Origin of the sequence: Albibacillus kandeliae (assembly GCF_003116585.1) — a bacterium.
GTDB classification, from domain to species: Bacteria; Pseudomonadota; Alphaproteobacteria; order Rhodobacterales; family Rhodobacteraceae; genus Albibacillus; species Albibacillus kandeliae.
Genome location: NZ_QEHM01000004.1, coordinates 110,565 through 164,927, shown reverse-complemented (window position 1 = coordinate 164,927; position 54,363 = coordinate 110,565). Strand labels below are relative to the sequence as shown.

Here is a 54,363-nt window from a genome sequence, read left to right as displayed (position 1 = left end):
CGCGGAGCGGTCGGCGCCGGTGAACAGGCGGATATCGTCGCCGTCGCGGTTGGCAGGCCAGAACCCGACCACGGCACGCGGACCGAACCAGCGCTCGCCGATGATCTGCTGCAGCATCGCCTGCGCGTCGGCGAAGAGGGCGCGGGCGGCCTCGCCGTAGGTCTCGTTCTCGAGGATACGGGGGTAGACGCCCTTCAGTTCCCAGGTCTGGAAGAAGGGGGTCCAGTCGATGTAGCGCGCGATCTCGGCGAGGTCCCAGTCCTCGATCACCTTCGCGCCGGTAAAGGCGGGTTCGGCGACCGAGTAGCCGGTCCAGTCGATCTTCATCGCGTTCGCGCGGGCCGCAGCCAGCGGCAGGCGCGCCTTGGCACGCTCGGCGCGTTCGTGGCGCTCGGCCACCTCGGAGTACTCGGCCCGGATGCCCGCCACGTAGTCGTCGCGCTGGGTATTGCTGAGCAGCGAGGACACTACACCGACCGCGCGGCTGGCATCGGTGACGTAGATCGCCTGATTGCGGGTGTAACGCGGGGCGATCTTGACCGCCGTGTGGACCTTGGAGGTCGTCGCGCCACCGATCAGCAGCGGTACATCGAAGTTCTCGCGTTCCAGCTCGGTGGCAAGGTGCACCATCTCGTCCAGCGACGGGGTGATCAGGCCGGAGAGGCCGATGATGTCGACATCATGCGCGCGGGCCTCTTCGAGGATCTTCTGGGGGGAGACCATGACGCCGAGGTCGATGATCTCGTAGTTGTTGCAGGCCAGCACGACGCCGACGATGTTCTTGCCTATGTCGTGAACGTCGCCCTTGACCGTCGCCATCAGGACCTTGCCCGCGCTGCTGCGCTGGTCACCTCCGTTCAGGCGCTTTTCCTCTTCCATGTAGGGCAGCAGGACGGCCACCGCCTGCTTCATCACGCGGGCGGATTTCACCACCTGCGGCAGGAACATCTTGCCCGCGCCGAAGAGGTCGCCGACCACGTTCATGCCTGCCATCAGCGGCCCCTCGATCACGTCGAGCGGCTTGTCGGCGGACTGGCGGGCGGCCTCGGTGTCTTCCTCGACGAATTCGGTGATGCCGTTGACCAGCGCGTGCTCCAGCCGCTTCTCGACCGGCCACTCGCGCCATGCGAGGTCGCGCTTCTTCTCTTCGCGGGCGCCGCCGCGGAAGCGTTCGGCGATGTCCAGCAGGTTCTCGGTGGGGTTGCCGCCGTTGGCAGGGGTGCGGTTCAGCACCACGTCCTCGCAGGCTTCGCGCAGGTCGGGGTCGATCTGGTCGTAGACCGCCAGCTGACCGGCGTTGACGATGCCCATGTCCATGCCCGCCTTGATGGCGTGGTAGAGGAACACCGCGTGCATGGCTTCCCGCACCGGCTCGTTGCCGCGGAAGCTGAACGACAGGTTCGAGACGCCGCCGGAGATATGGCAGTGCGGTAGGTTCTGCCGGATCCAGCGGGCCGCCTCGATGAAGTCGACACCGTAGTTGTCGTGTTCCTCGATGCCCGTGGCGACGGCAAAGACGTTCGGGTCGAAGATGATGTCCTCGGGCGGGAAGCCGACCTGCTCGGTCAGGATCCGGTAGGCCCGCGCGCAGATCTCGGTCTTGCGCTGGAAGCTGTCGGCCTGGCCCTGCTCGTCGAAGGCCATGATCACGACGGCGGCGCCGTAGGCGAGGCAGAGCGAGGCGTGGTGGAGGAACGCCTCTTCGCCTTCTTTCAGCGAAATCGAGTTCACCACCGGCTTGCCCTGCACGCATTGCAGGCCCGCCTCGATCACCTCCCACTTGGAGCTGTCGATCATGATCGGGACGCGGGCGATGTCGGGCTCGGCGGCGATGAGGTTCAGGAAGTCGATCATCGCCTGTTTCGAGTCGATCAGGCCCTCGTCCATGTTGATGTCGATGATCTGGGCGCCGTTCTCGACCTGATCGCGCGCGACGTCGAGCGCAGCGGCGTAATCACGGTTGGTGATCAGCTTGCGGAAGCGGGCCGAGCCGGTGACGTTGGTCCGCTCGCCCACGTTCACGAAGGGAATGTCCTTCGTCAGAACGAAGGGTTCGAGCCCGGAGAGGCGGAGGAGGGGGTCATGCATCGGCGGTTTCCTCGATCCGGCGGGGCGCGTAGCCGGCGACATGCTCGGCTATCGCGCGGATATGCTCTGGGGTGGTGCCGCAGCAGCCGCCCACGACGTTCACGAGGCCTTCGCGGGCAAAGACCTCGACCTTGCGGGCGGTATCCTCGGGCTCTTCGTCGTACTGGCCGAAGGCGTTGGGGAGGCCCGCGTTGGGATAGGCGCAGACCAGCGTGTCGGCGACACCGGCCAGTTCGCTCAGGTGCGGGCGCATCGCGTCGGCGCCGAGGGCGCAGTTGAGGCCCACGGTGAAGGGGCGGGCGTGGCGCACCGAATGCCAGAAGGCGGTTGGAGTCTGGCCCGAGAGGGTGCGGCCGGAGGCGTCGGTGATGGTGCCCGAGATCATGATCGGCAGGCGCTGCCCGATCCTGGCGAAGCTTTCGAAGGCGGCGAAGATCGCGGCCTTGGCGTTCAGCGTGTCGAAGATGGTCTCGATCAGGATCAGGTCGGCACCGCCCGCGATCAGCCCGTCGATCTGCTGGCCATAGGCGAGGCGCAGGTCGTCGAAGGTGACGGCGCGATAGCCCGGGTCGTTCACGTCGGGGCTGATCGAGGCGGTGCGGTTGGTCGGGCCGACCGCACCGGCGACCCAGCGCGGCTTGCCGTCCTCTGCGGTGGCCCGGTCCGCCGCGCGCCGGGCAACCTGCGCGCCCGCGACGTTGAGGTCGTGGACCGCCGCCTCTAGCCCGTAGTCGGCCTGAGCGATGGTGGTGGAGGAGAAGGTGTTGGTCTCGAGGATATCCGCCCCCGCCAGCGCGAACTTCAGCTGGATGTCCTCGACCGCCTGCGGCTGTGTCAGGACCAGAAGGTCGTTGTTGCCCTTCTGCGGGTGGTCCGATTGGTGGTGACGGCAGCCGGGGCCGTGGATGTGCCCGTTCGCGGTGAAATCCTCCTCGGTCATGTTCAGCGTCTGGATCATCGTGCCCATCGCGCCGTCGAGAATGAGGATGCGCTCTCGCGCCGCCTGTTCGAGGGCGGCGAAGGTTCGGGTTGGCGGGAGGGAATAGCTGTTCATGGCGGGACCTGCGTTGTCAGGTCCTGCAGATAGTCGCCCACCTGTAGGGGGTCAAATTCATATCCCGCGTCAAGATCATGAGCGTGCCTCATGATCTTGACGGTGTGCCGAGGCTAGAGCATGCGCCGCCGTTCCCGCGCGCCACCCCGGCGGCGGGGACTGGGGAGCGAGAGGTCCATCGGTGCGGGCGGGCCCGACCTCGACTTGCGGAGCAGGTCGCAGAAGGTCGCGACCGCCGGATCGGTGGCGGCAAAGGGTTCCGCCATCCGCAGCGCGCGGTCGGCCTCGTCGGGGAAGCTTGCGCCCGGCCTAAGCCAGGCGAGCCATTGCAGGTAGCCGAGCTTGCCCAGCTCGACGGCGCGTTCCGGGGTGTCGGCCCGGCTTTGCAGGGTGGTGATCGTTCGTTCCAGCAGCATGCGCCCTCCGCGCAGAAGTGGCGGGGCCGGAAACGGGCAACGATGTCGGCGGACTGTATCGGTCCATGGCGCTGCCTCCGCTCCGGGCGACCCCGCCCGGTTCCAGGTGACTGCGGCGCGGGAACCGCGCCGGAGATGGCAGGTCTCCTGACTTGCGGGTCGATGCAGTCCCGAACCTTCCCGGGCCGGGGCCCAGTGGCGTTCTACGGGACGGCTCTCCGCCTACAGTTGCGGGGGCAGTCGCGGAATTGGGCCTTGGCCCGCACCGCGTTCCCTTTTCAGCCGGCCCTCTCGGGCCGGCACCATCGTTGGGATGAATGGCACATTGCGCGCGTGCTGTCCACGGCGCGGGCCTAGACCTCGACCTCCACGGCGCCGATCGGATGCGAGCAGCAGGCAAGGATGTAGCCCTCGGCGATGTCGTCGTCGGAAATGCCGCCATTGTGAACCATGTGCACCTCTCCCGCGGTCTTGCGGATCTTGCAGGTGCCGCAGAGCCCGAAGGTGCAGCCCGAGGGGATGTTGAGCCCGGAGCTGCGTGCGACGGCAAGCACCGTGTCGGTTTCGGCGCAGGAGGCGGTCACCCCGGAGAGGGCGAAGGAGATTTCCGCCGTCGCGTTCTGTTCGGGCACGGTGTCGTCGATGGGCGGCAGTTCCTCGGCGGTCGCGGCCGGGGCCTGGAAGCTCTCCTGGTGATAGCGCTCCATGTCGAAGCCCATGCCCTGCAGCGCTTCGCGCACGGCGAGCATGAAGGGTTCGGGGCCGCAGCAGAACACTTCGCGTTCGAGGTAGTCGGGCGCCATGAGGCCCAGCATCAGCTGGTTCAACTGACCCTGATACCCGGTCCAGGGCGCGAAACGGTCGGGGGTTTCGACGACCCATTTCAGCTCGATCCCCGGCACCCGGCTGGCCATGTGTTCCAGCCGCTCGCGGAAGATGATCTCCGACGGGCGACGTGCGCAGTTGATGAAGACCACGTCGGGTTCCGACCCGAGGTCGAACATGTAGGTGGTCATCGCCATCATCGGCGTGATGCCGGAGCCCGCCGAGATGAACAGGTATTTCTCGGCCGGGTGGGACATGTGCGAGAACAGTCCGGCGGGGCCCACCGCGCGGATCTGAACCCCCGGCGCGAGGTTGTCGAGCATCCAGCGGGTGCCGATGCTGGTGTCCTGCGCCTTGGCGGTGATCGAGATCGACCGGGGTCGCGAGGGTGAGGAGGAGATGGTGTAGGTGCGGTAGACCGGGCCGCCGGGGGCCGGGATCTCGAGCGTCAGGAACTGGCCGGGCAGGTAGTTGAACAGGGCGTCGGACGGGGCGCGGAAGGTGAAGGTCGCCACGTTGGGCACCTCGGGGATGATCGAGACGCATTCCAGCATCTCGGCATCCTTCCAGATGGCCCGTTCGGCGAAGGGGCTGAGGTCGTTCATCGTATTACTCCGCCGCCATCCGCAGGGTCGTCAGGCGGTTGCTCATGGTGTTGCAGTACCAGTTCACGAACCCCATCACCCCGGTCTCGTGGATCGGCGAGTAGGGTCCGGGTTCGTAGGCGGGCGAGTTGATGCCGTGCTGGTTGTCCTCGACCACGCGGCGGTCCTCGTCGTTCGTCGCGATCCAGACTTCGGTCAGGCGGTTCAGGTCGTAATCGACCCCCTCGACCGCGTCCTTGTTCACCAGCCACTTGGTGGTGACCTCGGTCGTGGTGGGCGAAAGCGGGGTGACCCGGAAGACGATGGAGTGATCCTGCAGGAAGTGGTTCCACGTGGTCGGGTAGTGGTACTTGAGCAGGGTGCCGGCGGCCTCGTCGCGGACCCGGCCAAGGAACCTGGTCACGCCCGGTTTCAGGTCCATCGTAAAGCTCTGCGCGCCGGGCAGGAGCGGCATCCGGGCCAGCCGGTACTGCATGTCGTCGGACATGCGGAACTGCGAGGGGTAGCCCTTGGCCTCCAGCCGGTCGAAGTGCTGTTGCAGGTGCGGGGGCGAGACGCCTTCCTCGATCCCGGTCACGGTGGGATCGTCGGTGAAGGAGCGGCAGAGGCCCGGGTGGTTGCCGCCGCAGTGATAGCATTCGCGGTTGTTTTCCCAGACCAGCTTCCAGTTGCCGTTCTCGACGATGGAGGTCGAGTGGGCGACCTTGGCGTTGGCAAGGTCGTGGACCTCGAGATAGGGGCGGGCGAGGTCGGCGAAGGTGTCGAAATCGGGCGCGGTATCCGCGAGGCAGATGTAGACGAGCCCGGCCAGTTCGCGGCAGTGGACGGGTTTCAGCCCGTGCTTGGACGCATCGAAATCGGGGCCCATCTCGCGGGCCCAGAGCAAGCGGCCGTCGAGTTCGTAGGTCCACTGGTGATAGGGGCACACCAGCTTGGGCGAGACGCCTTTGGCCTTGTTGCAGATCACCGACCCGCGGTGGCGGCAGGAGTTGTGGAAGGCCCGGATCACGTTGTCGGCGCCGCGCACGATGACGACGCCGTAGGCGCCAACCTGGTGGGTCACGTAGGCGCCGGGTTTTTCCAGCTCGCAGGCGGGAATCGCGAAGAGCCAGTCGCGGTAGAAGATGGTTTCCATGTCGGTGCGATAGATATCGGCGTCGGTGTAGAACGGTTGCTCCAGCGCGTGGCCGGGTTTGCGCCGCGCCAGCAGTTCGGTGATGGTAGTGCTCATGTCCTGGGCTCCTGCCGCATTCGCGGATTGGCTGTGCGGAGGGCGGCAAGCGCGGACAGGGCCGCAGGCAGGGGAGGAGCCGCGAACCGTTCCGGCGCCATGACCGCCACCCGCGGTTCGACGTCTGGCACAAGGCTGGTTTCCGGACTTGACCGTGGCCCTTGCGGGCCGGGGCGCAACGCCTTCCCGGGACTCCTCCTGCCCAGTGGCGAATGTTGCGTCCCGTGACGGTTTCACCGTTGCGGGGGCAGTGCCGGGTTTGCACCGGCTTCCCAATTCTCGGACCTAGGTCCGCACCTCGTGGTTTCTTGATACGCAGGTCGCTGCAGGTGCGATGCACGATTTGCGACCACGGCCTGCCCGAAAAAGACACGGGCGCAGGTTTTCGTCGCGGGGCCCCGGATCGGCCAGTGGGGCAAGGCGTTTCCGGCCTTTCGGAGGCGCGCGATGGCGGAGGATCTGCAGGATGGGTGCACTCCATATATTGACATCGATGTGGCGCAGAACCCAATATGAGGTTGCTTCGGTGCTCATGGGGTGACTCGTGGGCTAAGAGGGAAGCCGGTGAGGTTCCGGCACTGCCCCCGCAACTGTAAGCGGCGAGTCGCGGTTCGAATCCACTGGCGTTTTGCGCTGGGAAGGCGAACCAGAGGCGTTCGAGCCGCAAAGTCAGGAGACCTGCCGAGGCAAAGCGATGACGACCACGGCGGAGGGCCGGGCGCGCGGTTGGTTGCAGGTTGCGGCCAACGCCCGTGTCCCTTTCGCCCCGAGGCATAGAACTGGCAAGGGACAAGAACATGAGCATCACCGTCTACTCGAAACCGGCCTGCGTGCAGTGCACCGCAACCACCCGCGCCCTCGAAGCGCGCGGACTGGAGTTCGACCTGGTCGACCTGACCGAGGATGCGGCCGCGCTCGAGATGGTGCAGGGCCTTGGCTATCGGCAGGCTCCTGTCGTCGTTGCCGGTGATGACCACTGGGCGGGCTTTCGGCCCGACATGATCAACCGCCTGTCCTGATCCGATGGGAGGGCTGGTCTATTTCTCCAGCGGGTCGGGAAACACCGCCCGGCTGGTGGACCGGCTCGGCCTTCCCGCCCTGCGGATTCCGACACGCGCCGACAGCGAGCCGCCGGTGATGGCCGAACCCTTCGTGTTGATCTGTCCGACCTATTCGGACGGGGAGGGGCGCGGGGCTGTGGCCAAGCCGGTGATCCGGTTCCTGAACGTCGCCGCCAATCGCAGCCTGCTGGCGGGCGTTGTCGCCGGCGGCAACCGAAACTTCGGGGCGACCTTCGCCCTTGCCGGCGATGTCATCGCCGCCAAATGCAACGTCCCCGTGCTCTACCGTTTCGAGCTGGCCGGGACCGAAACCGATATCGCCCGGATCCGTGACGGGCTGAAAACCTTCTGGGGAACCCGATGCTTGACGCCAGCCTGACCAACGGTCTCGACTATCACGCGCTGAACGCGATGCTGAACCTCTACGATGCCGAGGGGAACATCCAGTTCGAGGCCGACAAGATGGCGGCGCGCCAGTACTTCCTGCAGCACGTCAACCAGAACACGGTGTTCTTTCACTCGCTGGACGAGAAACTCGGCTATCTGGTCGACGAGGGTTATTACGACGCGGGTGTGCTGGACCAGTATTCGCGGAATTTCCAGCGCGCGATCTGGGACGCGGCCTATGCCCGCAAGTTCCGGTTCCCGACCTTCCTCGGTGCCTTCAAGTACTACACCTCCTACACCCTCAAGACCCGCGACGGGCAGCGCTATCTCGAACGCTACGAGGATCGGGTGGTGATGAACGCCCTGACCCTCGCGCGCGGCGACGAGGACCTGGCGATGCGGCTGATGGAAGAGGTCCTGTCGGGCCGGTTCCAGCCTGCTACTCCGACCTTCCTCAACGCTGGCAAGAAGGCGCGGGGCGAGTTCGTCTCGTGCTTCCTGCTGCGGCTGGAAGACAACATGGAAAGCATCGGGCGGGGCATCAACTCGGCGCTGCAGCTTTCGAAGCGCGGCGGCGGCGTGGCGTTGATGCTGACCAACATCCGCGAGCACGGCGCGCCGATCAAGGGGATCGAGAACCAGTCCTCGGGCGTCATCCCGGTGATGAAGCTGTTGGAGGATTCCTTCAGCTATGCCAACCAGCTGGGCGCGCGGCAGGGGGCCGGGGCCGTCTATCTGAACGCCCACCACCCGGATATCCTGCGGTTCCTCGACACCAAGCGCGAGAACGCGGACGAGAAGATCCGGATCAAGACGCTGAGCCTTGGCGTGGTGATCCCCGACGTGACCTTCGAGCTCGCCAAGAAGAACGAGGACATGTACCTGTTCTCGCCGCATGACGTCGAAAAGGTCTACGGCAAGCCGTTCTCGGATATCTCGGTCACCGAAAAGTACGCCGAGATGGTGGGCAATCAGAAGATCCGGAAGAAGAAGATCAACGCGCGTCAGTTCTTCCAGACGATTGCCGAGATCCAGTTCGAGTCGGGCTATCCCTACATCATGTTCGAAGACACGGTGAACCGCGCGAACCCGATCGCGGGCCGGATCGCCATGTCGAACCTGTGCTCGGAAATCCTGCAGGTCAACGAGGCCTCGGAGTTCAACGACGACCTCAGCTATGCGCACATGGGCACCGATATCTCCTGCAACCTCGGTTCGATGAACATCGCACGCGCGATGGACGGTGGCGACCTTGCCGGGGCGGTCGGGACGGCGGTGCGCGCGCTGAACGCGGTCAGCGAGATGTCGGCGATCGACTCGGTGCCCTCGATCCGAAAGGGCAACGACGAGAGCCACGCCATCGGCCTCGGCCAGATGAACCTGCACGGCTTCCTCGCGCGCGAGCACATTCACTACGGCAGCCCCGAGGGGGTCGAGTTCACCTCCTGCTACTTCGCCGCCGTGTTGTTCCACGCGCTGACGGCCTCCTGCGCGCTGGCGCGCGAGAAGGGGACGCGCTTCAAGGGCTTCGAGGACTCCGCCTATGCCGACGGCAGTTTCTTCGAGAAGTACGTGACCCGCAGCTGGCGGCCCGAAGGCGCCGAGGTGAAGGCGCTGTTCAAGAAGTTCGGGATCACCTTGCCGTCGAAGAAGGACTGGGCCGCGCTGAAGGACGACGTCATGGCGCACGGGCTCTACAACCGCAACCTTCAGGCCGTGCCGCCGACCGGGTCGATCAGCTACATCAACTACGCCACCTCCTCGATCCACCCGATCACAGCCAAGATCGAGATCCGCAAGGAAGGCAAGATCGGCCGCGTCTACTACCCGGCGCCCTACATGACCGGCGAGAACCTCGAGTATTACCGCGACGCCTACGAAATCGGGCCCGAGGCCATCATCGACACCTATGCCGCCGCCACCGAGCACGTGGACCAGGGCCTGTCGCTGACCCTCTTCTTCCCGGCCGAGGCCTCGACCCGCGACATCAACCGGGCCCAGATCTACGCGTGGAAGAAGGGCATCAAGACGATCTACTACATCCGACTGCGCCAGGCCGCGCTGGAGGGAACCGAGGTGGAAGGCTGCGTGTCCTGCACGCTTTGAGAAAGACAGAGAGATGAAAGATACGCACCTGACCCGCCCCGTTCCCCGCGCGATCAACTGGAACCGTCTGCAGGACGACAAGGATCTGGAGATCTGGAACCGCCTGACCGCCAACTTCTGGCTGCCCGAGAAGGTACCGCTGTCGAACGACATCCAGAGCTGGTCGCAGCTGACCGAGGCCGAACAGACCCTGACCATCCGGGTCTTTACCGGTCTGACCCTGCTCGACACCATCCAGAACACCGTGGGGGCCCCGGCGCTGATGCCCGACGCGGCGACCCCGCATGAAGAGGCGGTGCTGACCAACATCGCCTTCATGGAGGCGGTGCATGCGCGCTCCTACTCCTCTGTCTTCTCGACCCTCTGCCGCACCGCCGAGGTGGACGAGGCCTTTCGCTGGTCGGCCGAGAACGAGCACCTGCAGGCCAAGTCGCGCCTGATCCTCGACGAGTACGATTCCGCTTCGAACCCGCTGAAGAAGAAGATCGCCAGCGTGTTCCTCGAATCCTTCCTGTTCTACTCCGGCTTCTACCTGCCGATGCACTGGTCGAGCCGCGCCCGCCTGACCAACACCGCCGACCTGATCCGCCTGATCATCCGCGATGAGGCGATCCACGGCTATTACATCGGCTACAAGTTCCAGCGCGCCATGGAGCGCCTGCCCGAGGCCGAGCGCACCGAACTCAAGGACTTTGCCTTTGCGCTGCTCTTCGACCTCTACGACATCGAGGCGCGCTATACGGAACAGCTCTACGACCCGCTGGGCCTGACCGAGGACGTGAAGCACTTCCTGCACTACAACGCCAACAAGGCGCTGCAGAACCTTGGCTTCGAGGCGCTGTTCCCCGACGAGGCCTGCCGCGTGAACCCCGCGATCATGGCCGCGCTCTCGCCCGGATCGGACGAGAACCACGACTTCTTCTCCGGCTCGGGCTCGAGCTATGTCATCGGCAAGACCGTGGCGACCGAGGACGAAGACTGGGATTTCTGAACCCGGACCAGAGACGCGCGGCGGACGGCGCCGCGCGTCTCTGTTGGGAAGGGGGAGGAATCGGTTGGCGCGAGCGGGTGTGCGGCCGGGGTGAGAGTCGCAGCCTGGGGCTGGGCCATCGAGGGGCTGGTTTTGCTTGGAAATGGTGCCCGGGGGCGGAATCGAACCACCGACACGAGGATTTTCAATCCACTGCTCTACCCCTGAGCTACCCGGGCACGGGGAAGGGCTCTGCCCTTCGGGTTTTGGCGTTCTAGGCGGATGTTGCGGGAGTGTCCAGAGCCTTTTTCAGGGTCTTTGCGTCAATGCGGTTTGCGTTGCGCTGCGTCGGCTTCTTCCTGCGCCTTTTCAAGGTCTTCGGGGTCTTCCGACGGGATCGCGTAGGAGCCGGTCAGCCAGCGGCCGAGGTCGCGGTCGGCGCAGCGGCGCGAGCAGAAGGGGCGGTATTTGCGGTCGGTCGGCTCGCCGCAGATGGGGCAGCTCATGACAGCACCTCGCGGAGCGGCACGCGGCCGCGTTTGCGCTGCAGTTCGAAGTGGCCCATCGGGGTCCAGCCGACCAGCACCGTCTCGTCGGTGTCGGTCTTGAAGGCGGCGCGCAGGGAGGATTCGAAGGTCTTGCGGTCCTTCTTGGCCATCGGGGCCGCGTCGATCACGATCTGCCCGCCGAGGCCGCGCACGCGCAGCACGCGGGGCAGGGCTCGGGCGCAGGCGATATTGGCCTTGAGCCCGGCGGCCAGCGAGGTGTCGGCGCCGGTGTTCACGTCGACGGCGACCAGCGCCCGCGTGGGTTCGACGTAGAGCGTGCCGCCCCCGGCGAGCGGTTCGGCGATGCCGAGCGCGGTGTCGATGGCGTCGAGCACGCCGTGATCGTCGAAGCCGCCGGGTTCGGTCACCACGTCGGCCGGTTCGCTCCACTCGCGCCAGGCCAGCGCATGGGGGCCGTCGCCCTCGGCCAGCACCTCGGTCTCGGTGCCGGTGTCGCCCATCACCTGGGCCGCGAGGGAGGCCATGGCGGCGATGTCCTCGGCGATCTCGTCCTCGTCCGCCCCGGCGCAGGCCGAGCGCAGGATCAGCCCGTGTTCGGCGCCGCCCATCTCGGCATGCGCGATCTCCAGCAGGCGGTCACGTTCTTCCTCGTCGCGGATCGCGCGCGAGATGTTGAGGCCGGGCGCCTCGGGCGTGACGATGGCATAGCGGCTCTTGAACAGCAGCCGGGTGGTGACCGGAATCGCCTTGCCCGGCTCCGCGTAGCTCGAGACCTGCACCAGCAGCAGCTCGCCCGGGGCCAACCCCTTGACCTGCCGCAGGAAGGCGGGGCCATCGGGGGTGGTCAGGAACATGCCGCCCTGTCCCTTGACGGGCCGGTCGGCGCGGGCGCGGTAGATGGTGCCGGGGGCGGGCGCATCGGCCTCGACCAGCAGGTCTTCGAGCTTGCCGTCGACCATCAGTGCCGCGGCTTCGCGGTCCTTGAGGTGGTCGAGGATGATGGTGCGGCCTTTCACGAGGCATCTCCATAGACAGGCAGGCCGGCGGCCTGCAGCAGGGTCGCGGTTTCGGCCAGTGGCAGGCCCACGATGCCAGTGAACGAGCCGGAAATCCACGGGATGAAGGCCCCGGCCATGCCCTGGATGCCATAAGCGCCCGCCTTGCCCTGCCAGTCGTTGCTGGCGAGGTAGGCGTTGAGCTCCTGATCGGACAGGCGCTTCATCTTGACCGAACTCACCACGTCCTTCTGCCAGATGCGCGCGCCGCGGCGCACGGCGACCGAGGTGATCACGTCATGACGGCGACCCGAGAGCTTGAGCAGGAATTCGGCGGCCTCGCCCGCGTCGGCCGGTTTGCCGAGGATTCGGCGGCCGAGGGCCACGGTGGTGTCGGCGCAAAGGACCACGTCATCCGACGCGGCCTCGACGGCCTGCACCTTTTCGCGGGCGATGCGCGCGCAATAGGGGCGCGGCAGTTCGCCGGGCAGGGGGTCTTCGTCGATGTCGGGGGGGCGCACCGCGTCAGGCTTGAGACCAAGATGCGCCAAGAGGTCCAGCCGCCGGGGGCTGCCGGATCCGAGAATAAACGCCACGTTTCGCGCGGCGCTTACTTGAAGCGATAGTTGATCCGACCCTTGGTCAGATCGTAGGGGGTCATTTCGACCTGCACCTTGTCGCCGGCCAGAACACGGATGCGGTTCTTGCGCATCTTGCCTGCCGTATGTGCGATGATTTCATGGCCGTTCTCGAGCTCGACCCGGAATGTCGCATTCGGCAGGAGTTCCTTCACGACGCCGGGGAATTCGAGAGTGTCTTCCTTGGCCATGATGTCTCCATTGCGTAAAGCCCGCCAGTCTGCGGACCGTGCGCTTAAATGGGCTTAAACCCCGGGGTTTTCAAGTCCACAATCAGTGGAAATCGACGATTGTTACCGAATCCGAGCGGCCGGACTGTTCGGCCCAATGCGTGCGGTTGCGCACGACGCCATCGTTGCGGACGTGGGCGACGGCCTCCCGGTCGATCTCGGCATAGGTCCAGCCGGAGCGTCCGATCTCTCCCACGGCGATCACGCCGTCCGACGGAAAGCCGGTATCGGGCGGGCCATAGACGCCGCCAGCCCCGATGCAGGTCTCGACCGCCTCGGACCACGGGGCCTCGCCGTTGACCGAGGACATGATGGAAACACACTGGTTTTCGAGCGCCCGCGCCATCGCGCCGATGCGGACGCGCCAGTAGCCTGCGAGCGCTTCGGTACAGGAGGGGACCAGCAGGAAGTCGATGTCCTGAAGGGCGCGGCCGAACTGCGGGAATTCGCTGTCATAGCAGATCAGGACGCCGAACTTGCCGAGCCTGGTCTCGAAGACCTTGAGCGGACCGCCCCCGGTCACGTCCCAGGGGTCGCGCTCGAACATGGTCATGATCTGCTTGTCCTGATGGTCGACCTTGCCATCGGGAGAGAAGAAGTAGGCGCGGTTCACCGGGCGGGAATCGGGCATGGCCACCGGACCGGAGGGGCCGAGGATATGCACGTTGTATTCTGCCGCCAGCTTGCCCAGCACCTTGTTGGCATCCTCCATCCGGTCGGACACGGCAAAGAGCGAGGCTTCGAGATCGGCGGCGACGTTGGTGCCGGCGAGCGTCGCCAGCTCCATCGCGCCATATTCGGGGAACACGAGGAGTTCGGCCCCGTTGCCCGCCGCTTCGGACACCCATTTGCCCATCTTGTCCTCGTAGGCGGCCCAGCTGTCGAAGAAGTCGAGCGGGTAGGCGGAGGTGGCGATCTTCATGGGTGGCTCCTTTCGGCTTGGGGCCAATCGGCCAGATCAGAGGCCGGATTTCAACCAGAATTGCATCGGTTTGAAGGTCTCTTCTTTCGCATCGAGGTCTTTCCAGCCGAACTTTGCCACCACACCGGGCAGCGGGCGATAGCCGCGCGCCTGCCAGAACCCGTCGAGCGGACGATAGCTCTTTGGCTTGAGCGGATGGTTCGCGGGCCGGATCACCGCGCAGAAGGCGCTGCGGTCGAAGCCTAGGGCCTTGGCGTGTGCCTCGCGCAGGTCGAAGAAGCGGTGTCCGATGCCCTGGCCCCGGTATCCCGCCAGCAGCACCGACTCGGCGCAGTAGAAGACCGAGGAAATCTCGATGTCGGTCGCCTCGAAGGCCTCGGCGAACTCGTCGGCGTGTTCGACCAGCGGTGTGCCGGTGGCGGCCCCCACCAGCCGGCCGCCTTCGAAGGCACCGACCAGAACGGCGCCGGGACTGGTGCGGTAGGTCTCGAGATAGCGCCGCTCGTAGGCCACGTCGCCGTCGTAGAGATAGGGCCAGTCCCGGAACACCCTGATGCGCAGCGCCGCGACATCGTCCAGCGCCGCGTCGAGGTCCGCACCGGTGAGGACGCGGGTTTCGATCATGACACCTGCGCGATCCAGTCGGCGAGGTTGTAGTAGGTCGTCACGCGCGCAATCTTGCCGTCGCGGATGTCGAAGAAGGAGCCGCCGGGCAGGCGATAGGTCTGGCCCTTGGCCTCCGGCAGGCCCGAATCGGTGGCAAGGTAGGTGCCGTTCACGATGAACTCCGCTGCCGCGCGGGTGCCGTTCGCGCCCTCGAAGATGACCATGTCGGTCAGCTCTTCCTTGTAGCAGCGGGTCATGTGGTCGTTGAATTCCTTGAACAGCGCCTTGCCGCTGCGGATCTTTCCCTCGTTCACGTGGTGCGCCACGTCGTCGGTCAGGCAGTCCAGCATCGCGTCGGTGTCACCGGCGTTGAAGGCTTTGAAATAGGTTTCGACGATACTCATTCGCTTGTCCTTGTTGGGAGGGTGGTCGGGCCTTTGCGGCCGTTATTGAACTTCGGTCGGTTCGCCGAAGCGATCCTTGAGCCGGTCGATGATCTGGTCGCGGGTGCGGCGGTACTGGGCGAGCTTTTCCTCGCGGGTCTCGCCAAGGCCGGTCGGGTCGAGGATGGGCCAGTATTCCACGTCGAGGTGAAAGAACCGCGTCAGCTCCAGCGCGCGGCGCTGGCTGGCGGGGGAGAGGGCGACCACGAGGTCGAAGGAACTGAGATCGTCGCCCCATTGCTCCATCTCGTCGAACGAGCGGGAGCGGTGGCGCGAGAGTTCCACGTCCATCTCTTGGCACACGGCGATGGTGAACCCGTCGATCTCGAGGTCGTTGTGGACGCCGACCGACTGAACGTAGGTGTCGGTGCCGTAGAACTTCTTCATGATCGCCTCGGCCATGGGCGAGCGGACCGCGTTGTGATCGCAGCAGAAGAGGACAGACTGCGGAAGCGGGTCCGACATCTAGGCTCCGAAGTGCAGCACGCAGATCAGGGTGAACAGGCGCCGGGCTGTATCGGCATCCACCTCCACCTTGCCCTCCAGCCGTTCCTGCAGGACCCGGCTGCCCTCGTTGTGAATGCCGCGCCGCGCCATGTCGATCGTCTCGATCTGGCTGGGCGGCAGGGTCTTCACCGCGTCGAAGTAGCTTTTGCAGATCTGGAAGTAGTCCTTCACGACCTGACGGAACGGCCCGAGCGACAGGTGGAACTCGGCCACCTTCGACTCGTCCGAGGTCTCGACATCGAACACCAGCCGCTTGTCGCGGATCGCGAGGTTGAGCTTGTAGGGCCCCTCGGGGGCCGCGCGCCCGTCACGGGCGGGCAGGACGAAGGAGTTGTCTTCCAGCAGGTCGTACATGGCGACCCGCCGCTCCTGCTCGATCTCGGGCGTGGGGGGCGGCAGGTTGGAATCGTCGAGCTGGATTTCGCTGATCCGGGACATGGGCATCGCTTCTTTGGCAGTTCCTGCGCTCTTTGCTAGCGCGGCAGGGATCCTGTGGCAATGCAGCAATTACCCGCGGCGCAGCCCCGCCGTCAGCGGTTCAACTGCGCCAGCCGGGCGGTGACCGAGAGGCCGTGCGCCTCGAGGCTTTCGGAGGTCGCCAGTGCCTCGGCGGCCGGGCCGATGGCGCCGAGCGCTTCGGGCGTCATCCGGGCCAGCGTGGTGCGCTTGACGAAATCCATCACCGAGAGGCCCGAGGAGAACCGGGCCGAGCGGGCCGTGGGCAGCACGTGGTTGGGGCCGCCGACATAGTCGCCGATGGCTTCCGGCGTCCAGCGCCCGAGGAAGATGGCCCCGGCGTGCACGGTCTTTTCCGCCAGTGCCTCGGGGTCGGCCACGCAGAGTTCGAGGTGCTCCGGTGCGATCCGGTTGGAGAGCGCCGCCGCCTCGTCGAGGTCGCGCACGGTGATTACGGCTCCGAAGTCGCGCCAGCTTGCGCCCGCGATCTTGCGCCGCTGCAGGGTCGTCAGCCGTTTGTCGACGGCCTCGGCCACCGCGCGGCCAAACTCGGCATCGTCGGTGATCAGGATCGACTGCGCGCTTTCGTCGTGTTCCGCCTGGCTCATCAGGTCGAGCGCCAGCCAGTCCGGGTCGTTCTCGCGGTCGGCGATCACGAGGATCTCGGAGGGGCCGGCGATCATGTCGATCCCGACCTTGCCGAAGACGCGCCGCTTGGCCGCCGCGACGAAGGCGTTGCCGGGGCCGGTGATCTTGTCGACCGGCCGGATCGTCTTGGTCCCGTAGGCAAGGGCCGCGATCGCCTGAGCACCGCCGACACGGTAGATCTCGGTCACGCCCGACAGGTGCGCGGCCAGCAGGACCAGCGGATTCACCTCGCCATCGGGTGTCGGCACGGTGATCGCGATGCGCTCGACGCCCGCGACCTTGGCGGGAATGGCGTTCATCAGCACGGACGACGGATAGGAGGCCAGCCCGCCCGGAACGTAGAGCCCGGCGGCGGAAACCGGCGTCCAGCGCCAGCCGAGCGTGGCCCCGGCCGCGTCGGTCCAGGATGCGTCTTCGGGAAGCTGTTTCTCGTGGTAGGCGCGGATGCGCGCGGCAGCGAGTTCCAGTGCGGCGCGGTCGTCAGGCGTGACCCGCTCGATGGCATCGGCCACTTCGTCGGCGCTGAAGGCCAGCCGGTCCGGCGTCAGCTCGATCCGGTCGAATTTCGCCGTCAGTTCGATCACCGCCGCATCGCCCCGCTCGCGCACGTCCGCGATGATCGCGGCAACGGTCTCGTCCACGTCCGGGCTGTCCTCGCGCTTGGCCGAGAGCAGGTCGGTGAATGCGGCTTCGAAGCCGGCGTCGGTGGTGTCGAGAAAGACGGGCATGGCGGTACTCCTGAACTTGCCCTGCCATAGCCGCCTCGGGGACGCTTCTCAAGCGGGGGCTGCAGGGCGGGGGGCGCCCCCCCCGTCGGCGGGTTACAGCAGACGGACGCAGAACAGGTCGGTCTGCGGACCTTCGGGCATCATGACCGCGTTGGGCAGCCGCCCTTCCTGCCGGAACCCGTGGCGTTCGTAGAAGCGCACCGCGCGCGGATTGTCGGCGGCCACCGACAGCTCAAGCTGCGTGATGCCAAGCTCGCGGGCATGGGTCACCAGCGCTTCCATCAACAGGTCGGCCGCGCCGGTGCCCTGCGCCTCCGGCACCATGTAGAACGGCCCGACCTCGGCGCGGTGGCGGGCGCGGGCAAAGGGCATGATGCGCAGGGCGGCCATCCCGAGGGGTCTGGTTCCGTCGAAGACCCCATGCACGAGGCCATGCCGCAGGAAATCGACCTCGACCTCGTCCGTCCGGGCCTCGTACTCGTCGATGGAGAGGATGAACGCCCCGGGGAATCGTGTGAGGCCGTCGCGTCTGAGCCAGCGCCAGCTGGCGAGGTCGTCCGGCGTCATGCGCCGGACCGTGATCTCAGCCGTCATGTTCCGGCGCATGGTGCGACGGAGCGATATAGGGGCGGGTGACGTCCTTCAGAACCGCTTCCAGAGCCTCGACTTCGAGGCGAATGGCGCCATCCCCGGCCAGCGTAAGAAGGACGGTCCCGTCTCCGTCCTCGCCGGGCTCGAAGGTCACCGACAGCAGTGAGAGGACGATATCCTTGTCGCCGCGGTCCAGCCCCTGGCTCGCCACCTTGAGGACGTTGTCGAAGGCCAGCAGCGACTGCACACGTTCGAAGTCGCGGCCGCGGCGGCGGGCGGTGTCCTCGTCTTCCCAGCGGAACCGGTTCAGCAGCAGGGCAAAGCGGCGTTCGGCCTTGCGCCAGCGCATCTCGGTGATCGGGAACACCGCGTCCTGCACCAGGGTCGAGATCACCTCGAGGTCCCCGGCGTCCAGCGCGCCGAGGTTCAGCGGGGCCTCGGCTCCATCTTCGAAGGTTGCGTCCTCGCTCACTGTCCCGGGATCCTTTCGATCAGTGCGCCCACGCCCTTGAGCTTGCCCACCACGTGCTCGTATCCGCGGTCGAGGTGATAGACGCGGCTGACCTTGGTTTCGCCTTCGGCCGCCAGCCCCGCGAGGATCAGCGAAACGCTGGCCCGCAGGTCGGTGGCCATCACCGGGGCGCCCTTGAGCTTGCTCACGCCGGTCACCTTCGCGGTGCCGCCGTGCACGTCGATCTGCGCGCCCATGCGCATCAGTTCCGGCGCATGCATGAAGCGATTCTCGAAGATCTTCTCTTCCAGCACGCTGACCCCGTCGGCGGTGCACATCAGGGCCATCATCTGCGCCTGCAGGTCGGTGGGGAAGCCCGGGAAGGGCTCGGTCGTGACATCCACCGCCTTGATATGATCGTCGCGACGACGGACGGAGAGGCCGTTCTCGGTCTCGCTGACCTCGACACCCGCCTCGTCGAGCTTGTCGCAGAAGGCGGCGATCAGGTCGCGCCGGCCGCCCAGCAGTTCCACCTCGCCGCCGCAGATCGCGGGGGCCAGCATGTAGGTGCCGAGTTCGATCCGGTCGGTCACCACCGGGTGAGTCGCGCCATGTAGCCGGTCCACCCCCTGAATGGTGATGGTGTCGGTGCCTTCGCCTTCGATTTGCGCGCCCATCTTGCGCAGGCACTGGGCGAGGTCGACGATCTCGGGCTCGCGCGCGGCGCGCTTGATCACCGTGGTGCCCTTGGCCAGCGTCGCCGCCATAAGGGCGTTCTCGGTCGCGCCGACCGAAACGAAGGGAAACTCGATGATGCCGCCCTTGAGCCCGCCGGGGGCCTTGGCATGCACGTAACCGTCCCGCAGGTCCATCTGGGCTCCGAGGGCCTCCAGCGCCCTGAGGTGAAGGTCGACCGGGCGCGCGCCGATGGCGCAGCCGCCGGGCAGCGAGACGATAGCCTGCCCGTCCCGGGCCAGCATCGGGCCGAGCACGAGAATCGAGGCGCGCATCTTGCGCACGATGTCGTAGTCGGCGGTGTGGTTGTTCAAGTCGTGGCTCGACATCGCCAGCACCTTGCCGTCCTGCAGGCTCGACACCTCGGCGCCCAGCGAGCCCAGCAGCGCCGTCATGGTGCGGATGTCGCTGAGGCGCGGCGCATTGGTCAGCGTGAGCGGTTCGTCGCTCAGAAGCGTCGCCGGCATCAGCGTGAGACACGCGTTCTTGGCCCCCGCGATCGGGATTTGCCCTTTCAGCGGGCCATTGCCCGTAACGATAATCGAATCCATCTGCCCTAGTCCCCGGCCTTGCCCGTTTTGTCCTCTCCCCCGGCCCGAGCCCGTGCCTGCGCCTTGCGTCGCGCCAGATTCGCCTTCAACGCGGCCTTGAGCCGGTCTTCCCGAGTCGTCTCCTTCTCGGCGGTCTTGGAGGGGGTGGATTTGTCTGCCATGAACCCTGTCTATCCGGTCCTGAAAAAAGCGTCCAGATTGCCCTTGCACCCCATTCGGTTTGCGTCTAATCACCCGCCCACGGCGCTGCTGTAGCTCAGAGGTAGAGCACTCCCTTGGTAAGGGAGAGGTCGAGAGTTCAATTCTCTCCAGCAGCACCATTTCCCTTTTCCGCACATTTAAGCTGTCGCAAATCGCCTTGAATGGCGTCGCTTTGCCGTGTCGGATCCTCTGATCTTGGAACGTCGATTCCGGCCATGGAATCATGGGCGCGGCGGCGGTTGGAGCCGGGTTTCCATGAAAAAAATGCCAGCACTTTTGAGGTGCTGGCTCTTTGCCGTCGGTGGCCTGACTGGGCGCGGGTCTGGTGCCGTTCGCCCGATCCGCGGGCTGGAGTTCAGTAACCTCGGCCGAGGTCGACCACGTCGATCATCGCGGTGCCCTCGACGAAGGCCGAGAGGTTGGCCATCGACTTGCGTTCGAAGCGCTGGCGTTCGGAGCCGCCCGAATAGGATTCGTGCGGCGTGAGCAGTACCTTGGGGTGGGTCCAGAACGGATGATCGGGCGCGGGCGGCTCGGGCGAGGTCACGTCGAGTGTCGCCTTGCCGAGTTGGCCCGAGTCGAGGGCGCTGACGAGGTCGGCATCCACCACCAGTCCGCCGCGCGCGACGTTGATCAGGTGCAGACCCGGCTTGGCGCGGGCGAGGAAGGCCGCGTTGACCAGCCCGGCGGTCTCGGACGTCAGCGGCGCGGCCAGCAGCAGGTGGTCGGCCCCTTCGATCACCTCTTCGGGCGAGGCGCAGGGGGTGATTCCATCGGGTGCGTCGTTCCAGGTGCCGCGGCGGCTGGCGTGGACGTCCATGCCGAAGGCGAGGGCCCGCTTGGCCGTCTCTGCCCCGATGGCCCCGAATCCGACGATCCCGAGAACCTTGCCCTCGAGCGTTCCGAAGTTGCGCGGCCCCCAGTTCTCGGGGGCGGTGGTGCGCGCGCCGACAAGGTCCTTCTCGACCAGCAGCATGGCGGCCATCGCGTATTCCGCGATCTGCGGCGCGGTCAGGCCGCGTCCGTTGGTGACGATGCGCCCCTGCTTGAGCCAGGTCGGGTAGATCTCGATGCCCGCCGAATAGGTCTGAACCCACTTCAGCGCGGGCAGATCGGCGCCTGCGGGGGCCTTTGTCCAGTTCGCGTTCGAGCTGGTCATAAGGATTTCAGCCTCGGCCGGGATTTCCCAGGGCCGGTCCATGTCGAGACAGTCGATCACTTTCGGGGCGGTCGGATGTGCGGCGAGCAACTGGCCGAATGCGGCGTCGATCTGGTTGGCGATTACGGGTCCGGTCATGCTCATGCCTTTCGTGGAGGGCCGGAGATCGGGGCGTATCCCCGGCCGGGGAGTCCGCACGCTCTTATCGCGGCTCGGACCGGGGTTCATCCTCTTAGTGCGAGGAAGGGCGGGCGGCAGCATCCGGCGTGTGGGAGGTGTTGAATTTTTGTCCAATGCCGCGCGGGTGGATGGTCGTGTCGCGCGGGCACGGCAAAAATTGGCGTGGCCGCTTGCATTTCGGGACCAAGACTTAGTTTCCTCCCCTGTAAGTGCAGGGTGAGGGATGAAGATCATGAACAGCGACAGGATCGTGGTGGCGGGCGCCGGGGCGGTCGGCTGTTTCGTCGGCGGGCTGCTGGCGGCGTCGGGGCGTCCGGTCACCCTGCTGGGCCGGGCTTCGATCCTCGATCCGATTGCCGCGAACGGGCTGGCGCTGACCGATTTCTCCGGGCTCGACGCCCAGATCGCGGCCGAGAGCCTAACCCTCTCCGAGAATCCAGAGTGCCTGCGCGATGCGGGGGTGATCCTTGTTGCGGTCAAGACCCCCGGATCGCCCAAGATGGCGATTGCCATCGGCGCGAATGCCGCGCCCGAGGTGCCCGTGGTCAGCCTGCAGAACGGGATGGACGCGGTCGCCGCGCTGGAAAGCGGCCTGCCGGGGCGGCGGGTGCTGCCCTCGGTCGTCGGGTTCAACGTGGTGCAGAGGGGCGGGGCGCGGTTCCACCGGGCCACCGGGGGCGAGCTGCTGCTGCCCCGCTCCGCCGAGGCGTTGGAGCTTGACGTGGCGGGGCTGGAGGTTCGGTTCGTCGATGACATCGTTGCCCACCAGTGGGGCAAGCTGCTGCTGAACCTGACCAATGCGCTGAACGCTCTTTCTGGGCTCACCATCCGCGAGCAGCTGCTTTCGCGCCCGTGGCGGGGCCTGCTGGCCGACCAGATGGCCGAGGGGCTGGCGGTGCTGCGCAAGGCGGGCAAGCCGGTGCAGTCCGGAACCCCTTTGCCGCCGGGGGCGATTCCGGGGCTGCTGAGCCTGCCGACGCCGCTGTTTCGGGTAATCGCCGCGCGCATGCTGGCGGTGGACGCCGAGGCGCGGACCTCGATGGTGCGCGACTTCGAGGCGGGGCGGCCAACCGAGGTCGACTCGTTGCAGGGTGCGCTGGTGCGGCTGGGCAAGGCGCAGGGCGTGCCCACGCCGATCTGCAGCGCGGTGCTGAACCTCGTGCGGTCTGGGGAAGGACAACAGGCACCGCGCCGCTATTCGGTGGCGGAGATCCGAAAGAAGGTGAAGGCGGGCTGAGCCGGGCGCGGCCTCAGCCCTGCGTGGTGATAAAGCGCAGGATCATGAAGATGAGCGCCGAGAGCAGGGCCGCTGCCGGTACGGTGATGATCCATGCCGCGATCACGGTCAGGAAGTGCGACCGCCGTACCAGTTTGCGCCGCCGCCGTTCGACCGAGGCGATCTTCTTCTCGACCGGGGCGTCGCCCACCACCTTGCGCAGGTGGCGTTCCATGTACCATTCGCGGAAGAACCCCACGCCGAACACGCCGCCCACCGCGATATGGGTGGAGCTGACAGGCAGGCCGAGCCAGCTTGCCACGATCACAGTCAGCGCGGCGGAGAGCGCGACGCAGTAGGCCCGCATCGGGTTCAGCTTGGTGATCTGGTTGCCGACCATGCGGATCAGCTTGGGGCCGAAGAGGAACAGGCCGAAGGAGATGCCGGCGGCGCCGATCATCATGACCCAGCCGGGCAGCTCGACCTCGGAGGTGACATCGCCGTACTGGACCGTGTGCACGATGGCGGCGAGCGGACCGACCGCGTTGGCGACATCGTTGGCGCCGTGGGCGAAACTCAGCATCCCCGCCGACAGCACCAGCGGCAGGCCGAACAGGGTCTTCAGCGACTTGTTGCGGTTCTCCATGCCCTCGGACTGGCGCCGGATCAGCGGACGCGAGATGGCCCAGGTCGCAAAGCCCAGCGCGACGCCAATCAGGAGCGCGGTCGAGATACTGATCTCGATCACGTGGTTCAGGCCCTTGAGGGCGAGATAGGCGGCAAAGGCCCCGGCCATCAGGCCGACGAGGATCGGCACCCAGACGCGGGCTGCGGCGATCTTGTCCTCGCGGTAGATCACTTTCCACTTGATCAGCGCAAGGCAGGCCGCCGCGATGCCGCCGCCCATCAGCGGCGAGATGACCCAGCTGGCCGCGATCCCGCCCATGGTGGTCCAGTCGACGGCGCCGAGCCCGGCCGCCGAAATACCCGCGCCCATGACCCCGCCGACCACCGCGTGCGTGGTCGAGACCGGCGCGCCGATCCAGGTGGCAAGGTTGACCCAGAGGGCGGAGGACAGCAGTGCGGCGAGCATGGTCCAGATGAAGATGCGGTCATCGCTGATCGCGCTGGCATCGACGATGTTCTTGGAGATGGTGGTGACCACGTCGCCACCCGCCAGAAGCGCCCCGGCGCTTTCACAGATTGCGGCGATGACGATCGCGCCGCCCATGGTCAGCGCCCGGGCGCCCACGGCGGGGCCCATGTTGTTGGCCACGTCGTTGGCACCGATGTTGATCGCCATGTAGGCGCCGAAGACGGCCGCCGCGATCACCACGAAGCTGTTGGGGGAGTTGCCGAAGAAAACGGCCGCCGCGATGCCCGCCATGACGATGAAGGCCAGCGCGATGCCCGGCGCGACCATCGGGCGCGCGGCATGGCTCGCAGCCAGTTCCACCTGGCTGATCCTGTTCAGATCCTTGTCGAGTGTCTTCCAGGTCTTGTCGATCTGCTTCTGGGTCATGCAACTGCCTCGGTTGGGGCAGAGCGCCTAGAGACTTTGCGAGCAAAGCGCAAGGGCAGAGCCCTGTCCAGCGCTCAGAGGCTGCGCAGAATGTCCTGCAGGCCGGGCTCCTGCACCATGCCTGCGGCCTCCTTGGGGGTGACCCAGCGGCGCACGCGCTCGTCGCTCTCGGGGTAGGAGGCGGCGAGGTCGCCCACCTTGACGCGGTAGACGTGGGTATCGACCGGCTGGGGGACACCGGAGTCGAGCTTCTTCATGTACTGGTACTGGCCGATCGGGCGCGGGTCGATCTCGGCCTCGGTCACGCCAGCCTCTTCCCAGGCCTCGGTCAGGGCGGCGCTGGCGGCGCTCAGCCCGTCCATCGGCCAGCCCTTGGGCAGGACCCAGCGGCCGGTGTCGCGGCTGGTGATCAGCAGCACCTCGACCCCGTTCGGCCCGTCGCGCAGGCATAGCGCGGCCACCTGCACCCGTTTCGGGCGAAGCAACATGGGGCGCAATACCTGTTCCCAGGCTTTGGCGAAGGTGCGAGTCATGGTGATGTCCAGCTTACTGCCGATCGTTCTTGTTTGTTGGGGAACGATATGAGGCTGTCATGTTCGTTTTGCAAATGCCGAGGTTCTTTTTTTGTCGATTTTTTGGGATTGTGATCGTTTTTCGCGCATGGCCCGCCCTTGCGCCGGGGCGTCCGTGGCTTATAGCTGCTGAGAGTGGCAGAGGAGTGGAACGATGGGCGAGGCAAGGATCGGCATCTACGGGCTGGGCACGATGGGAAGCGCGCTGGCTCTCAACCTCGCCGAGAAGGGGATCAGGACCGCCGTCACCAATCAAGAGCCGGAATGGATCGCGCCTTTCCTCACCGAAGCGGGGCCGCTTGCCGCCAACCTCGTGCCTTCGGAGACACTTGAGGATTTCGTCGCCTCCCTCGCGACGCCGCGCACCATTCTCTTCATGATCCCCTCGGGTGCGCCGGTCGACGGGATGATCGAGCGGCTGCGGCCGCTGCTGGGCGAGGGCGATACGCTGATTGATGGCGGCAACGCCGACTTCAACGATACCCGTCGCCGCGTGGCCGATCTCGAAGGGACGGGCCTGCACTTTGTCGGCATGGGCGTTTCGGGGGGCGAGGAAGGGGCCCGGCACGGCCCCTCGATGATGGTCGGCGGGACCGATCACAGCTGGACCCAGTTGCAGCCGATGGCCGAGGCCATCGCCGCGACGTTCAACGGCGACCCCTGTGTTGCCCACGTGGGGCCGGACGGGGCGGGGCATTTCGTCAAGACGGTGCACAACGGGATCGAATATGCCGACATGCAGATCATCGCCGAGGTCTACGGTCTGCTGCGCGATGGCGCGGGGTGGGACGCGGCGCGCATCGGCGCGCTGTTCGGGGAGTGGCGCAAGGGGCCGCTCGACAGTTTTCTTGTCGAGATTACCGCCGAGGTGCTGGGCGTCACCGACCCCGAGACCGGCAGGCCGATGGTGGACCTGATCCTGGACACTGCGGGGCAGAAGGGCACCGGCCGCTGGACGGTGATCGAAGCGCTGAAGCTCGGTCAGTCGGCCACCGCCATCGAAGGCGCGGTCGCGGCGCGCAGCTGGTCATCGGAAAAGGCGGCGCGGGGCGTGGCCTCGGGGATGCTGCCGGGGCCTGAGGGCGCGGAGCTGCCCGACGAGGCAACGCTGGAGGCCGCGATGCTGGCGGCGCGCATCCTGACCCATGCGCAGGGCTTCCGGGTGCTGGCGGCGGCGTCGGAGGAGTTCGGCTGGTCGCTGGACCTCGCGCGTATCGCCGAGATCTGGCGGGCGGGGTGCATCATCCGCTCGGCGCTGCTGGACGATCTCGCCGGCGCGCTGCGGGGAGAGATGCCGGAGGGGCACCTGATCCTGACGCTCGCGTTCCGGGCCAAGCTGGCCGAAACGGTCCCGGCGCTGCGCACGACCGTGATCGCGGCGATGCAGGCCGGGCTGCCGGTGCCCTCGCTCGCCAGCGCACTCGGCTGGTACGATGCGATGCGGCAGGCGACGGGGACGGCGAACCTTGTTCAGGCGCAGCGGGATTTCTTCGGCGCGCATGGCTTCGTGCGGACCGACCGGCCGGGCGCGACCCACGGGCCGTGGCACAAGGTATAAGCGGGGCAGGCCCGGAAACAGGCACGAAGTGCCCCGGGCCAGCGCCCGTCCGCGGACGGGCACTGACCTTCCGGCGTACTTCTCACCCCTTTCGCGGCTTGGCTCTGAGCGTCGGATCGGCCTGCGTCGGGTCCTCGGGCCAGGGGTGCTTGGGGTAGGCGGCGCGCATGTCCTTGCGCACGTCGGCATAGGATCCGGCCCAGAAACCCGGCAGGTCGCGGGTGACCTGCACCGGGCGCTGGGCGGGGGAGAGCAGGGTGATCTTGAGCGGTACGCCTGCCGCCTCCGGATGGCGGGTGACGCCGAAGAGTTCCTGTAGCCGCAGCGCGATCTCGGGGCCTTCGGAGCCGTAGTCGATGGCCACCTCGCGGCCCAGTGGCGTGGTGAAGCGCGCAGGCGCAGCCTGATCCACCTGCTGCTGCTGGCCCCAGTCGAGCATGGCGCGCAGGGCGGGGAGGAGATCGAAGCGTTTCCAGTCGTCGGCGCTGCGGACACCTTCCAGCATCGGCAAGAGCCAGTCTTCGAGACTCTCCATAAGGCCGTCGAGAGAGAGGTCGGGCAGGGCATCGCCCCCGGCGCGGACCAGTTCGACCCGCTTGGCATAGCGTTCCGCCGCGCCGTCGAGGCGCAGGCCGAGGTCGCGCACGCCGTCGAGCATGGCGCGGGCCACGTCGGCGGCGTCGGCGTCCTTCCAGGCGCGGTCGTCTAGGATAAGAGCCCCGAAACGTTCCTGCTGGCGTGCCACCACGCGGCGGTCGCGTTTGGACCATTCGCAGAACGAGACCTGCTCGATCTGGTCGGCGAACAACTCGCGGATCTCGGCCTCGCCGATCTGGGCGGCCATGCGCACCTTGGCCTCGCGCGGGTTGCCGTCGGTGTCGATGGCGACGATGAAGGGTGCCCCGGCGAGCGCGTCGCCCTCCGCCATCACCGCGCCCTTGCCGCCGGAGAGGACATAGCGAGGCTGGTCGCCCTTGCGGCGCTGGCCGATGCGGTCGGGGTAAGCCAGCGCGGCAAGCGCGGCGGGGGAGAGGTCGGTCGGGTTGCCCGCCTGTCGCGCGAGGCGTTTCGCCTCGGCTCGGATGCGTTCGACGCCGCCCCGGTCTGCCTGCCAGGGGCGTTCACGGCCATAGCGGGCCGGATCGCGCAGGGCCTCGAGCCGCAGCAACAGGTCGGAGGGTGCGCCGCGCAGCGGATCGCGCTCGGCCATCAGCGCCGCGAGGTCGGCGGCGCCGCGCCCGCCGATCACCAGCATATGGGCAAGGCGCGGGTGCAGCGGGAGGGCAGCCAGCGCGCGGCCGTGGTCGGTAATGCGGCCCTGCGCGTCGAGGGCGCCGAGCATGTGGAGCAGGGCACGCGCCTCGGCCAGCGCCCCCTCGGGCGGCTGGGTGAGGAAGGGCAGGTCGTCGCCACCCCAGAGCGCCAGTTCCAGCGCGAGGCCGGTGAGGTCCGCCGCTTCGATTTCGGCGGACGGGAAGGCGGCGAGCGCCCCTTCCTCGCCACGGGTCCAGAGGCGGTAGCAGGTGCCCTCGGCCACCCTGCCGGCGCGGCCCCGGCGCTGCTCGGCCTCGGCGCGGGTGACGCGCTCGGTCACCAGTCGCGACATGCCGGAGCCGGGGTCGAACCGCGCGCGGCGCGACTGGCCTGCGTCGACCACCACGCGCACGTCCTCGATGGTGAGCGAGGTTTCGGCGATGGAGGTGGAGAGGACGACCTTGCGGCCCTTGCCCTGAGGCCGGATCGCCTCGCGCTGGGCGGCGAAGGGGAGGGCGCCATAGAGGGGGCGGAGGGTGCAGTCGCCGGACAGGCGGCCCTCCAAGAGGCGTTCGACGCGGCGGATCTCGCCCTCGCCGGGGAGGAAGACGAGAATCCCACCGCCGTTGGCGCGGGTTTCCTTCTCGGCCTGCGCCACGAGGTCGGCGGCCGCCTCGGCGATGCGGGGTCTCGGGCCGAGGGGGCGGTCGAGCCACCGGGTCTCGACCGGGAAGCTGCGGCCTTGGGAGGTGACGATGGGCGCCTGCATCAGCGCGGCGACGGGTGCAGCGTCGAGGGTGGCGGACATGGCCAGCAGGATCAGGTCGTCGCGCAGGGCGCCCGCGACCTCCAGGCAGAGGGCGAGGCCGAAATCGGCGTTGAGCGAGCGCTCGTGGAATTCGTCGAAGATCACCGCGCCGATGCCGGGCAGGTCGGGGGCGGATTGCAGCATCCGGGTTAGGATGCCCTCGGTCACCACCTCGATGCGGGTCTCCTTGCCGACCTTGGCCTCGCCCCGGATGCGGTAGCCGACGGTCTGGCCGACGGGCTGGCCCAAGGTCTCGGCCATGCGCTCGGCGGCGGCGCGAGCGGCGAGGCGGCGGGGTTCGAGCATGACGATCTTGTGTGGTGTGAGACCGGCGTCGAGCATGGCGAGTGGCACCCGCGTCGTCTTGCCCGCGCCCGGCGGGGCCTGCAGCACGGCGCGGCCCGCATCGCGCAGGGCGGCGATGAGATCGGGCAGGGCGGTGTCGATGGGCAGGGTGCGGCTCATCTCCGCCTTATCGCCAAAGGGCCGGGAGGCGTCCAGAGGGGGCGCCTTGGAGTCGGGAGGCTTTGTTCTCGGTTTTGGGTGCTGCGTGGCGGGTGTCGGGAGTGAGTATTTGGAGAGAAAAGATGGCTGGGGGCGTCAGCGCAGGATGAGTGTGACGGGGCCATGGACGGTTTCGACCTCGGCGCGGGTTGCCTGCATCCGGTCGTGGGGGCCCGAGAAGTGGAGAGTGATCGAGAAGCCGGGGTGGCGCGCCATTTCTTCGGGAGGGTATCCGGCGCGGCGGTCGAAGCGGCCCGCGCAGGTGATCGTGCCGGGCTGTTCGGACGCGCGCGCAAGGGACAGGTGATTGAGGCGGGCCCCGTCGAAGACCGCGAGGTCGAGGTCGCAGAGCGCGGATCGGGGGCGCGGGCGCAGGGCGGCGAAGAGCGCGGTCATGGGGTCGACCGTATTCCGCTGGAGCCGGTCGGGGACGGCAGGGCCCTCGGCCCCGGCGCGGCCGCCGGAGAGGGTCGGCCCGCCGCTGCCGAAGGTGAGGGTCGCGTCGGAGCTGCGCCGCCCGGTTTCCACCTGCTCGCCGTAGGAGAGCGGGGCGAGGTGCGGGTGGAGCTTGCCCTCTGACCGCATATCGAAGCGGATGTGGGCCAGCGCCCCGGCGAGGCCCGTGGTGCGGAACCGGGCGGAGGCGGTGTAGGCGCCCTCGGCCTCGCGGGTGGCGAGGGTCAGTTCACCAATCCTGACGCCGAAGGCGCGCACGGCGTAGCGCTGGGGCTCGGCGGCGGCGGTTGCGGCAGGCGTCAGCAGCAGGGCCATCGCGAGCCCGACCGCTGCCCGGGCTGGACATTTGCGGTTGCGGTTGGTCAGTTGGCGCGACATGAAACCCGGCCCCCGCAGGGAGATGGACGACAGGCATGGATATCGCAGAGCTCGGTGACAGCATCTTGAAGGGCGACCGCCGCGCGCTGTCCCGGGCGATCACGCTGGTCGAGAGCCGCCGCGCGGATCACCGGGCGCAGGCCGCCGAACTGCTGGACCGGCTGGCCGTGGCAGGCCGTCAGGCGCTGCGTGTCGGCCTCTCGGGCACGCCGGGGGTGGGTAAGTCGACCTTCATCGAAAGCTTCGGGATGATGCTGATTGGGCGCGGCCTGAGGGTGGCGGTGCTGGCGGTCGACCCGTCGAGCGCGCGCTCGGGCGGCTCGATCCTCGGCGACAAGACGCGGATGGACCGGCTGGCGCGCGAGCGGAGCGCCTTCATCCGGCCCTCGCCCAGCCAGAGTCACCTTGGCGGTGTCGCGCGGCGCACGCGGGAGGCCGTGGCGCTGTGCGAGGCGGCGGGGTTCGACCTGGTGCTGATCGAGACGGTGGGTGTTGGCCAGTCCGAGACGGTGGTGGCCGAGATGTCGGACCTGTTCCTGCTGCTGCTGGCGCCTGCCGGGGGCGACGAGTTGCAGGGGGTCAAGCGCGGCATCATGGAGATGGCCGACCTGATCCTCGTGAACAAGGCGGATGGCGACCTGAAGCCGGTGGCGACCCGCACCTGTTCGGATTACGCGGGGGCGCTGAGGTTGCTGAGGAAGCGGCCGCAAGACCCGGAGGGCTTCCCAAAGGCGCTGATGGTCTCGGCGGTGGAGGAGACCGGGTTGGCGAAGGCCTGGGACGAGATGCAGGCGCTGACCGAATGGCGGCGCGAGGCCGGGCACTGGGACCGCGCGCGGGCCGATCAGGCGCGCTACTGGTTCCGGCAGGAGGTGGAGCAGGCGTTGCTGGCGCAGCTTGGCACGGCGGAAAACCGGGCGCTGATGCAGCGGCTGGGGGACAATGTGGCCGAGGGCGGGCTGGCCCCGGCCCGTGCGGCGGAGGAGATGCTGGCGCATCTTCGCGGTGCGGCGAGGATAGCCCCTTGACCCTCGTGGCGATTCCTCTTAAAGCCACCAAACGAATTTCTGGGCGCTGCCGCTGGCGGTGCCCAAATGTTTTGACCGGGCTCCGAACGCGCCCGCTGATGAACCAGAGGATGATCCAATGTCGCGCGTCTGCGAACTGACCGGAAAAGGCCCGATGACTGGCAACAATGTCAGCCACGCCAACAACAAAACCCGTCGCCGGTTCCTCCCGAACCTGAACGACGTCACGCTGCAGTCCGAGACCCTCGGCCGCGGCATCAAGATGCGCATCTCGGCATCGGCGCTGCGCAGCGTCGATCACCGTGGCGGTCTCGACAAGTTCCTGGCGAAAGCCAAGGACGAAGAGCTGAGCGCACGCGTCCTGAAAGTGAAGAAAGAGATCGCCAAGGCAGCCGCCTCGGCCTGATCCTTCTCCGCGTCGAACTTACGCACGGCCCCGCCATCCGGCGGGGCTGTTTGCGCTTGTGAGGTGCGGTTTCCGCCCGCTATACCGGCGGAACCATGCGTGATTTCCCGAGATACTGCGCCGCGCTGGCGCTGATCCTGCTGCTGGTCGTGACCGGGCAGGGGCTGGCCGTGGCCCGGGGCACCCCGGTTGCGGCTGGGCAGATCACGCTCTGTACCGGCAGCGGGCCGGTCATGGTTTTCGTCGACGACAAGGGGCAGCCCACGGCGCCGCCGCATTACTGCCCCGACGGCGCGCTCGCGCTGTTCGACATGGTCGCGACCGTGCCGGCGCTGCCGCCGCGGGCACCGCGCCTGCTGCAGGTGAGTTTCGACATCGCCGCCACTCCCGGCCAGGGCCGTCCGCGCCCGGGAGTCTCGGCGCGCGCGCCTCCCGTCATGGTCTGAGTTTGCCGAGAGTTCAGACCAGATAAGACGACGAGGAGTGAAAGATGTCTTACCGTAGCCTAGTTTTGGGCGGCCTTGCCGCGACCCTGCTGGCGGGCATGGCCCATGCCGACGAAACCATAACGATCGACGATCCCTATTTCCGCATGGCGCGCCCCGGCGCGCCCACGGGCGGGGTGTTCATGGTGATCGAGAACCATGGCGATACCGACGACCGGCTGGTCTCGGCCTCGTCCGCGATCGCGCGGATGGTGCAGCTGCACACGCATCAGATCGACGCCAACGGGGTGGCTAAGATGACCGAGGTCGAAGGGGGCTTTGCCGTGCCGGCCCACGGCGAGCACGCGCTGGAGCGCGGCGGCGATCACGTCATGGTCATGGGGATCACCGCCCCCGTGGAAGAGGGCACGATGGTGCGGCTGACGCTGGTCTTCGAGAAGGCGGGGGAAATCCACATCGAAGTACCGGTGGATTCGAGCCGCTAGACGCCCAGCAGTTCGTCGACCCAGGCCGGGACGGTCCGGCTGGCCGGGCCGAACCGGGTCTCGGCAAAGTCCGACACCACGGCGGAGGGGTCGAGGTTCAGTTCGACCGTATGCGCCCCGGCGGCATTGGCCTCCTGCACGAAGGCGGCCGCCGGGTAGACCTGACCCGAGGTGCCGATGGCAGCGAAGAGATCCGCGCTGGCGAGGTGGTCGTAGATCAAATTCATGTAGTAGGGCATCTCGCCGAACCAGACCACGTCGGGTCGCGCCATCGGGCCGTGGCACTGGGGGCAGGGCTCGCCGACAGCCATCTCTGCGGGGGCGGGCCAGCGGTGACCGCAGGCGGCGCAGAGGGCCCCGGCGAGGGTGCCGTGCATGTGCAGGACGCCGGTGGCGCCCCCGGCCTCGTGCAGGGCATCGACGTTCTGGGTCACGATCACCACCTCACCCGGCCAGTCGCGCTGGAGGCGGGCCAACGCCTCGTGGGCGGCATTGGGCTTTGCCTCGGCGGCCGCGACGCGCCGCAGGTTGTAGAAGTTCTGGACCAGTGCGGGGTTGCGGGCAAACCCCTCGGGTGTCGCCACGTCCTCGATCCGGTGCTGCGCCCAGAGTCCGCCCTCGTCGCGAAAGGTGCCCATGCCACTCTCGGCCGAGATACCGGCCCCGGTGAGGATGACGATCTTGTTCATTTCAATACATCCAGTGCCTTCTTGCGCGCTGTACGAAAGCTTGTCGGTTTCGAAGACACGTCCAGGAGCCCCTGCATATCTTCTGTGTATAGATCGACGTGATACATTCGAGGTTCCCTCATCATGCCGGTCGCCATGTATGATCCGAAGGAGACCGCCTTGCGAAAGCACTGCCCGTCATCAAGAAAGAATACATATTGCTTGGCGAAACGACCCTGCAACGGCCCCATGTCGTAAGCGGCAATGGTCTTTCCCCCGCCAATGTCGATCGTCTCACGCAGCTGGGGTGTCTGTTCATAGGGTGCCAGAAACTGCCCCCAGGTCTTCATGACGCAGTCTGTCTCGTAAGATAATGCATTGTCCCCGGCATTGGCTGCGCCAGACAAGGCAAAGGCGAGCACGATCAATGGCAAGAGAAATCGACGTTTGAGCAATGGTCTACCTCTTTGGTAATACTTGGCTGACACGATCACCCTATCGGAGGCGTCCTGGCCATGCCCAGCGAAAACCATAGCGCGGAGACCGCCGGACCCCGGGTGCTCTTTGTCTGCCTCGGCAACATCTGCCGCTCGCCGGCGGCGGAGGGCGTGTTCCGCGCGCTGATGCCGGAGGCCCGGACGGACAGCGCCGGTACGTCTTCCTGGCACGTGGGCGAGCCGCCCTATGGTGCCATGCAGCAGGCGGCGCACGCCCGTGGCGTTGATCTGTCGGACCTGCGCGCGCGGCAGTTCACCCGCGCCGACTTTGACCGCTTTGACCTGATCGTGGTGATGGACGACGACAACCGAGAGGCGGTCGAGGATCTGCGCCCCTCCGACAGTGCGACGCCGGTGCGGTTGTTCACCGACTACGCCCCTGACTCGGGCGCCAGCTACGTGCCCGACCCCTATTACACCCGCGACTTCGATGGCGTGCTGGACCTGATCGAAGAGGCGGCGGCGGGGTTGAAGGCGGCGCTTTCCTGAGCGCCCCGGGGCCCCGGATTAAGTAAAGTGAAATTTGGACGATCTTGTTCCTAAAACGGCAAGCTGGCCATTGTCTTGCCTCCGTCTCGTGCTCTCATGTTGCAGGAAAGGGCATGTGAGACAGCGGATTTCGTGGCGATGCAGCGAACAGGGATCAGGGACGACAAGCGCGTTATGGCGTGGCTCTCAGGCCTCGATCACGCGCAGTTTGCCCACGAGGAACGGCATCCGCGTAAGGCACGGGTCGATGATCTGGGTCTGCGCCAGACGCCGCAGGGTCTGGGCCACGTCGCGGGGCACCTGGTCGGCCCAGTCCGCGTGCGAGAACAGCGATATGGTGCGGGAGAAGGCGCCGAAGGGCAGGGGAAAGGCCTCGATCTCGTCCTGGAAGCGCACGGCGCGCATGTAGCCGAGCGGGGTGGTGATGGCCCAGCCGATGCGGCGGGCAACCATCGCCATCAGGGCCGGGTTGCTGCCGATCTCGAACCGCTCCTCGAAGTCGAGTTTCTGCCGCGCCAGATGCGCTTCGATCTGACGGCTGATCAACTGGTCACGCGCGTAGCGCAGGAACGGCAGGTCGGCGAGTTGCTCCATGATGGCCTGCGGATCGGTGATGATCCCGCGCGGCGCGACCAGCATGAAGGGGTCGCGGATAATCGGGCGTTCGACGATGCCCTCGTGCACCTGCCCGGGGCTGGCCGCGATGGCGATATGCAACTCGCGTTCGGCCATCGCGTCGCGCAATTCGTGGCTCGACGCGGTGATCAGCTTGAAGCGGCTCTTGGTAAGGCTGTCGGCAAGGACGGTGGCAAGACGCGGCGTCAGGTCGTTGTCGAAATCGTCGATCACGCCGATGGACAGCGTGCTCAGGTGGGTCAGGTCCATGACGGTCAGCTCGCTCTGCGCCAGTCGCAGTTCGGAGAGGACCGTCTCGGTGCGTTCGAGAAAGCTCCGGCCGGCAGCTGTGAGCCGCATCGGGCGGCGCGCATGATCGACGAGATCGGTGCCGAGCGCGGCTTCGAGGTTACGCAATTGCTGGCTGACGGCGGGTTGGCTGAGGCCGGTCAATTCGGCGGTCTGGGCGACCGATCCGGTCTTGGCGAGCGAGGCGAAAACCTCGAGCCCGCGCAGGGTGACGCCCTTCATGATCATCGTTCCGCTCCGAACAGTTTAACCTTTTGTGAATTTAGCCCTGCTAGCGGTCAAGTGCCGCTTGGAAGAGGATTGGTCGAATGTCTCACATGTTCCTGAAATCGGCGCAGGGCGCAGCAGTGGCAAACGGGGCCGACGCGGGTGCCGTCGTGGCCGAGATGCTGGCGCGGATCGAACGTGAGGGCGAGGCGGCGGTGATAGACTACGCCGCGCGGCTCGACGGCTGGACCGGTCCCATCGTCGTCCCCGAGGCGCAGATCGTCGCGGCGGAGGCCGAGCTTGACGAGGGGCTGAAGGCAGATATCCGTTATGCCCACGAGAACATCCGCGACTTTGCCCTGGCCCAGCGGCTGAGCGCGCAGGACATGGAAATCGAACTGCGCCCCGGACTGTTTGCCGGGCAGCGGCATATCCCGCTCGCCACGGCGGGCTGCTACGTGCCGGGCGGGCGCTATGCCCATATCGCCTCGGCCCTGATGACGATCACCACGGCGCGTACCGCCGGGGTTCGTCAGGTCATCGCCTGCACCCCGGCGCGGGGCGCCGGTGGTCCGGCCCCGGCCGTGCTTTACGCGATGAAGGTGGCAGGCGCGGACCGCATCCTGTGTCTTGGTGGGGTGCAGGGGGTCGCGGCGCTGGCGCATGGCTTCTTCGGCTGCGCCCCGGCCGACATCCTCGTTGGCCCCGGCAACCAGTTCGTGGCGGAGGCCAAGCGGCAGATGTTCGGGCCGGTCGGGATCGATATGTTCGCCGGGCCGACGGATTCGATGATCCTCGCCGATGAGACGGCGGATGCGCTGACGGTCGCGTGGGACCTCGTCGGACAGGCGGAGCACGGGCAGAACTCGCCGGTCTGCCTCGTGACGACCCACAAGCCGCTGGCGCGCGAGGTGCTGCGGCTGATGCCGCGCTGCATCGCCGAACTGCCGGAGTCGAACGGGGCGGCTGCCCGCGCCGCATGGGACGCGCTGGGCGAAGTGGTGTTGTGCGACGGGGCGGAGGCGATGGCCGCCTTTGCGGATCGCGCCGGGCCGGAGCACCTGCACGTGCAGGCGCGCGATCTTGAGTGGTGGAAGCAGCGGCTGACGTCTTACGGGTCGCTGTTCCTTGGGCAGAACACGACCGTTGCCTTTGGTGACAAGGCCGCCGGTCCGAACCACGTGCTGCCGACCTCTGGCGCGGCGCGCTATACCGGCGGACTGAGCGTTCACAAGTTCCTCAAGACCGTCACCTGGCAGCGGGTCGAGGACGAGGCGCTGCCGGCGCTGGCGCAGGCCACCGCGAACATCTCGCGCCACGAGGGGATGGAGGGGCACGCGCGCACTGCCGACATCCGACTGGCGCGGCTGAGCCCGGCGCCGATGGTGGCCGGGCACTGATCCGGGGTTAGGGCCGGGGTCTCAGGCCTTGGCGCAGACCTTCTCGGCCTGAACACCGAATTCGCGCCAGCGCTTCCAGAACGCCTCGTTGCTGGCGCTGTCCGATTGCCGGATTTCCTGCGCCTTGTGGGGGTCGTCGAAGAAGCTGGCGCCGAGCCGCTGGTCGGAACGCGAGAGCGTGTCGTCGGCTACGGCCTGAACGCAGCCGCAGCGCCGCTCGGATGCGCTGTTGCGCCCGGACTGCATGCAGGCCGACGAGATCGGACCCCGTGCCTCGGGGATCACCTCGACATGGCGGTTGCGGGAGGATTGCCCGCCGCAGGAGGACAGGAGTGCCAGGGCGAGGGTCGCGGCAATCGCAGGTTTCATGGTTACTGTTCCGTACTGCTCTGGGGCGTTTCGGCAGCCCCGGTTGCTTTTTGCTTTTGCGGGACAATATGGCCGAGCGGGGCGCGAGTTTCAATTGCCGGGGCCCCCGGAACGGACATTGGGCCGCGCGAATCTCTCCGCATGTGAGATGTCGCAGGGGCCGTGCGGGCCCTCGCCCTGTTTGCAAACCCAGAGGGGGTTTTCCGGGCCTTCGGGAGATACCCTGCGGTTTGCAAAGTTTTCCCTGCGTTAAGTGCGAAAACTGCAAAGAATTTGCGCCACTCTGTCGCGCAGCCCGCAAGACGCTTGCCCGGTTGGCTGCCGCTTCGTAACACAAATGCAATTCTGTGGAGGAGGATGAGGATGTCTTACAAGGAGACATACGCGCGTGCCAAGGCCGACCCGGAGGGCTTTTGGCTGGACGCTGCCAAGGCCATTGACTGGGACAGGTTCCCGACCAAGGCGCTGACCGACACCGGCGGTCCGCTCTACCACTGGTTCGAGGACGGCATGGTCAACACCTGCTGGAATGCGGTGGACCGCCATTGCGAGGCCGGGCGGGGATCGCAGGTTGCGATCATCCACGACAGCCCCCTGACCGGGACCACGCAGAAGATCACCTTTGACGAGCTGCGCAACCGCGTCGCGCAGCTCGCCGGGGCGCTGCGCGCCAAGGGGATCGAGAAGGGCGACCGCGTCATCATCTACATGCCGATGGTGCCGCAGGCGATCGAGGCGATGCTGGCCTGCGCGCGCCTTGGCGCGATCCACTCGGTCGTCTTCGGCGGCTTCGCGGCCAACGAACTGGCCGTGCGCATCGACGACTGCCAGCCCAAGGCGATCATCGCGGCCTCCTGCGGGATCGAGCCGGGCCGCGTGGTTCACTACAAGCCGCTGCTGGACGGCGCGCTGGAGCTGTCCAAGCACCAGCCTGATTTCTGCGTGATCTTCCAGCGCGAGCAGGAGGTCGCCCGGCTGGAAGAGGGCCGCGACGTGAGCTGGTACGGCTTCCAGTACGGCGTCGAGCCTGCGGACTGCGTGCCAGTCGAGGGCGGGCACCCGGCCTATATCCTCTACACCTCCGGCACCACCGGCCAGCCCAAGGGCGTGGTGCGCCCGACCGGCGGGCACCTCGTGGCGCTGAACTGGACCATGAAGAACATCTACAACGTCGATCCGGGCGACGTGTTCTGGGCCGCCTCGGACGTGGGCTGGGTCGTGGGGCATTCCTACATCGCCTATGGCCCGCTGATCCACGGCAACACCTCGGTGGTGTTCGAGGGCAAGCCGGTCGGCACACCCGATCCGGGCACCTTCTGGCGGGTGATCGCCGAGCACAAGGTGCGCTCGTTCTTTACCGCGCCCACCGCCATCCGTGCGGTCAAGCGCGAAGACCCCAAGGGGGAGTTCGTCAAGCAGTACGATATCTCGTGCCTGCGTGCGCTCTATCTCGCGGGGGAACGGGCCGACCCCGATACCATCGAGTGGGCGCAGCGCATTCTCGACGTGCCGGTCTATGACCACTGGTGGCAGACCGAAACCGGCTGGACCATCGCGGGCAACCCCGCGGGGCTGGAGGCGCTGCCGGTCAAGATCGGCTCGCCGACGGTGCCGATGCCGGGCTACGACGTGCAGATCCTCGACGAGGCGGGGCACCAGATGAAGGCGGGAGAACTGGGTGCGATCGCGATCAAGCTGCCGCTGCCGCCGGGCACCCTGCCGACGCTGTGGAACGCGGAGGACCGCTACAAGAAGGCCTATCTCTCGCACTTCCCCGGGTATTACGAGACCGGCGATGCGGGGATGATCGACGAGGACGGCTACCTCTACATCATGGCGCGCACCGATGACGTGATCAACGTCGCGGGACACCGGCTCTCGACCGGGGGCATGGAGGAGGTTCTCGCCTCGCATCCGGACGTAGCCGAATGTGCGGTGATCGGGGTCAGCGACGATCTGAAGGGGCAATTGCCCGTCGGCTTCGTGATCCTGACCAAGGGCGTGAACCGGCCGCATGACGAGATCACGGCGGAATGCGTCAAGCTGGTGCGCGACCGAATCGGGCCGGTGGCGGCCTTCAAGCTGGCGGTGGTGGTCGACCGGTTGCCCAAGACGCGGTCGGGCAAGATCCTGCGGGCGACCATGGTCAAGATCGCCGACAATCAGGAGTTCAAGGTACCGGCGACCATCGACGACCCGGCCATCCTCGACGAGGTGAGAGACGCGCTGAAGTCCATCGGCTACGGCGTCTGAGTTCGGCTGGTCTGGCTGGCGCTGTCAGCCGGGCCGCACCTCGCCCGATGCGGCTGCCAGCAGCCAGTGATAGAGGGTCAGCGCCTGCGGCGTGGGGGCCCGGTGGCGCGGCAGGCCGAGGTAGTAGCCATAGCCGGTGACCAGCACCTGCCGTGAGAGTTCCACCAGCCGACCCGCGCGCAGGTGGTCCGACAGAAGTTCCTGGCTGCCCAGCATGACGCCTTCGCCGGACAGGGCCGCGTCGACGGCCATCGGGTAGGTGGGAAAGACCACGCGCGGGCGCACCCGGTTGGGCGCGATCCCCTGCCACTGGAACCAGTCCCTGAGCGAGCGCCAGTAGGCGTTGACCCTTGCATAGTCGAACAGCGTCATCGCGGCGATCTCGTTCGCCCCGAGGTCTTCGGGGGCGCGGCCCGGGGCGAGACGCGACAGGTAGTCCGGGGCGGCGACCGGGATCAACCTCTCCTGCAGCAGCGGGGTCAGGGCCCAGTCGGGGTGGGCGCCGAGGCTGTAGAGGACGGTCAGGTCATTGGTGTCCGCCGACAGGTCGCTGCCCTTGTCGGAGGTGACGAGGCGCACGTCCTCGTCCGGCCGGGCGAGGACATAGCCGCGCAGGGTCCGGCTGAGCCAGAGATGCGAGATCGAGCCGCTGGCGGCGATCACCACCGAGGCGGGCGCTTCCCTTGGCAGGATTTCCCCGAGCCCCTCCGACAGGAAGTCGAGCGCGGCCTGTGTGCGCCGGTAGAGCGTTTCGCCCTTGGGGGTCAGTTCGAGGCGCCGACCTTCGCGAATGAAGAGGTCGGCCTGAAGGTCTGTCTCGAGCTTCTGGATGCGCCGGCTGACCGCTGCCTGTGTCACCAGCAACTCGCGCGCCGCGGCGCTGAAGTTCATGTGGCGCGCGGCGGCCTCGAACACGCGGAAGGCGTCGAGCGACATCCGGTCCAAGAGACGTCTATGCATGATCAGGAGTCATCAAAATCCATGAGATTTTCTGATATTTGATAATCTCAGGTTAGCAAATAGGCTCGTCCCCGGCAACGCAGCCCGACATGCTCAGGACATCACGACCATGAAAGACGCCGACCTGATCCCCGATATTCCCATCATCGACGCCCGGCTGATCATGATGGCCGGCACCGCGACGGACACTGAACTGGCGCGTGCGGCCGAGGGTGCCGGATTCATGCGGCTCTCGCACGTGGACGAGGCGCTGGGCCTCGCGCCGGACATGCGGGAGCGCATCCTCGCCTTCTTCGCACTTCCGGAAGAGGCGAAGCGGCAGCTGTCCCGCCGCAAGTACGTTCCAGAGCATGATAACGTCTACCGGGGTTACTTTCCGCTGACCCCGGGCACGCAGACTTACAAGGAAGGCATTGATATCGGCGCTGACGCCGTCGATGCCACCCGCGTGTCGGACAGTGGCGATCCGCTGCTGGAGCCGACCCCCTGGCCCGAGGACGCGCCGGACTGGCGGGCGGCGGTCGCGGATTACTACGCCGCGATGGAGCGGCTGGGGCAGGCGATCCTTGCCGGTTTGGCCCGCGGGATGGGGCTGGATCCGCAGTTGATGACACCGCTGTTCAAGGCATCGAATTCGACCCTGCGGATGATCCGCTATCCCGAGCGCCCGCCGGAATCCCTGCCCGCCGATCTGGATACCGTCCGTTCCGGCTCGGACGACCCGCGCTGGATCGTCGGTGCGGCCCATACCGACTCGGGGTTCATCACCCTGCTCTGGCAGGATGACAACGGCGGATTGCAGGCCGAGACCGAGGATGGCCGCTGGATCGACGTGCCGCCGATCGCCGAGGGGCTGGCGGTGAACTTTGGGCAGTTGCTGGAACAATGGACCGGTGGCCGGGTCCGGGCCACGCGCCATCGCGTGCTGGGCGGGTTGCGCGAACGCTGCTCGGTGCCGTTCTTCTACGAGCCTGCGGTGGATGCGCGGATCGAACCGCTGCCGCTGCCGGGGATCGCACCGTTCGAGCCGTTCCTCTACGGCGATTTCCTGTGGAACCACATGTCGAGTTTCGTGGAGTTCCGGGGGATCGAGCGGCACCGCTGAAGGAGACAAGAAGGAAGGCGCGGGAGGGTTCTCCCGCGCCTTCCCCCTGAATCTCGTGGCGGAGCTTACAGCGTTTCTTTCTGTGCTGCCGCGAAGTCGTCGATCTGGCGCTCGGCCTCATCCTTGGCCAGGCCGTATTTCTCCTGGATCAGGCCCGCCAGCTTTTGGCGGTTGCCCTGGACGCGGTCCAGATCGTCATTTGTGAGGTCGCCCCATTTCTCCTGGACCGACCCTTTAAGCTGCTTCCAGTTGCCTTCAACGATATCCCAGTTCATCGTCACTCTCCTCTGAGTACTATTGACCGAGACGTCCGGCGTTGATCACCGGCGGCTCGACATATCAACGCGCCGCACCGCCGGGTCGTTCCCTCTGGAAGCGATCAACTCAGCATCAGGCGAGCCCGATTCCGTTGGCTTTGAGGCCAGCCAAGCGGATTATGGCCGGCAGGGTCCAGGACGGGTCGTCGCGGTTGTCTTCGCCGTCCTTCAGGAGAGGATCATCCTTGGGTGTCCAGCACGGATCGAGGTTGAAGAAGGAGCCGGGATCGCCCTTCAGCAGGCCCGCGAAAACGGCACAGACGATGATGGACCCCACCCGGCCCAGCGTGTTTCCGCCGTTCCCCTGCGCCTCGCGCAGGATGTAGTACCAGAGCGCGTCTGGCTCGCATTCGTCGAGTTCCAGCGGCTTGATGCACAGCTTGCGCGCGACCGAGGTGCCGGAGGGCAGATCGAAGGAGATGCCGCGCATCAGGTTGCGCAGCGCCAGCACGTTCAGCGGATCGCCTGCCGCCCCTTCGAAGAGGAACGACAGCGCGTTGCTGAGCTTGGTGTCGATCTTGCGGGCCATCTGCGGGAAGCCGAAATTGGCGAGCGAGCTTTCCATCTGCAGGAACCAGTCCCATTGGATGCAGTTGTTCTGCTCCATCGGGCGGAACCCGCGCAGGTCGTTGCCGGTGGTGCCGGGCGAATTGTCGAAGATCGGGGCAAAGACGCCCACGCCCCTGACCTGGTTGGTCTGGTAGGCGTTGCGCACCATCGAGTGCCCGAAGCGATAGGCCGCGACCGAGAACTCGACCGGCATGAAGGGCTGGTTCTTCCAACTGAACAGGTCGTCCAGCCCGCAGTCCCATGCCTGACGACCGCCGCATTTCTTCTCGAGCTTGAGGGCGCACTTGTAGACCTCGTCGATGGCGATGCGCCGGATGAAGTCGTTCCAGACGATGTACTGGTAGAGCCAGCGCAACGTCTTCCGCGCAATCTCGAACACGGTCTTGGTGTCGGCATCGGGGTGCGCGGCCCGGGCGCGGTCGACCAGCGTGTTGTGCGCCAGCAGGAAGGCCATCTGCAGTTGGCTGACGATGGAGTTCTCGTCGTTCCGCATGTCGCCGATCAGGGCGCGGCCGTCGAAGCGGGGCAGGTCGGGCAGCTCCGGGTGCCCATCGACCGCACCGAGGGCCATCTTTGCCTTGTCGGCGGAGCTGTAGAGGTAGGGCTGGTCGTCGGGCCCCATGCCGTAGAGGTTGTCGAGGTCCAGACGGGGGGTACGGAAGTTCAGCAGGCCGTTGGGGTCGTTCTTGCGCATCAGCGACGAGGTGGGGTCGAAGGTGATGTCATGGTCGATGAACTGGCCGAAATAGGTATAGCCGGCGGGGATCTTCGAGCTGAAGGTTTCCTCCAGTTCCTTGATCTTGTCCGGGTCCCCGGCGATGTCGCCCGGCAGAACCCCGGGCAGTTCGACCATGAGGTCGTTGGCGACCTTGCCAAGGTCGGTGTCGCCCGGCTCCCATGGCGTGAGCTCGGGGAACATGCGGCCAAACGGGCCGTGATAGAACTTGGAACGAGGGGCTAGGATATCGAGATGCGAGGCACCGTGTGCCATGGCCAAACTCCTTGCTGACAATGTGACTTTGAAAAACTCAAGGCGCTGAAAATGCGGTACGCCTCGGGGGCGACGGTATCACAACTTTAGGTTGAAGTCATGTGGGGTGACACAACTAGGAAGGTCTCTGCCGTGCTCAGGGAACAATTGCGGGCGCAAGGAGGTGACCCTGCGCCCGCGGAGACGGTTCTGAAACACTGGTTACGCGACCGGCCAAACTCTTTACGCCACTTCCGTCTCCGGTCGGGTACTTAAGGCAGGCTGTAATCTCAGCCTGCTGCCGGTATCGCACGGTCGGCGCTACCCGGTCTGTGAACCGCTTCACAGGGGGAGAGGTTTTTGTGGGGGGAGCGCGGGGGAGATGTGAAATTGCGGACACGAGGCCGTGGCCCCGCGCCCGCAGATCAGCTTTACCGCATCACTCGTTAGATTTGCACTCACTCACTTCGGGCCACTCACCCGAAGGGCCTTTAATACGGCCACTCGCGTCGTACTCAGTATAGTCGCAGGGGTAAGTGAACTGAGTCACATTGGTGTGAAAAATCCAAGAATTCTATGTGGATAGGCGAGCATGGCGCCGGGGGCACCACGCTCGCCGTCAGGTTGCGTAACAGGCGGACTCTTACCCTACGCGGAGTGCGGGAACACGCACCTGGGGATCGGTGACCAAGGGGGCAAGCAGTGATGACCCTGAGCCGACTCCGTTGACCCGTTTATCCTCGCCAACCATGAAAAATTGACGAAACGCCGGAGGTCTTTTTCGGGCATTTGCGTGGCGAGTGGATCGCCCGTCAGTTGAATTGTTCCGAGATCAGCCGCTCTTCGAGCCCGTGTCCGGGGTCGAAGAGAATGCGGTGCTTGATGGTGGGCTCGGAATGGATCTCGACCCAGTCGATGTTGTCGATCGAGATCGAATCGGCATCGGCCATCACCGGGCGCTTGTCGGCCTCGATCACGTCGAACCTGACCTCGGCGGTCTTGGGCAGCAGCGCGCCGCGCCAGCGTCGGGGCCGGAAGGCCGCGATGGCGGTCAGCGCCAGCACGTCCGCACCGATCGGCAGGATCGGCCCGTGCGCCGAGTAGTTGTAGGCGGTGGAGCCCGCCGGGGTGGCGACCAGCGCGCCGTCGCAGACGAGCTCGGGCAGGCGGACGCGCCCGTCGACCGAGATCCGGAGCTTGGCGGCCTGGGGACCCGCGCGCAGCAGCGAGACCTCGTTGATCGCCAGGGCGCGATGCATCTCGCCGTTCTGGTCCATCGTGCGCATCGACAGCGGGTTGATCACCTCTTCCACCGCCGCCTGCAGCCGGTCGGGCAGGTCGGTCTCGGAGTATTCGTTCATCAGGAAGCCCACGGTGCCCCGGTTCATGCCGTAGACCGGCACATCGAGTTCCTGCGTCGCGTGCAGCGCGCGCAGCATGAAACCGTCGCCCCCCAGCGCCACGATCATGTCGGCCTCTTCCGGGCGCACGTTGCCATAGCGCTCCACAAGGACGACACGGGCCTCCTCGGCGACTGCGGCCCGCCCGGCCATGAACGCGATTTTCAGGGACATCCCAAAGGTTTCCGGTCCTGCGAATTCGGTTCCGAAACAATCATACCTTTCCCCCCGTGACCAGACTCGCCGCGCAGCCGATGTGAATCGTCGTATTACGGTCTTTCAAGCCTCCCGCGTTTCCTTTAGGAGAAGCGCCAATTCTCTGCTGTCACCCCAGAACCCGGAGCTTGCCATGAACGCGCCTCACCGTGACAACGGCTTTTTCACCGAAGACCTCTCCTCGCGCGACCCCGAGCTGTTCGGCGCGATCACCAACGAACTCGGCCGCCAGCGCGACGAGATCGAGCTGATCGCGTCCGAGAACATCGTCAGCCTCGCCGTGCTGCAGGCGCAGGGTTCGGTCCTGACCAACAAGTACGCCGAAGGTTACCCGGGCAAGCGCTACTACGGCGGCTGCCAGTACGTCGACGTCGCCGAGACGCTGGCGATCGAACGCGCCAAGGAGCTGTTCGGCTGCAACTTCGCCAACGTCCAGCCGAACTCCGGTTCCCAGATGAACCAGGCCGTGTTCCTCGCGCTGCTGAAGCCCGGCGACACCTTCATGGGCCTCGACCTGAACTCGGGCGGCCACCTGACCCACGGCTCGCCGGTCAACATGTCGGGCAAGTGGTTCAACGTGGTGTCCTACGGCGTGCGCCAGCAGGACGAGATGCTGGACATGGACGAGGTTCGCGCCAAGGCGCTGGAACACAAGCCCAAGCTGATCCTCGCGGGCGGCACCGCCTACAGCCGCGAGTGGGACTGGGCCGCCTTCCGCGAGATCGCGGACGAGGTCGGCGCCTACCTGCACGTGGACATGGCCCATATCGCGGGCCTGGTGGCCGGTGGCGTCCATGCCTCTCCGCTGCCGCACGCCCACGTGGTCACCACCACCACGCACAAGTCGCTCCGCGGCCCGCGCGGCGGCATGATCCTCACCAATGACGAGGACATCGCCAAGAAGATCAACTCGGCCGTGTTCCCCGGCCTGCAGGGCGGCCCGCTGATGCACGTGATCGCCGCCAAGGCCGTGGCCTTCGGCGAGGCGCTGCGCCCCGAGTTCAAGCAATACGCGGCACAGGTGAAAGCCAACGCCGCGGCGATGGCCGACCAGCTGATGAAGGGCGGCATCAACGTCGTCTCGGGCGGCACCGACAACCACCTCTGCCTCGCCGACCTGCGCCCCAAGGGCGTGACCGGCAAGGCGGCAGAGGCGGCACTGGGCCGCGCTCACATCACCTGCAACAAGAACGGCGTGCCGTTCGACCCGGAAAAGCCCTTCGTGACCTCGGGCATCCGCCTCGGCTCGCCCGCCGGCACCACCCGCGGCTTCGGTGAGGCCGAGTTCCGCCAGATCGCGGACTGGATCGTCGAAGTGGTCGACGGTCTCGCCGCCAACGGTGAAGACGGCAACGCCGAGGTCGAGGAAAAGGTCAAGGCCGAGGTCGCCGCGCTCTGCGCCCGCTACCCGCTCTACCCCAACCTCTGATCCCTCGGATCGGTTGAACGGGACGCCCGGGGTCATGCCCCGGGCGTTTTGCGTTTCAGGGGGCGCTGCCCCCTCTTGGCCTGCGGCCAATTCACCCCCGGAGTACTTTCGAAGAAAAGAAGGGCGGGGCGCGTCCTGCCTCTTTTCTTCACAAATACTCCGGGGGAGGCGCCGCTTGCGGCGACGGGGGCAGCGCCCCCAAGGTCACAGGCTGTATCCCGCAGCGCGACATGCTAGATCTGGTCCCGGAAAGAACTGGGATTGGGCTCCTGATGTCGTCACTTGCGTGGAACCTGGCCGCTGCGGCCGGGGTGATCGTCATTCTGTTCGCTGCCTTCCGGCAGTTTCACTTCATGGCGAACAGCACGCGCCTGCTGCGCATTCTTGCGGCGGCCGTGATCGTTGCCGTCGTGCTGATGGTGCTGAACCTGACTTTGCCCGGCTAGGTCAGATCAGCCCGCGCCAGCGCAGGACGGCGAAGAGCAGGGCGGCCAGCAGCAGGATGTTGAAGGCCATCGTGCCCAGCACGCCGAGGACGAAGCCCTTGCGGCGGTCGGCGAGGTCGATGGACTTGAGGTGGGTCTCAAGCGCGCCTGCGGCCTTGCCGAGGCGCTCGGCGTCGAGGGTCATGCGCAGTTTCGGGTGGTGGGCCATCGGCATGGCATCGGCGAGCGCCGCGCCCTCGGAGCGCAGGTGGCGGGGCAGGCGGTGCCGCGCCTTGCCCATGGCTTCGGGGAAGGCGGCGGCCCGAATTCCGAGCTTGCTGCGCATCAGGCCGCGCACCGTTTCCACGCGCTGAATCACGTTATCCATGTCGGCCATCGTTCGCCCCCGTTTCCTGAGCCGATCCTAGCGGTTGCCGACGGGATGCTCAATCGGGGGCCTTTGCTCTGGCGGCGCTCCGCGCGGGGCGTTATCTCTGCCCTCATGCTGAACCAGATTGTCCATGGTACCCCGACCGACGCCCCGCCGCTCCTGATCGCGCACGGGCTCTATGGCTCGGCCCGCAACTGGGGCGTGATCGCCAAGCGCCTGTCGGACGAGCGGCAGGTGATCGCGGTCGACATGCGCAACCATGGCTTCAGCCCGCAGGTGGAGGTCCACAACTATCCCGCGATGGCGGAGGACCTGGCCGAGGTGATCGCGGCGCTGCCGGGACCGGCGGATGTGCTTGGGCATTCCATGGGCGGCAAGGCCTCGATGATGCTGGCGCTGACGCATCCGGACCTGGTGCACCGCCTAATCGTCGCCGATATCGCGCCGGTGCCCTATTCGCACAGCCAGCTGCCGCATATCCAAGCCATGCGGGCGGTCGACCTCTCGGGGATCAGCCGCCGCTCGGAGGCCGAGGAGCGGCTGGCCGAGCAGGGCGTCGACAAGGCATTGCAGAGTTTCTTCACCCAGTCCCTCGATCTGAAGGAGGGCCGCTGGCGCTACAACTTCGATGCGCTGGAGGCGGGGATGCCGGAGATCATGAGCTTTCCCGAGGTGGACGCCACCTGGGACGGACCCTCGCTGTTCCTGACCGGCGCGGAGTCGGATTATGTCCGGCCCGAGCACCGAGAGCGCATCAAAGCATTGTTTCCGAAGGCGCGATTTGCCCGGATACCCGGTGCGGGGCACTGGCTGCATGCGGACAAGCCGCGCGAGTTCGAGGCGGCGGTGCGGGTTTTCCTGAACGCCTGAACGGCCCATCGGTGGGTCGGATTTCGCCATTTGTGGCAGTTCGGTCGCGCACGCCTTGCAATGAACACATTCTTGACACACTTTATGCGTGTGCCGCCTTAATCTCGGCAAGAATAGCGTGAAAAGTCTCCTCACCCGTAAGGGACATCAAGGAGCGGAAAAAGTGGCAGTGTATCTGATAGCATCGGTCATCGCAGGTCTGGTCAGCGCGGCTTACGCGATGATGGGCCACGACGCCGGGGTGTTTCAGGCGCTGCTCTGGTATGTCCTTGGTGGCTGGGCCGGTCTGGGCCTGATGATCGCCCTGACCGTACTGGGCCGCACCGCGCGCCCGACGCCGCCGGATGCCCCGCGCGGCATGCCGACCCCGCAGCGCGCCTGACATTCCCGTTTTCGTAGTGACACAAGGGTGGGCGGTTTATTGCCCGCCTTTTTGCGTTGTCTTGCCGGTGGGCAGCTCCGCGCCGTAAGGCAGAGCTCAGTTCGCCCATGACGCGCGTCCGCCGCGGGCGCTTTCAAGGAAGGTCACCACCGATGATCCGAGTTCTGCTTGTCTGCCTTGCCCTGCTGGGCCTTGCCGCCTGCGAAACCGCCAAGGGGGCAAACCGCGACCTGCAGAAGGCAGGGGATGCGATCAACGGCATGGTGAAAAAGGTCGAGAAGAAGCTCTGACCTTAAGCCTGCAGGCTGTAGCTGGCGTCAGGCCGGACGTTTGTCGGGCCAGTTCGGGTCGTCCCTGCGGATGCGGCGCGTGATCAGCACTCCGGCCGGAACGCCGATCAGCAGTCCCGCTGCGGCGGAGACTGCGAAAGCCATCCAGCTGTAGAACCCGGCCACCAGCGCAGCGACCAGAACCGCTCCGGCGATGCAGAGCACCGCCAGCGGCACGATGAACATGTTGAGCTTGTTGCGCATGGTCTCTCCTCCGGTTGCGGTTGGAGTCGGAGAGAGAACGCGGGTGGAAGGGGAGAGGTTCCCGCTGGAACCCCTCCGGGTTGGATCAGCTGTCCATCTTGAGCGCCGAGATGAACGCCTCTTGCGGGATGTCCACCTTGCCGAACTGGCGCATCTTCTTCTTGCCCGCCTTCTGCTTGTCCAGCAGCTTGCGTTTCCGCGTGGCGTCGCCGCCGTAGCACTTGGCGGTCACGTCCTTGCGCAGGGCCGAGAGGGTCTCGCGCGCGATCACCTTGCCGCCGATGGCCGCCTGGATCGGGATCTTGAACATGTGGCGCGGGATCAGCTCTTTCAGCTTTTCGCACATGGCCCGGCCGCGCATTTCGGCGCGGTCGCGGTGCACCATCATCGACAGCGCGTCCACCGGTTCGTCGTTCACCAGCACCTGCATCTTCACGAGGTTGTCCTCGCGATAGCCGATCAGCTGGTAGTCGAAGCTGGCGTAGCCCTTGGTGACCGACTTGAGCCGGTCGTAGAAGTCGAAGACCACCTCGTTCAGCGGCAGGTCGTAGACCACCAGCGGGCGGGTGCCGGCATAGGTCAATTCCAGCTGGATGCCGCGGCGGTCCTGGCAGAGCTTGAGCACGTCGCCGAGGTATTCGTCGGGCACCATGATGGTGGCCTTGATCCGGGGTTCCTCGATGTGGTCGACGTAGGTCAGGTCGGGCATGTCGGCGGGGTTGTGCAGTTCCTGCATCGTCCCGTCCTTCATGTAGATATGGTACACCACCGAGGGGGCGGTGGTGATCAGCTCGATGTCGTACTCGCGCTCGAGCCGGTCGCGGATCACCTCGAGGTGCAGCAGCCCGAGGAAGCCGCAGCGGAAGCCGAAGCCGAGGGCGGCGGAGGTTTCCATCTCGTAGGAGAAGGAGGCGTCGTTCAGGGCGAGCTTCTCGATGGCGTCGCGCAGATCTTCGAACTCGGCCGAGTCGACCGGGAAGAGGCCGCAGAAGACCACGGGGATCGACGGCTTGAAGCCCGGGAGTGCCTTGTCGGTGCCCTTTTTCTCGGTGGTGATGGTGTCGCCGACCTTGGTGTCGCGCACCTGCTTGATCGAGGCGGTGATGAAGCCGATCTCGCCGGGGCCGAGTTCGGCCACGTCCTGCATCGCCGGGCGGAACACGCCGATCTTGTCGATCTGGTGCACCGTGCCGTTGCGCATGAACTTCACGCGGTCGTTCTTCTTCATCACCCCGTCCATGATGCGGACGAGGACGACGACGCCGAGGTAGCTGTCGTACCAGCTGTCGACCAGCATCGCCTTGAGCGGCGCGTTGCGGTCGCCGGTCGGGGCGGGGAGGCGTTTGCAGATCGCTTCCAGCGTTTCGTGGATGCCGAGGCCAGATTTGGCCGAGACCAGCAGCGCGTCGGACGCGTCGATGCCGATGACGTCCTCGATCTGCTCCTTCACGCGCTGGGGTTCCGAGGCGGGCAGGTCGATCTTGTTCAGGACCGGGATGATCTCGTGGTCGGCGTCGATAGCCTGATAGACGTTCGCGAGGGTCTGCGCCTCGACCCCCTGAGTCGAGTCCACCACCAGCAGCGAGCCTTCGACGGCGTGCATCGAGCGCGACACCTCGTAGGCAAAGTCGACGTGGCCGGGGGTGTCGATCAGGTTGAGGATATAGAGCTCGCCGTTGTCGGCGATGTACTCGATCCGGACCGTGTTGGCCTTGATGGTGATGCCGCGCTCGCGTTCGATGTCCATCGCGTCGAGCAGCTGTTCCTTCATCTCGCGCGCGGACACGGTATTGGTCGACTGGATCAACCGGTCGGCCAGCGTGGATTTGCCGTGGTCGATGTGCGCCACGATGGAGAAATTGCGGATATGATCAAGGTCGGTCATGCTGCGGGATATGATGTGGAACGGGCATTTGGTCAATGGGGATTGAAACCGCAGTCAGGGTGCGCGTGAGCGGCCGTGTCCAGGGGGTCTGGTTCCGTGCATGGACCGAGCGGACTGCGCTGGAACTGGGCGTTTCGGGTTGGGTCCGCAATGCGCCGGACGGTACGGTCGAGGCGCTGATCGGCGGGTCGGCCGATGCGGTAAAGCAGATGGTGGCGCGGCTGCATGACGGGCCGGACATGGCCCGGGTCGACCGGGTCGTGACCTTGCCCGCCGAGGTCGACGAGGTGCCCGGCGGCTTCGAGATCAGGCGCTGAGGCGGGTCGCCGCGCAGGCGGCGGAATACGACGCGCAGGTCGAATTCATGCGAGAGACTCGGTGAGGCGCGGGCCTACCATCCCCTCAGGGCAGGCGCGGTGCCCGCCCTGTTTGAGAGGAGCGTCGCCATGGGCGACAAGAAGGCCAAGCCGTCGAAACCCGGCACCAAGACCGTCAAGAAGTAACCCCCCAGACCCCGAGGCCTCCGTCGCGCGGTTGCGGTCGCGCGGCGGAGGTTTGCCTTGGTCCCGGTGCGTTGCTCAGCCGTATTGCGCCACCGGGGTGCCCGCGATGGCGGCCATGTTCAGCAGGCCGCGCGCGGTGATCGAGTGGTTCACGATATGGGCGCGGTTGCCCATGCCCATCAGGATCGGTCCGACTTCGAGCCCGTCGGCGCGCATCTTGAGGATGTTGCGCACGCCGCTGGCGGCATCGGCATGGGCAAAGACCAGAACGTTGGCCGAGCCGGTCATGCGCGAATTGGGGAAGTAGCGCTGGCGCAGCTCGGGATCGAGAGCAGAGTCGACGTTCATCTCGCCCTCGTAGCAGAATCCGCGATCTTCGGCGTCGAGGATCTCCATCGCCGCGCGCATCCGCTTGCCCGAGCCTTCGGCTTGGTTGCCGAACTGCGACTGCGAGCAGAGCGCCACCTTGGGTTCGAGCCCGAAACGACGCACGTGGCGGGCGGCCCCGATGGCGATCTCGGCGATCTGCTCGGGCGTCGGCAACTGGTGGACGTGGGTGTCGGCGATGAACAGCGGACCCTGTTCGAGGATCATCAGCGAGAGGGCGCCGTGCGGGCGCAGGCCGTGGCCGCCGAGGACCTCCTCGACGTACTTCAGGTGCCAGCGATATTCGCCGAAGGTACCGCAGATCAGGCTGTCGGCCTCGCCACGATGCACCATGATGGCGCCGATGGCGGTGGTGTTGGTGCGCAGGATCGCCTTGGCCAGGTCTGGCGTCACGCCGCGCCGCTGCATGATCTCGTGGTAGGAACTCCAGTAATCATAGTAACGCGGGTCGTTCTCCGGGTTCACCAGCTGGAAGTCGCGGCCCGGGCGGATGTCGAGGCCGAAGCGTTCGCAGCGCTGCTCGATCACTTCGGGACGACCGATCAGGATCGGCGTCTCGGTGGTTTCCTGCAGGATCGCCTGCGCGGCGCGCAGCACGCGCTCGTCTTCGCCCTCGGCAAAGACGATCCGGCGGGAGGCGGCGCGGGCGGCGTCGAAGACCGGGCGCATCAGCAGGGCGGACTTGAAGACCGACTGGTTCAGCTTCTGCTTGTAGGCGGCCATGTCCTCGATGGGCCGGGTGGCGACACCGCTGTCCATCGCGGCCTGCGCCACCGAGGAGGAGACGACGGCCACGAGGCGCGGGTCGAAGGGCTTGGGGATCAGGTAGTCGGCCCCGAAGGTCAGTTGTTCGCCGTGGTAGGCGGCGGCAGCCTCGGCGCTGGTGGTGGCGCGGGCGAGGTCGGCGATGCCGTCGATACAGGCGATCTCCATCTCGTCGTTGATCTCGGTCGCGCCCACGTCCAATGCACCCCGGAAGATGAAGGGGAAGCACAGGACGTTGTTCACCTGGTTGGGGAAGTCGCTGCGGCCAGTGGCAATGATCGCGTCAGGGGCGACCTTGCGGGCCTCGTCCGGCATGATCTCGGGGGTGGGGTTGGCCAGCGCGAAGATGATCGGGCGCTTGGCCATTCTGGCGACCATCTCGGGCTTCAGCACGTTGGGGCCCGAGAGGCCAAGGAACAGGTCGGCGCCGTCGATCACCTCATCGAGCGTGCGCTTGTCGGTGGCCTGCGCGAACTCGGCCTTCTGCGGATTCATGTCCTCGGCGCGGCCCTCGTAGACGAGGCCGTGGATGTCGCAGAGCCAGACGTTCTCGCGCTTGACGCCCAGCTTGAGCAGCATGTTGAGGCAAGCGATGCCCGCCGCGCCACCGCCGGTCGAGACGATCTTGATGTCCTCGAAGGCCTTGCCCGCGACGTAGACGGCGTTCTTGGCCGCCGCGCCCACGACGATGGCGGTGCCGTGCTGGTCATCGTGGAAGACAGGGATGTTCATCCGCTCGCGGCACAGCTTTTCTACGATGAAGCAGTCCGGCGCCTTGATGTCCTCGAGGTTGATCGCGCCGAAGGTCGGGGCGAGGGCGCAGACGATGTCGGCCAGCTTCTCGGGGTCCTGTTCGTCCACCTCGATGTCGAAGCAGTCGATATTGGCGAATTTCTTGAAGAGGACGGCCTTGCCTTCCATCACCGGCTTGGAGGCCAGCGCGCCGATGTTGCCGAGCCCGAGGACGGCGGTGCCGTTCGAGACCACCGCGACGAGGTTGGCGCGGGTGGTGTAGAGCGCGGCATTGGCCGGGTCGGCCTTGATCTCAAGACAGGCCTCGGCCACCCCCGGCGAGTAGGCGAGCGAGAGATCGCGGCCGTTGGCCATGGGCTTGGTGGCCCGGATCTCAAGTTTGCCGGGTTTCGGCAGCTCGTGATACTTCAGCGCCGACTGGCGCAGGCTCGGGGCGTCGGACACGGATTCTTCCTCCTTGGAGAATATAGTTTAGCATTAAACTACTTTTCCGGAGAGGGAAACGGGTCATTTTGATCCCGCGCTCTCACCTTGCCTGTCTTGCATATTCCGACGTGTCTGGCCAAGGTTTCGCTGCGCCGAGAAGGCCAGTGAAACAAAGGGGGGACCATGTCCGAGACATTGGCCGAAATCCGCCTGCCGACGGCGGAACTGAGAGACGACATCCCGTTCTTCACCAAGACGCTGAAGATGCGGCTCGACATGATCTACCCGGCGGACGATCCGCAGGTGGCGGTGTTCTCGGGGCACGGGCTGAGGCTAAGGATCGAGAACGGGGCGAGCGAGGCACCGGGAACCCTGCGCATCCTGACCGACGATCCTGACGGGTTCGCGGACGGAGCGCGCCGCCTGACCGCGCCGAACGGCACCCGCGTCGAGATCGAGGAACGTCACCCGCCGATGGTGATGCCGACCACGGTGCATTCCTTCGTCGTGCGCCGCCTTGCCGACGAGGCGCCCTGGGTCATCGGGCGCGCGGGGATGGAGTACCGCGACCTGATCCCCGACCGGCTGGGCGGGTCGATCATCGCCAGCCATATCCGCATTCCCGGCGGCGGGGCGGTTCCGGACATGGTGCATTACCACCGGGTCGGATTTCAGCTGATCTTCTGCATCCACGGCTGGGTCGATGTCGTCTACGAGGACCAGGGCGACAAGATGCGCCTGACCGCAGGCGATTGCTTCATTCAGCCGCCCGAGATCCGGCACCGGGTGCTGGAGTCCGGCGATGACGTGCAGGTGATCGAGATCGGTGTGCCGGCCGAGCACGTGACAGAGATCGATCACGAGATGGAACTCCCTACGGGCCATCTGCGGCCCGAGCGGGAATGGCAGGGGCAGCGGTTCGTCTACAACAAGGCCGAGGGCGCAAAGTGGGCGCCGTTCCGGCTGCCGGGCTACGTGGCGCGGGACACGACGATCGCGGAGAACACCAAGGGTGTTGCGGGCGTGATGGTGGTGCGGAAGGGGGAGGGCGCGCCGGAGTGGGCCGCCCATTCGACCGACATCCTGTTCACCTACGTCAAGGATGGCTCGGTCACGCTCGAAGGAGAGGGGCGCGATCCCTACCTGCTGCAAAAGGGCGACGCCTTTGTCGTTCCGCCGGGGATGCGGACACGGCTGACGGACCCGAGCGCGGACATGGAGCTGCTCGAGGTTTCGCTGCCGGGCGTGTTCGAGACACGGCTCGGATAAGTCCTAGAGAGTGCCCAGTTCCTTGAGCTGGGCGATGCGGCGGCGGGCCTGTCGTTCGGTCAGGTCGCCCAGCA

Annotated in this window: 58 protein-coding genes, 2 tRNA genes and 3 riboswitches (2 of these 63 running past the window's edge); of the genes, 22 read left to right on the top strand and 38 right to left on the bottom strand. The window is 66.5% G+C overall.

The window, feature by feature from the left end; genetic code table 11:
• From metH to DDT93_RS11430, 5 genes are all read right to left on the bottom strand, one after another.
• Positions 1-2,088, bottom strand: partial view of a methionine synthase gene (metH, locus tag DDT93_RS11450; RefSeq protein WP_109465981.1) — the 5' portion only. Its footprint begins 642 nt before the window's first position; 2,088 of the gene's 2,730 nt are visible here — the first part of the coding sequence; its start codon is at positions 2,086-2,088; its stop codon lies off the left edge, out of view.
• The gene (locus DDT93_RS11445; RefSeq protein ID WP_109465980.1) at positions 2,081-3,142 is read right to left on the bottom strand and encodes a homocysteine S-methyltransferase family protein; all 1,062 of its coding nucleotides are present in this window, start codon (positions 3,140-3,142) and stop codon (positions 2,081-2,083) included. Before DDT93_RS11445 ends, metH begins: the two co-directional genes overlap by 8 nt.
• A gap of 113 nt (positions 3,143-3,255) precedes the next feature.
• The gene (locus tag DDT93_RS11440; RefSeq protein ID WP_109465979.1) at positions 3,256-3,558 is read right to left on the bottom strand and encodes a hypothetical protein; all 303 of its coding nucleotides are present in this window, start codon (positions 3,556-3,558) and stop codon (positions 3,256-3,258) included.
• A 120-nt stretch (positions 3,559-3,678) separates the two neighbouring features.
• Positions 3,679-3,880: riboswitch (cobalamin riboswitch) on the bottom strand.
• Between the two features lie 31 nt (positions 3,881-3,911).
• Positions 3,912-4,988: a hybrid-cluster NAD(P)-dependent oxidoreductase gene (locus DDT93_RS11435; RefSeq protein WP_109465978.1), complete on the bottom strand. Its 1,077-nt coding sequence runs from the start codon at positions 4,986-4,988 to the stop codon at positions 3,912-3,914.
• Positions 4,989-4,992: 4 nt separating this feature from the next.
• On the bottom strand, positions 4,993-6,219 hold the full coding sequence (locus DDT93_RS11430; protein ID WP_109465977.1) for an aromatic ring-hydroxylating oxygenase subunit alpha: 1,227 nt from the start codon (positions 6,217-6,219) through the stop codon (positions 4,993-4,995).
• A 116-nt stretch (positions 6,220-6,335) separates the two neighbouring features.
• Positions 6,336-6,535: riboswitch (cobalamin riboswitch) on the bottom strand.
• Between the two features lie 191 nt (positions 6,536-6,726).
• Positions 6,727-6,919, top strand: a riboswitch (cobalamin riboswitch).
• Positions 6,920-7,016: 97 nt separating this feature from the next.
• On the opposite strand from DDT93_RS11430, the gene nrdH reads away from it, so the two are divergent.
• From nrdH to nrdF, 4 genes are read left to right on the top strand one after another with little or no spacing between them, the layout of a single operon-like run.
• A complete protein-coding gene (gene nrdH / locus DDT93_RS11425; RefSeq protein ID WP_109465976.1) occupies positions 7,017-7,238 on the top strand; it encodes a glutaredoxin-like protein NrdH in 222 nt (73 codons plus the stop codon).
• Between the two features lie 4 nt (positions 7,239-7,242).
• Entirely contained in the window at positions 7,243-7,659 is a 417-nt protein-coding gene (gene nrdI, locus DDT93_RS11420; RefSeq protein WP_109465975.1) for a class Ib ribonucleoside-diphosphate reductase assembly flavoprotein NrdI, read from the top strand.
• Positions 7,641-9,773, top strand: a complete 2,133-nt coding sequence (nrdE, locus tag DDT93_RS11415) for a class 1b ribonucleoside-diphosphate reductase subunit alpha (protein WP_109465974.1) — start codon at positions 7,641-7,643, stop codon at positions 9,771-9,773. Before nrdI ends, nrdE begins: the two co-directional genes overlap by 19 nt.
• Positions 9,774-9,786: 13 nt before the next feature.
• Positions 9,787-10,764 carry a class 1b ribonucleoside-diphosphate reductase subunit beta gene (gene nrdF, locus DDT93_RS11410; protein WP_109465973.1) on the top strand — a complete coding sequence of 326 codons (978 nt, stop codon included), beginning with the start codon at positions 9,787-9,789 and terminating at the stop codon, positions 10,762-10,764.
• A gap of 143 nt (positions 10,765-10,907) precedes the next feature.
• Here nrdF and DDT93_RS11405 read toward each other — a convergent pair.
• The 15 genes from DDT93_RS11405 to DDT93_RS26735 form a co-directional block, all read right to left on the bottom strand.
• Positions 10,908-10,982: transfer RNA gene (locus DDT93_RS11405), tRNA-Phe, on the bottom strand.
• An 84-nt stretch (positions 10,983-11,066) separates the two neighbouring features.
• On the bottom strand, positions 11,067-11,249 hold the full coding sequence (locus DDT93_RS11400) for a DNA gyrase inhibitor YacG (protein ID WP_109465972.1): 183 nt from the start codon (positions 11,247-11,249) through the stop codon (positions 11,067-11,069).
• The gene (locus DDT93_RS11395; RefSeq protein ID WP_109465971.1) at positions 11,246-12,268 is read right to left on the bottom strand and encodes a ribonuclease E/G; all 1,023 of its coding nucleotides are present in this window, start codon (positions 12,266-12,268) and stop codon (positions 11,246-11,248) included. The genes DDT93_RS11400 and DDT93_RS11395 overlap by 4 nt, the downstream gene beginning before the upstream one ends.
• Positions 12,265-12,843 (bottom strand): Maf family protein, encoded by a 579-nt coding sequence (locus DDT93_RS11390; RefSeq protein ID WP_109465970.1) that lies wholly within the window; start codon positions 12,841-12,843, stop codon positions 12,265-12,267. Before DDT93_RS11390 ends, DDT93_RS11395 begins: the two co-directional genes overlap by 4 nt.
• 14 nt (positions 12,844-12,857) lie before the next feature.
• A complete protein-coding gene (infA, locus tag DDT93_RS11385) occupies positions 12,858-13,076 on the bottom strand; it encodes a translation initiation factor IF-1 (protein WP_005978431.1) in 219 nt (72 codons plus the stop codon).
• Between the two features lie 82 nt (positions 13,077-13,158).
• Positions 13,159-14,037, bottom strand: a complete 879-nt coding sequence (locus tag DDT93_RS11380; protein ID WP_109465969.1) for a carbon-nitrogen hydrolase family protein — start codon at positions 14,035-14,037, stop codon at positions 13,159-13,161.
• Positions 14,038-14,073: 36 nt separating this feature from the next.
• On the bottom strand, positions 14,074-14,661 hold the full coding sequence (locus DDT93_RS11375; protein WP_109465968.1) for a GNAT family N-acetyltransferase: 588 nt from the start codon (positions 14,659-14,661) through the stop codon (positions 14,074-14,076).
• Positions 14,658-15,047, bottom strand: a complete 390-nt coding sequence (locus DDT93_RS11370) for a ketosteroid isomerase-related protein (protein WP_109465967.1) — start codon at positions 15,045-15,047, stop codon at positions 14,658-14,660. The genes DDT93_RS11375 and DDT93_RS11370 overlap by 4 nt, the downstream gene beginning before the upstream one ends.
• A gap of 42 nt (positions 15,048-15,089) precedes the next feature.
• Entirely contained in the window at positions 15,090-15,551 is a 462-nt protein-coding gene (locus tag DDT93_RS11365) for an arsenate-mycothiol transferase ArsC (protein ID WP_109465966.1), read from the bottom strand.
• Entirely contained in the window at positions 15,552-16,037 is a 486-nt protein-coding gene (locus tag DDT93_RS11360; protein WP_269800947.1) for a UPF0262 family protein, read from the bottom strand.
• A gap of 86 nt (positions 16,038-16,123) precedes the next feature.
• Positions 16,124-17,425 (bottom strand): histidinol dehydrogenase, encoded by a 1,302-nt coding sequence (gene hisD, locus DDT93_RS11355; RefSeq protein ID WP_109465964.1) that lies wholly within the window; start codon positions 17,423-17,425, stop codon positions 16,124-16,126.
• Between the two features lie 93 nt (positions 17,426-17,518).
• The gene (locus DDT93_RS11350; RefSeq protein WP_157960152.1) at positions 17,519-18,019 is read right to left on the bottom strand and encodes a GNAT family N-acetyltransferase; all 501 of its coding nucleotides are present in this window, start codon (positions 18,017-18,019) and stop codon (positions 17,519-17,521) included.
• Positions 18,009-18,488, bottom strand: coding sequence for a DUF2948 family protein (locus DDT93_RS11345; protein WP_109465962.1), 480 nt, complete (start codon positions 18,486-18,488; stop codon positions 18,009-18,011). The genes DDT93_RS11350 and DDT93_RS11345 overlap by 11 nt, the downstream gene beginning before the upstream one ends.
• The gene (murA, locus tag DDT93_RS11340) at positions 18,485-19,753 is read right to left on the bottom strand and encodes a UDP-N-acetylglucosamine 1-carboxyvinyltransferase (protein ID WP_109465961.1); all 1,269 of its coding nucleotides are present in this window, start codon (positions 19,751-19,753) and stop codon (positions 18,485-18,487) included. Before murA ends, DDT93_RS11345 begins: the two co-directional genes overlap by 4 nt.
• A 5-nt stretch (positions 19,754-19,758) precedes the next feature.
• A complete protein-coding gene (locus DDT93_RS26735; protein ID WP_198654826.1) occupies positions 19,759-19,914 on the bottom strand; it encodes a hypothetical protein in 156 nt (51 codons plus the stop codon).
• A gap of 84 nt (positions 19,915-19,998) precedes the next feature.
• Between DDT93_RS26735 and DDT93_RS11335 the strand changes: the two genes are divergently transcribed.
• Positions 19,999-20,073 (top strand) — tRNA-Thr (locus DDT93_RS11335).
• A 236-nt stretch (positions 20,074-20,309) separates the two neighbouring features.
• On the opposite strand, the gene DDT93_RS11330 is transcribed toward DDT93_RS11335, so the two are convergent.
• Positions 20,310-21,251: an NAD(P)-dependent oxidoreductase gene (locus tag DDT93_RS11330; protein ID WP_157960151.1), complete on the bottom strand. Its 942-nt coding sequence runs from the start codon at positions 21,249-21,251 to the stop codon at positions 20,310-20,312.
• A 274-nt stretch (positions 21,252-21,525) separates the two neighbouring features.
• Between DDT93_RS11330 and DDT93_RS11325 the strand changes: the two genes are divergently transcribed.
• Entirely contained in the window at positions 21,526-22,530 is a 1,005-nt protein-coding gene (locus DDT93_RS11325; RefSeq protein WP_109465959.1) for a 2-dehydropantoate 2-reductase, read from the top strand.
• Positions 22,531-22,543: 13 nt separating this feature from the next.
• Here the strand turns inward: DDT93_RS11325 and DDT93_RS11320 are convergent, their stop codons facing one another.
• Both DDT93_RS11320 and DDT93_RS11315 read right to left on the bottom strand, forming a co-directional pair.
• Entirely contained in the window at positions 22,544-24,031 is a 1,488-nt protein-coding gene (locus DDT93_RS11320) for an inorganic phosphate transporter (RefSeq protein ID WP_109465958.1), read from the bottom strand.
• A 74-nt stretch (positions 24,032-24,105) separates the two neighbouring features.
• Positions 24,106-24,564, bottom strand: a complete 459-nt coding sequence (locus DDT93_RS11315; RefSeq protein WP_109465957.1) for an NUDIX hydrolase — start codon at positions 24,562-24,564, stop codon at positions 24,106-24,108.
• 193 nt (positions 24,565-24,757) lie between these two features.
• Here DDT93_RS11315 and gndA point away from each other — a divergent pair, with 193 nt between their 5' ends.
• Complete coding sequence (gene gndA, locus DDT93_RS11310; RefSeq protein WP_109465956.1) at positions 24,758-26,161, top strand: NADP-dependent phosphogluconate dehydrogenase; 1,404 nt, start codon at positions 24,758-24,760, stop codon at positions 26,159-26,161.
• A gap of 82 nt (positions 26,162-26,243) precedes the next feature.
• Here gndA and hrpB read toward each other — a convergent pair whose 3' ends face one another.
• Positions 26,244-28,688: an ATP-dependent helicase HrpB gene (gene hrpB / locus DDT93_RS11305; protein WP_109465955.1), complete on the bottom strand. Its 2,445-nt coding sequence runs from the start codon at positions 28,686-28,688 to the stop codon at positions 26,244-26,246.
• A 135-nt stretch (positions 28,689-28,823) separates the two neighbouring features.
• Positions 28,824-29,561, bottom strand: a complete 738-nt coding sequence (locus DDT93_RS11300) for a DUF3108 domain-containing protein (RefSeq protein ID WP_109465954.1) — start codon at positions 29,559-29,561, stop codon at positions 28,824-28,826.
• A 35-nt stretch (positions 29,562-29,596) separates the two neighbouring features.
• Here DDT93_RS11300 and meaB point away from each other — a divergent pair, with 35 nt between their 5' ends.
• The 4 genes from meaB to DDT93_RS11280 all read left to right on the top strand — a co-directional run bounded on the left by meaB (position 29,597) and on the right by DDT93_RS11280 (position 31,926).
• Entirely contained in the window at positions 29,597-30,589 is a 993-nt protein-coding gene (gene meaB, locus DDT93_RS11295; protein WP_109465953.1) for a methylmalonyl Co-A mutase-associated GTPase MeaB, read from the top strand.
• A 118-nt stretch (positions 30,590-30,707) separates the two neighbouring features.
• Positions 30,708-30,995, top strand: a complete 288-nt coding sequence (gene rpmB, locus DDT93_RS11290) for a 50S ribosomal protein L28 (protein WP_109465952.1) — start codon at positions 30,708-30,710, stop codon at positions 30,993-30,995.
• A 95-nt stretch (positions 30,996-31,090) separates the two neighbouring features.
• Positions 31,091-31,441: a hypothetical protein gene (locus DDT93_RS11285; RefSeq protein ID WP_109465951.1), complete on the top strand. Its 351-nt coding sequence runs from the start codon at positions 31,091-31,093 to the stop codon at positions 31,439-31,441.
• Between the two features lie 44 nt (positions 31,442-31,485).
• Positions 31,486-31,926 (top strand): copper chaperone PCu(A)C, encoded by a 441-nt coding sequence (locus DDT93_RS11280; protein WP_109465950.1) that lies wholly within the window; start codon positions 31,486-31,488, stop codon positions 31,924-31,926.
• Here the strand turns inward: DDT93_RS11280 and DDT93_RS11275 are convergent.
• Entirely contained in the window at positions 31,923-32,615 is a 693-nt protein-coding gene (locus DDT93_RS11275; RefSeq protein WP_109465949.1) for an NAD-dependent deacylase, read from the bottom strand. The two genes, DDT93_RS11280 and DDT93_RS11275, sit on opposite strands and share 4 nt — an antisense overlap.
• A complete protein-coding gene (locus tag DDT93_RS11270; protein WP_109465948.1) occupies positions 32,612-33,049 on the bottom strand; it encodes a hypothetical protein in 438 nt (145 codons plus the stop codon). The genes DDT93_RS11275 and DDT93_RS11270 overlap by 4 nt, the downstream gene beginning before the upstream one ends.
• Positions 33,050-33,109: 60 nt before the next feature.
• On the opposite strand from DDT93_RS11270, the gene DDT93_RS11265 reads away from it, so the two are divergent.
• Entirely contained in the window at positions 33,110-33,580 is a 471-nt protein-coding gene (locus DDT93_RS11265; protein WP_109465947.1) for a low molecular weight protein-tyrosine-phosphatase, read from the top strand.
• A gap of 186 nt (positions 33,581-33,766) precedes the next feature.
• On the opposite strand, the gene DDT93_RS11260 is transcribed toward DDT93_RS11265, so the two are convergent.
• The gene (locus tag DDT93_RS11260) at positions 33,767-34,732 is read right to left on the bottom strand and encodes a LysR family transcriptional regulator (protein WP_109465946.1); all 966 of its coding nucleotides are present in this window, start codon (positions 34,730-34,732) and stop codon (positions 33,767-33,769) included.
• A gap of 80 nt (positions 34,733-34,812) precedes the next feature.
• Between DDT93_RS11260 and hisD (DDT93_RS11255) the strand changes: the two genes are divergently transcribed.
• Complete coding sequence (gene hisD, locus DDT93_RS11255; protein ID WP_109465945.1) at positions 34,813-36,111, top strand: histidinol dehydrogenase; 1,299 nt, start codon at positions 34,813-34,815, stop codon at positions 36,109-36,111.
• A gap of 21 nt (positions 36,112-36,132) precedes the next feature.
• On the opposite strand, the gene DDT93_RS11250 is transcribed toward hisD (DDT93_RS11255), so the two are convergent.
• Entirely contained in the window at positions 36,133-36,480 is a 348-nt protein-coding gene (locus DDT93_RS11250; protein WP_109465944.1) for a hypothetical protein, read from the bottom strand.
• A gap of 363 nt (positions 36,481-36,843) precedes the next feature.
• Between DDT93_RS11250 and prpE the strand changes: the two genes are divergently transcribed.
• The gene (gene prpE / locus DDT93_RS11245; protein WP_109465943.1) at positions 36,844-38,733 is read left to right on the top strand and encodes a propionate-CoA ligase PrpE; all 1,890 of its coding nucleotides are present in this window, start codon (positions 36,844-36,846) and stop codon (positions 38,731-38,733) included.
• A gap of 24 nt (positions 38,734-38,757) precedes the next feature.
• Here prpE and DDT93_RS11240 read toward each other — a convergent pair whose 3' ends face one another.
• Positions 38,758-39,693, bottom strand: coding sequence for a LysR substrate-binding domain-containing protein (locus DDT93_RS11240; protein ID WP_109465942.1), 936 nt, complete (start codon positions 39,691-39,693; stop codon positions 38,758-38,760).
• 109 nt (positions 39,694-39,802) lie between these two features.
• Between DDT93_RS11240 and DDT93_RS11235 the strand changes: the two genes are divergently transcribed.
• Positions 39,803-40,798 carry an isopenicillin N synthase family dioxygenase gene (locus DDT93_RS11235; protein ID WP_109465941.1) on the top strand — a complete coding sequence of 332 codons (996 nt, stop codon included), beginning with the start codon at positions 39,803-39,805 and terminating at the stop codon, positions 40,796-40,798.
• Between the two features lie 65 nt (positions 40,799-40,863).
• On the opposite strand, the gene DDT93_RS11230 is transcribed toward DDT93_RS11235, so the two are convergent.
• The 3 genes from DDT93_RS11230 to DDT93_RS11220 form a co-directional block, all read right to left on the bottom strand.
• Positions 40,864-41,073 carry a CsbD family protein gene (locus DDT93_RS11230; RefSeq protein WP_109465940.1) on the bottom strand — a complete coding sequence of 70 codons (210 nt, stop codon included), beginning with the start codon at positions 41,071-41,073 and terminating at the stop codon, positions 40,864-40,866.
• Between the two features lie 115 nt (positions 41,074-41,188).
• The gene (locus DDT93_RS11225; protein WP_109465939.1) at positions 41,189-42,676 is read right to left on the bottom strand and encodes a peroxidase family protein; all 1,488 of its coding nucleotides are present in this window, start codon (positions 42,674-42,676) and stop codon (positions 41,189-41,191) included.
• Between the two features lie 791 nt (positions 42,677-43,467).
• The gene (locus DDT93_RS11220) at positions 43,468-44,229 is read right to left on the bottom strand and encodes an NAD kinase (RefSeq protein ID WP_109465938.1); all 762 of its coding nucleotides are present in this window, start codon (positions 44,227-44,229) and stop codon (positions 43,468-43,470) included.
• Between the two features lie 175 nt (positions 44,230-44,404).
• Between DDT93_RS11220 and glyA the strand changes: the two genes are divergently transcribed.
• A complete protein-coding gene (glyA, locus tag DDT93_RS11215; protein ID WP_109465937.1) occupies positions 44,405-45,700 on the top strand; it encodes a serine hydroxymethyltransferase in 1,296 nt (431 codons plus the stop codon).
• Positions 45,701-45,972: 272 nt separating this feature from the next.
• Entirely contained in the window at positions 45,973-46,146 is a 174-nt protein-coding gene (locus DDT93_RS26495; protein WP_157960150.1) for a hypothetical protein, read from the top strand.
• A gap of 1 nt (position 46,147) precedes the next feature.
• On the opposite strand, the gene DDT93_RS11210 is transcribed toward DDT93_RS26495, so the two are convergent.
• On the bottom strand, positions 46,148-46,522 hold the full coding sequence (locus DDT93_RS11210; RefSeq protein WP_109465936.1) for a hypothetical protein: 375 nt from the start codon (positions 46,520-46,522) through the stop codon (positions 46,148-46,150).
• 105 nt (positions 46,523-46,627) lie between these two features.
• On the opposite strand from DDT93_RS11210, the gene DDT93_RS11205 reads away from it, so the two are divergent.
• The 3 genes from DDT93_RS11205 (at position 46,628) to DDT93_RS26730 (ending at position 48,058) form a co-directional block, all read left to right on the top strand.
• A complete protein-coding gene (locus tag DDT93_RS11205) occupies positions 46,628-47,386 on the top strand; it encodes an alpha/beta fold hydrolase (RefSeq protein ID WP_109466316.1) in 759 nt (252 codons plus the stop codon).
• A 163-nt stretch (positions 47,387-47,549) separates the two neighbouring features.
• On the top strand, positions 47,550-47,768 hold the full coding sequence (locus DDT93_RS11200; RefSeq protein WP_157960149.1) for a hypothetical protein: 219 nt from the start codon (positions 47,550-47,552) through the stop codon (positions 47,766-47,768).
• Between the two features lie 152 nt (positions 47,769-47,920).
• On the top strand, positions 47,921-48,058 hold the full coding sequence (locus DDT93_RS26730) for a hypothetical protein (RefSeq protein WP_198654825.1): 138 nt from the start codon (positions 47,921-47,923) through the stop codon (positions 48,056-48,058).
• Between the two features lie 27 nt (positions 48,059-48,085).
• Here DDT93_RS26730 and DDT93_RS11195 read toward each other — a convergent pair whose 3' ends face one another.
• A complete protein-coding gene (locus tag DDT93_RS11195) occupies positions 48,086-48,301 on the bottom strand; it encodes a hypothetical protein (protein ID WP_232825439.1) in 216 nt (71 codons plus the stop codon).
• Positions 48,302-48,386: 85 nt separating this feature from the next.
• On the bottom strand, positions 48,387-50,186 hold the full coding sequence (gene lepA, locus DDT93_RS11190) for a translation elongation factor 4 (RefSeq protein ID WP_109465934.1): 1,800 nt from the start codon (positions 50,184-50,186) through the stop codon (positions 48,387-48,389).
• Between the two features lie 65 nt (positions 50,187-50,251).
• Here lepA and DDT93_RS11185 point away from each other — a divergent pair, with 65 nt between their 5' ends.
• Complete coding sequence (locus tag DDT93_RS11185) at positions 50,252-50,503, top strand: acylphosphatase (RefSeq protein ID WP_232825438.1); 252 nt, start codon at positions 50,252-50,254, stop codon at positions 50,501-50,503.
• Between the two features lie 261 nt (positions 50,504-50,764).
• Here the strand turns inward: DDT93_RS11185 and DDT93_RS11180 are convergent, their stop codons facing one another.
• Complete coding sequence (locus DDT93_RS11180) at positions 50,765-53,038, bottom strand: NADP-dependent malic enzyme (RefSeq protein WP_109465932.1); 2,274 nt, start codon at positions 53,036-53,038, stop codon at positions 50,765-50,767.
• 165 nt (positions 53,039-53,203) lie between these two features.
• On the opposite strand from DDT93_RS11180, the gene DDT93_RS11175 reads away from it, so the two are divergent.
• Positions 53,204-54,289 (top strand): cupin domain-containing protein, encoded by a 1,086-nt coding sequence (locus tag DDT93_RS11175; RefSeq protein ID WP_109465931.1) that lies wholly within the window; start codon positions 53,204-53,206, stop codon positions 54,287-54,289.
• A gap of 3 nt (positions 54,290-54,292) precedes the next feature.
• Here DDT93_RS11175 and DDT93_RS11170 read toward each other — a convergent pair whose 3' ends face one another.
• Positions 54,293-54,363: the 3' portion of a hypothetical protein gene (locus DDT93_RS11170; RefSeq protein WP_109465930.1), read on the bottom strand. It continues 130 nt past the right edge of the window; the window shows 71 of its 201 coding nt (coding positions 131-201); its start codon lies beyond the right edge, outside the window; its stop codon occupies positions 54,293-54,295.

Coding starts and splice junctions, on each gene's coding strand:
- DDT93_RS11380 (WP_109465969.1), bottom strand. CDS start 14,037: ATGAAGATCGCCACCTCCGCCTACCCGCTCGACTTCTTCGACAGCTGG.
- DDT93_RS11330 (WP_157960151.1), bottom strand. CDS start 21,251: ATGACCGGACCCGTAATCGCCAACCAGATCGACGCCGCATTCGGCCAG.
- DDT93_RS11285 (WP_109465951.1), top strand. CDS start 31,091: ATGCGTGATTTCCCGAGATACTGCGCCGCGCTGGCGCTGATCCTGCTG.
- DDT93_RS11195 (WP_232825439.1), bottom strand. CDS start 48,301: ATGCGCAACAAGCTCAACATGTTCATCGTGCCGCTGGCGGTGCTCTGC.
- rpmB (WP_109465952.1), top strand. CDS start 30,708: ATGTCGCGCGTCTGCGAACTGACCGGAAAAGGCCCGATGACTGGCAAC.
- glyA (WP_109465937.1), top strand. CDS start 44,405: ATGAACGCGCCTCACCGTGACAACGGCTTTTTCACCGAAGACCTCTCC.
- DDT93_RS11350 (WP_157960152.1), bottom strand. CDS start 18,019: ATGACGGCTGAGATCACGGTCCGGCGCATGACGCCGGACGACCTCGCC.
- DDT93_RS26735 (WP_198654826.1), bottom strand. CDS start 19,914: ATGGCAGACAAATCCACCCCCTCCAAGACCGCCGAGAAGGAGACGACT.
- DDT93_RS11280 (WP_109465950.1), top strand. CDS start 31,486: ATGTCTTACCGTAGCCTAGTTTTGGGCGGCCTTGCCGCGACCCTGCTG.
- murA (WP_109465961.1), bottom strand. CDS start 19,753: ATGGATTCGATTATCGTTACGGGCAATGGCCCGCTGAAAGGGCAAATC.
- nrdI (WP_109465975.1), top strand. CDS start 7,243: ATGGGAGGGCTGGTCTATTTCTCCAGCGGGTCGGGAAACACCGCCCGG.
- DDT93_RS26730 (WP_198654825.1), top strand. CDS start 47,921: ATGATCCGAGTTCTGCTTGTCTGCCTTGCCCTGCTGGGCCTTGCCGCC.
- DDT93_RS11300 (WP_109465954.1), bottom strand. CDS start 29,561: ATGTCGCGCCAACTGACCAACCGCAACCGCAAATGTCCAGCCCGGGCA.
- DDT93_RS11435 (WP_109465978.1), bottom strand. CDS start 4,988: ATGAACGACCTCAGCCCCTTCGCCGAACGGGCCATCTGGAAGGATGCC.
- DDT93_RS11225 (WP_109465939.1), bottom strand. CDS start 42,676: ATGGCACACGGTGCCTCGCATCTCGATATCCTAGCCCCTCGTTCCAAG.
- hisD (WP_109465964.1), bottom strand. CDS start 17,425: ATGCCCGTCTTTCTCGACACCACCGACGCCGGCTTCGAAGCCGCATTC.
- infA (WP_005978431.1), bottom strand. CDS start 13,076: ATGGCCAAGGAAGACACTCTCGAATTCCCCGGCGTCGTGAAGGAACTC.
- DDT93_RS11360 (WP_269800947.1), bottom strand. CDS start 16,037: ATGCCCATGTCCCGGATCAGCGAAATCCAGCTCGACGATTCCAACCTG.
- DDT93_RS11365 (WP_109465966.1), bottom strand. CDS start 15,551: ATGTCGGACCCGCTTCCGCAGTCTGTCCTCTTCTGCTGCGATCACAAC.
- DDT93_RS11400 (WP_109465972.1), bottom strand. CDS start 11,249: ATGAGCTGCCCCATCTGCGGCGAGCCGACCGACCGCAAATACCGCCCC.
- nrdF (WP_109465973.1), top strand. CDS start 9,787: ATGAAAGATACGCACCTGACCCGCCCCGTTCCCCGCGCGATCAACTGG.
- DDT93_RS11370 (WP_109465967.1), bottom strand. CDS start 15,047: ATGAGTATCGTCGAAACCTATTTCAAAGCCTTCAACGCCGGTGACACC.
- nrdE (WP_109465974.1), top strand. CDS start 7,641: ATGCTTGACGCCAGCCTGACCAACGGTCTCGACTATCACGCGCTGAAC.
- hisD (WP_109465945.1), top strand. CDS start 34,813: ATGTCTCACATGTTCCTGAAATCGGCGCAGGGCGCAGCAGTGGCAAAC.
- DDT93_RS11325 (WP_109465959.1), top strand. CDS start 21,526: ATGAACAGCGACAGGATCGTGGTGGCGGGCGCCGGGGCGGTCGGCTGT.
- prpE (WP_109465943.1), top strand. CDS start 36,844: ATGTCTTACAAGGAGACATACGCGCGTGCCAAGGCCGACCCGGAGGGC.
- DDT93_RS11440 (WP_109465979.1), bottom strand. CDS start 3,558: ATGCTGCTGGAACGAACGATCACCACCCTGCAAAGCCGGGCCGACACC.
- DDT93_RS11235 (WP_109465941.1), top strand. CDS start 39,803: ATGAAAGACGCCGACCTGATCCCCGATATTCCCATCATCGACGCCCGG.
- gndA (WP_109465956.1), top strand. CDS start 24,758: ATGGGCGAGGCAAGGATCGGCATCTACGGGCTGGGCACGATGGGAAGC.
- DDT93_RS11205 (WP_109466316.1), top strand. CDS start 46,628: ATGCTGAACCAGATTGTCCATGGTACCCCGACCGACGCCCCGCCGCTC.
- DDT93_RS11240 (WP_109465942.1), bottom strand. CDS start 39,693: ATGCATAGACGTCTCTTGGACCGGATGTCGCTCGACGCCTTCCGCGTG.
- meaB (WP_109465953.1), top strand. CDS start 29,597: ATGGATATCGCAGAGCTCGGTGACAGCATCTTGAAGGGCGACCGCCGC.
- hrpB (WP_109465955.1), bottom strand. CDS start 28,688: ATGAGCCGCACCCTGCCCATCGACACCGCCCTGCCCGATCTCATCGCC.
- DDT93_RS11375 (WP_109465968.1), bottom strand. CDS start 14,661: ATGATCGAAACCCGCGTCCTCACCGGTGCGGACCTCGACGCGGCGCTG.
- DDT93_RS11445 (WP_109465980.1), bottom strand. CDS start 3,142: ATGAACAGCTATTCCCTCCCGCCAACCCGAACCTTCGCCGCCCTCGAA.
- DDT93_RS11430 (WP_109465977.1), bottom strand. CDS start 6,219: ATGAGCACTACCATCACCGAACTGCTGGCGCGGCGCAAACCCGGCCAC.
- DDT93_RS26495 (WP_157960150.1), top strand. CDS start 45,973: ATGTCGTCACTTGCGTGGAACCTGGCCGCTGCGGCCGGGGTGATCGTC.
- DDT93_RS11220 (WP_109465938.1), bottom strand. CDS start 44,229: ATGTCCCTGAAAATCGCGTTCATGGCCGGGCGGGCCGCAGTCGCCGAG.
- DDT93_RS11275 (WP_109465949.1), bottom strand. CDS start 32,615: ATGAACAAGATCGTCATCCTCACCGGGGCCGGTATCTCGGCCGAGAGT.
- DDT93_RS11260 (WP_109465946.1), bottom strand. CDS start 34,732: ATGATCATGAAGGGCGTCACCCTGCGCGGGCTCGAGGTTTTCGCCTCG.
- DDT93_RS11175 (WP_109465931.1), top strand. CDS start 53,204: ATGTCCGAGACATTGGCCGAAATCCGCCTGCCGACGGCGGAACTGAGA.
- DDT93_RS11265 (WP_109465947.1), top strand. CDS start 33,110: ATGCCCAGCGAAAACCATAGCGCGGAGACCGCCGGACCCCGGGTGCTC.
- DDT93_RS11320 (WP_109465958.1), bottom strand. CDS start 24,031: ATGACCCAGAAGCAGATCGACAAGACCTGGAAGACACTCGACAAGGAT.
- DDT93_RS11250 (WP_109465944.1), bottom strand. CDS start 36,480: ATGAAACCTGCGATTGCCGCGACCCTCGCCCTGGCACTCCTGTCCTCC.
- lepA (WP_109465934.1), bottom strand. CDS start 50,186: ATGACCGACCTTGATCATATCCGCAATTTCTCCATCGTGGCGCACATC.
- DDT93_RS11315 (WP_109465957.1), bottom strand. CDS start 24,564: ATGACTCGCACCTTCGCCAAAGCCTGGGAACAGGTATTGCGCCCCATG.
- nrdH (WP_109465976.1), top strand. CDS start 7,017: ATGAGCATCACCGTCTACTCGAAACCGGCCTGCGTGCAGTGCACCGCA.
- DDT93_RS11230 (WP_109465940.1), bottom strand. CDS start 41,073: ATGAACTGGGATATCGTTGAAGGCAACTGGAAGCAGCTTAAAGGGTCG.
- DDT93_RS11210 (WP_109465936.1), bottom strand. CDS start 46,522: ATGGCCGACATGGATAACGTGATTCAGCGCGTGGAAACGGTGCGCGGC.